This is a genomic window from Mycobacterium hubeiense (genome assembly GCF_002838065.1).
Classification (GTDB): domain Bacteria; phylum Actinomycetota; class Actinomycetes; order Mycobacteriales; family Mycobacteriaceae; genus Mycobacterium; species Mycobacterium hubeiense.
The window spans coordinates 1-50,440 of the sequence record NZ_PIZU01000035.1 but is presented as its reverse complement, the minus strand read 5'-3'; the positions used below and the strand labels follow the sequence as shown (position 1 = coordinate 50,440).

Sequence of the window (50,440 nt, the reverse complement as noted above, 5' to 3'; positions counted from 1 at the left end):
GACCGTCACCCAAGTTCCACGAGACTCGGGACATGCTCACGAGGCTCGCGAGCAGAACATAGGTGCTGCGCTCGACAGGCGGCGGCACATAGCGCGTCCACCACCGCTTGAACGCCGGGCGTGCCATCACGCTGTGCTGCACGGCGAACAGGGTCAGAAGCGACACATTGATGATCAGCGCCTGCCAGAGCGGCGCGGCGACAGCATTGTCCACACTTCGCGGCACGACGATGTCGCCGACGAACCCGATCGCGTAGAGGAACACCGCCAGGAACAAGACGTAGCTGGCGACGCCGTAACCGACGGCGAGAAGACGATTCACATACTGCATGACGTATGGTCGCCCACTTTGGTTCACCGGCGCATGGGGCATTTGCCTCATTCAGTAATCCCAAACCCGCTGCTTTCTTTCTGCACCTGAACCGCGATGCACAAGCGTCACCTTTTGCCCATGGTTGGCAAGCAGCGACGAGACGGCGCTGCCGTTCACCGGGCGGCGAAACCGCCACTCCGTCTTCGGTGCGGACTTCGAGCGGACCGAGAACCGCGAAGTACGTCACGGGTTGCCACCTGGCCGACGACGCCGCCTGACGCACAGCATGCGCTGATCGAATCGTCGCCTGTCAGCAGATCCCGCGGATAATGAAGTGCCGACGGACGGAGGCTCATCATGGACATCCAGAGCGGCGATTTCGAGTACGACGAAGCCCATGACGCGATGGGCACGTCGCAAGGAGCATCCCCCACCCCGACGCGGGATGAGAAGCCGCCGAAAGTGGTCCTCGACCCGGGCGGGGACTACGGGTACGACGAAGCTCACGATTTCGGCGCGTAGCGTCGCGCTACCCTCGACCCCATGACCTGGCGATGTTGACCTGAACGTCTAGACCACTGCAAGCCTCATCGCCGGTTGGCCGGCGTTCTCTACGCATACCTGTTTCTTGACGACTTCGTCCTGCTGTACCCCGTCTACACGCTGCTGTTCAGCGATACCGGGTTATCCGTATGGCAGATCTCGTCGCTGCTTGTCACCTGGTCGGTGTCGAGCCTGGCCTTCGAGGTGCCCTCCGGCGCCTGGGCCGACGCAACGTCACGACGCCGCCTGCTGATCGGCGGACCCCTGCTGACGGCTGTCGCGTTCGCGCTATGGGTCGGCTCGCCCGGCTACTGCATGTTCGCGCTGGGCTTCCTGCTGTGGGGATTGAAGGGCGCGTTGACGTCCGGGGCGCTCGAGGCGTTGGTGTACGACGAGCTTGCCGTGCTGGGCGCGACGGACCGCTACGCGACGTTGATGGGCCGCGGCAACGTGGCCGGGGTGCTGGCAGCGATGTTCGCCGGGGCCGCCGCCGCACCGGCGCTGGTCGCCGGCGGATTCGTTGCGGTCGGCGCGGCCAGCGTCGCGGTGTCGGTGCTGGCCGCAGGCGTCGCAATGCTGTTCCCCGAGAACAAGATTGGGCACGCTGAGCCAGGTCTGAGCTGGGCCGACGCGGTGAGTGCGGGTGTCGCCGAGGCTCGGCGATCCCGGACGGTGTTGGCCGCGGTCGTGCTCGTCGCGGTCATCGCCTCGGTGTGGGGTGCACTTGACGAGTACACGCCGCTGTTGATCGACAGCACCGGTGTGTCGGCCGCCGAAGTCGCGCTGTTGATGGTGGTGGTCTGGGCGGGCGCCGCGGCGGGCGGGCTGCTCGCCGGACCGGCCGGCCGACTCGGCGATAGCGGGCTGTCGTTGCTGGTTGTCTGCGGCGCCGTTTTGATGTCTGTCGGTGCGCTTGCCGGGCACCCGGCCGGTGTGGTGGCCCTTGCCGTCGCGTTCGGTGTCTTCCAGCTGGCCACCGTCGTCGCCGATGCCCGCCTGCAGCACAGCATCTCGGGCTCCGCCCGGGCCACCGTGACGTCGCTCGCTGGGATGACGACGGACGTCGCCACCCTGATGGTGTGCGGCAGCTACGCGGCGCTGGCCGACGCGGGCGGGCACAGTGGCGCGTTCGCGGTGCTGACGCTGCCCTATCTCGCGGTGGCGGCCTGGCTGGTTTATCGCCAAGACAGATCGGGCACGCCACCTGTATGTCCGTAACAGCATTTCAGGACCTGCCGCTGGCTGACCGCGACCGCGAGTGGGATGGGGACGCCGCCGAGAAGCGGGTGCGCAAGTGGGCCGACGCCGAGGACGAGCCCAACGAGAAATACCGCGACGCCCATGTCTGGTACGACAGCGACAACAAGGACAACTTCACCGCCTACAAGCTGCTGATCGCCGACGCAGTTAGCCTCGGTTAGATTGCGGGCGTGACCCGCTCCCCCGCGGGCCGGTTCGCGCCGAGCCCGTCGGCCGATCTGCACATCGGCAACCTGCGCACCGCGGTGCTGGCGTGGCTGTTCGCGCGGTCGACGGGTCGGCGCTTCCTGGTGCGCATCGACGACCTCGACGACCGCACCCACACCCACATCGCCGACCGCCAGCTCGAGGACCTCGCCGCCATCGGTGTGACGTGGGACGAGCCGCCGGAGTGGCAGTCGCAGCATCCGCAGCGCTACGACTCGGTGATCGCTGAGCTGAAGGAGCGCGGGCTGCTGTACGAATGCTATTGCAGCAGAAGGGATATCCAGCAGGCACCGCGAGCGCCTCATGCCCCGCAGGGCGCCTATCCGGGCACCTGCCGCCAGCTCACCGAGGCTGAGCGTCGGCAGCGGCGCGACGAGACCGGCCGACCGCCCGCCTTGCGACTGCGCACCGACGCGATCGCCTACACCGTCCACGATGTGCTGCACGGTGACTACATGGGCATCGTCGACGATTTCGTGGTGCGCCGCGGCGACGGGGTCGCGGCGTACAACCTCGCCGTCGTGGTCGACGACGTGGCACAAGGCATCGACCAAGTGGTGCGTGGCGACGACCTACTGCCGTCCTCGCCGCGGCAGGCCTACCTCGCGAGGCTGCTGGGCTATCCGGAGCCGACCTACGCGCACGTCGCCTTGGTGCTCAACGAGGACGGCGCGCGGCTGGCCAAACGCGACGGCGCCGTCACGCTCGCCGAGATTGGCGTCGAGCGGGCTGTTGAGCAGATCAGCGCGTCGCTGGGCTGGCCGGCATCGAGCCTGGACGAGATGCTGGCGCAGTTCGACCCGGCGCAGTTGCCGAAGCACCCCTGGGTGTACACCTTGACGGGTTGATTACTCGCACCAGACGCGAGTGATCAACCCGTCAACCCAGTCACCGGTGAGCGGCCGTTGGCTGCCCGCGTCGCGGCCGCCAGCAGCTCGTCGCGGAACTGCGGGTGGGCGATCGCCGCGAGCGCCTCGCCGCGCTCCTGGACGGTCTTGCCCTCCAGCTCTGCGGCGCCGTACTCGGTGACGATCACGTCGACGTGGTGGCGCGGCGTCGTGATGACGGCGCCGGGCCCGAACCACGGCAGGATCCGCGACTGCAGCGCACCGTCTTTGGCGAACGTCGAAGGCAGGCAGATCAGCGAGCGGTCCGACAGCTCGAGCCCCACGCCTGCCACGAAGTCCTCGGCGCCGCCGACGCCGCTGAACTGGTCGCCGGCGATGGTGTCGGCGACCACCTGGCCGTGGATGTCGACCGCAAGCGCGCCGTTGATCGACACCATGTCGCTGTTGGCGCCGATCACCTCCGGTGCGTTGACGACCTCAACGGGCAGGAACGCGACGTCGGAGTTGCCGTCGAGCCATTCGTAGAGTTCCGTCGAGCCGAACGCGAACGTCGTCACGCTCACCCCGTCGTACTGGCCCTTGTGGGCGTTGGTGACCTTGCCCGCGCGGTGCAGCCGCATGCAGCCGTCGGTGAACATCTCGCTGTGCAGCCCGAAGTCGTGGCCGTCGCCCTCGGCCAGCAGGGTGGCGATCTGGCTGGGGATGGAGCCGATGCCGGTCTGCAGCGTCGCACCCGACGGGATGAACGCAACGGCATGGCGCGCGATCGCTTTGTCGACGTCGTTGGGGGGCGCTTCGGGCAGCGCCACCGGCCCGTCGGTCGAGTGCACCAGCACGTCGATCTCGTCGACGTGCAGCGCGTGGCGATGCTCCTGCCACCCGACGGTTCGCGGGTAGGCGTCGGACACCTCGACGACCAGCAGCCGTTCGGGGTCGGCGCCGGCGCGGCGCAGCTCGCCAACCGTGCCGCCGGCATGCAAGGACAGGGAGCACCAGCCGTCGGCGTCGGGCGGGGCCGCGACGGTCGTCATCACCCGCGGCGCCTGGCGCTCCAGCAGCGGGCCGAAGCGACGGAAGTCCGCGGGCGCGAACTCGATGTTGGCGCCGCTGTCCCGTAGCGCCCGCTCCAAGGGACCGTAGAAACCCGACAGGTAATGAACGCCCGGCCGCGAGAACAGTTCGGTGCCGACGGCGAGCAGCGCGCCGTAGACACCCAGATCGGTCCAGTCGGTGCGCTCACCCAGCGCGCGCAGAAACGCCGGCGGCTGGCCGGGGCCCAGCGGGATGCCCAGCGTGTCATCGGTGGCCAGGCGCGCAGCGGCCTGCTCGGCGGTGAGCTCGGTTGGCATGTCGTTCATCCTGCACGATTACGGCCTACGCCGAAATCGCGAAGGAGGCCATACCGCGCAGCGTCAGGTTGGGCTTGTACACCGGCTCACCGGCGATCCGCGCCTGCGGGAAGCGCGCGGTCACCGCCGACAGCGCGACCGCGGCCTCCAGGCGCGCCAGCGGCGCGCCGAGGCAGAAGTGTGGGCCTTTGCCAAAGCCCAGGTGCCGGATAGTTTCCCGGTCGGGATCGAATTCGTCTGGACGATCGTTCGCCGCCGGGTCGTGATGCGCCGCGGCCAGCAGCAGCATCATGCCGTCACCTTTGGCGACAGTGGTCTGGCCAATTGTCATGTCATCGGCGGCAATTCGCGCCACCAGCTGCACCGGCGGGTCGTAACGCATCGTCTCCTCGACCACCGCCGAGACCCGAGATGGATTGCGGCCCAGCGCTGTCCACTGCAACGGATGACGCAGCATCGCCAGGATCGCGTTGGCGATCAGGTTCACCGTGGTCTCATGCCCGGCGATGAGCAGCAGGTTGCACGTCGAGACGATTTCCTCCTCGGTGAGCTGATCCCCGGACTCCTCGACATGAATCAGGCCCGACATCAGATCTTCGCCCGGATTCTTGCGGCGTTGCGCGATCAGCCCGTGAAGGTACTCGCGCAGCCACAGCCCCGCTTTCATCTGCTCGGCGAAGTCGTCGGGCGTCTCGCCGGTCAACGAGATGAATGGGTCGAGCGCCTTGGCCAACAACGCTGACGCCCAACTGAATTGGGGCTCGTCCTCGAGAGGAACGCCGAGCAGCCGGCAGATCACCGCCACCGGAAGCGGGTAGGCGAGATCGGCGATCACATCGAACTGACCGTCGGCGGCCAGCTTGTCCAGCAGCGAGTCCACCAGCGCGGTGATGTCCGGCTCCAGCGCCTTGACCACCTTGGGCGCAAACGCCTTGCTGACCAGCTTGCGCAGCCGGGTGTGGTCGGGCGGATCGAGGAACAAAAAGCTCGGCGTCCAGAGCTGCCGCGGCGCGTTGTCGTCCGCGATCTGCTGCTGGGCCAGCGTCGACTTGAGCCGGTCGTTGGCCGACGATGGATGCCGCAGCACGTCATCGCAGTCCTGGAACGACGAGAACACCGTGAGGTGCCCTTCGGGCAGCCGCAGCGGCCCGTGCTCACGGATCTGGGCGTAAGCCGGATAGGGGTCGGGCCGGTTGGCCGGATCGATCAGCTGCAGCAGCAGCGTCTGCGACTCTGTGGTCGTCATCTACTTATTGTGCACGCGTCGAGTAGTACCGGCCCAAGACGTGTGCCCGCAGCTCGTCGAACTCGCCGACCTTGATGGCGGCCCGGATCTGATCGACGAGGCGAATGACGAAGCGCTCGTTGTGGATGGTGGCCAGCGTGGAGGCCAGGATCTCCTTCGCCTTGAACAGATGATGCAGGTAGGCGCGGGTGTAGTGGCTGCATGTGTAACAGTCGCAGTCCTCGTCGATCGGGGTGAAATCGCGGCGGTACCGCGAACCGGTGATGTTGTAGCGGCCCGTCGCCGAATACACCGCCGCGTTGCGGGCGACGCGCGACGGCGAGACGCAATCAAAGGTGTCGGCGCCCGCGGCGACCGCGTCGAACAAGTCGTCGGGTTCGCTGATGCCCAGCAGGTGGCGCGGTTTGTCCGCAGGCAGTTCGCTGCTCACCCAGCCGACGATGGTGGCCAGGTTCTGCTTCTCCAGCGCCCCGCCGATGCCGTAGCCGTCGAAGCCGCGGCCGTCGTCGTCCACGATCGTGGTCAGCCCGCGGGCGGCGCCGCGCCGTAGATCCTCGTACTGCGCGCCCTGCACCACACCGAACAATGCCTGCGGCGCCTTGTCGGGACGTTGCGCGGCCAGGCGCCGGTGTTCGGCCAGGCAACGCACCGCCCACGCGTGCGTGCGTCGCACCGACTCTTCTTGGTAGCCACGGGTATTGACCAATGTGGTCAGCTCGTCGAAGCAGAAGATGATGTCGGCGCCCAGCTGATGCTGGATGCCGATCGACACCTCCGGGGTGAAGCGATGCGTCGACCCGTTCAGGTGCGACCGGAACGTCACCCCGTCGTCGTCGACAACGGCCAGGCGCTCCTTGCCCTCGGCGATGATGTCGTCGGCCTGGACTCGTTCGGTGTCCATCGCCAGCACCTTGCGAAAGCCCGCCCCCAGCGAGAGCACCTGGAATCCGCCGCTGTCGGTGAACGTCGGGCCGGGCCAGTTCATGAACGCGCCCAGGCCGCCGGCGGCCTCGACGACGTCCGGGCCCGGCTGCAGATACAGGTGGTAGGCGTTGGCCAGAACTGCCTGCGCCCCAAGTTCTTTCATGGTTTCGGGTAGCACGGCCTTGACGGTGGCCTGGGTGCCCACGGCGATGAACGCCGGAGTGTGGATGTCGCCGTGCGGGGTGCGGATGACCCCCGCCCGTCCGAGCCGTCCGGGCAGCTCCGCCTCGACGGTGAAGAACGGCTCGCTCATGGGATGTATTCAACCGGACGACGACCGGATTATTTTGCTGACCCTGTCGCACCGCATACTCGATGGTCGTGACCCCGCGAAACTTCCTCATCCCTGGCTGTGCGGCCCTGCTCGCAGCCCTCGTCGGCTGCTCGTCGCCGGAGCCCGAGGCCCCCGCCCCGGCCCAGCCCGGTGAGACCAATGTGACGTTGGGCGGCAAGGACGTCGGTCCGACCAGCGACGTCAGCTGTGCGACAGAGGGCGGGCGGACGATCATCACCATCGAGGGCGGGCAGACCACGACTGTCAACCTCACCGATGAGAAGCCCCCGGTGGTCAAGTCGGTGAGCATCGGCGAGGCGGGCTCCGGCGGCCCGTCGTTGCTGTACGCCGAGGGTGTCTCCGCGACGCCGGCCAGCGCCACCCGCGACGGAAACCGCTACACCGTCAGCGGAACCGGGATGGGCACCGACGCCGCCAACCCGATGGTTCCCGTAGAGACTCCGTTCGAAATTGTGGTCACCTGCCCCTAGCGTGCGGGCTACATTTCTTCCGTGCGTCACGCCGGTCCCGTCCTTGCCGCGCTCGTCCTCGGCGGGCTGACGGGCTGTTCGTCGTCCCCGCCGCCGACGGCGGAGCCTCGGGCTTGCTGGTGGCCGGCACCGCGCAGGTGCGGATCAACGATCAGGACATGGGCATCACCGAAGCGGTGCGATGCATGCCGGCCGGCGTGTTGACCACCATCGAGACCGGGGATCAGACCTCGGGCGTGACGGCCCTGGTGTCCAACAAGGACGAGCTCACCGCCGAATCGGTGAGCATCAACAATGTCGGCGGCTTCACCGGCAGCTACAACGCCGGCCTGGGGGACACCGCGACGGTCACGATGATCGGCCGTACCTACGAAATCGCCGGGACAGCAAACGGTTTCGACACCGCGAAGCCAAGCTTCCGCACCACCGGCACGTTCTCGATCAAGGTGTCGTGCTGACACTGCGACTTCGCGATATTGCATCGCGGCAGTGAAAGTTCGAGAAGAGGCCTGCCGGAGCGCAATTTCGTCACTCGTTTTCAAGCAAACCCCTGACCATGGCTGAGCAGGGCACCATACTGCTGGGGATGGTCCGCCGATCTTGACGGACCACGTGAAAAAAGGAGAACAGTGGTGAAGCGTGGGTTCCTGGTCGCCGTAGGCGGCGCAGCGATTGTTATCGCCGGCCTGTCGGGCTGTTCGTCGTCGGAAGAGAAGGCCGAGTCTCCGGCCACCACCGCGGAGGCAACCACCGAGGCCGAGGCGGGCACCGCCACTGCCGAAGCGGGCGCGAGTGAAACCAAGGTCACCATCGACGGCCAAGACCAAAACGTCCAGGGCACCGTCGTGTGCAGCGCAATGGGCGGCAACATGAACATCGCCATCGGCGACGCCGCCACCGGCATCGCCGCCGTGGTGAGCGAGGGCGATTCGCCCGCGGTCCGCTCGGTCGGGCTGGGCAACGTCAACGGCGTGACACTGGGCTTCCAGGAGGGCGCCGGCCAGGGCGAGGCCAAGGCCGAGAAGGACGGTGACACCTACCGGATCTCGGGCACCGCGACGGGTGTGGACATGGCCAACCCCATGCAGCCCGTCAACAAGCCGTTCGAGATCGAGGTCACCTGCCCGTAGTAATCCCGTTCGACTGGCGGCGGCGTCCCGGTGGGGCGCCGCCGTTGTCGTATCAGGCGGGCAGTCGGTAGCCGGCCGCCGACTGGCGCAGCTGCCAGATCTGCGCCGGACACAACTCGTTGACGGCCTGGTTGATCAGGTAGCCGCCCTGGTAGTAGTCCGTGGTGTGGAAGTCGGCCTTCACCTGGTCGACCAGCTGCGCGTACGGCATCTTGGCCGCCACCCGGTCGCAGATGCTGTAGCCGTAACCCAATGCCGCCTCGGCGTTTGGGAAGTTGTAGCCCGGCCGGACATGGACGTTCACCAGATAGGCGACGTGATCGGCGTGCGCCGCTGGCGCGAATGCCAGAGCGCCCGCCGTTGCCAGCAGGCCGGCCAGCGCCGTTTTCATATTCATAACGTTAGGGAGCCTAGTGGATTCACGGTCGGGTAGCGTGCGATCCGCGCGGTTGCGACCGCCGTGAGGAGGACAGGTGGCGAAGCATCGCAAGGCCGCACCCCGGCGGGCCGTTCCCGGCGTGCTTGTCGGCGCGACGGCCGGCATGTCGGCGGTGTTGGTCTTTTCCGCGGATGCGTCTGCGGCGACGACGCTCCCGCAGGCCGACACCGTCATCGGCGTCGGCGGCTGGCGCAATCCGACCGGCGACCGGATCCCGGACAAGTTCCAGGGTCAATTGGTGCCAGATGGCGCCACCTTCGTACCAGTGGAATATCCCGCCGAGCTGCCCGTCGACCCGAGCGTGACAGAGGGCGTGCCGACGCTGCGCACCGCCATCGACGACACCGGCGGCACGAAGCTCGTCGTCGGCTATTCCGAGGGCTCGCTGGTCGCCGAACAGGTCAAGCGCGACTTTGGCGCCGACGGTGGTCCGCCGCCCGATGAGCTCCAATTCCTGTTCATCGCAGCGCCTTTCGTGCCCAACGGCGGGATCTATGCCCGGTTCCCGGAGCTGGCCATCCCGGGTTCACCAGCACCGGCGCGGCGGCGCCGTCGCCCTACGACGAGACGTTTGTGACACTGGAGTACGACGCGATCGGCGACTTCCCCGCCTATGCGAATCCGCTGTCACTCGCCAACGCCGCGGCGGGGCTGGTCTATGTCCACGGCGATCAGGGGCCGGACAACGTCGACCTGGCCACCGCGGACACCGTGTCCAAGACCGTCACCAAGCCCGGCGAAGGCACCGACACCTACATCCTGGTGCGCGCCGAGCATCTGCCGCTGCTGCAGCCCGTGCGCGACGTGTCGACGGCACTGGGCACCACGGCGTTGACCGAACCCGTGCTCGGCGCCGTCGAGCCGACATTGCGCCTGGGCGTCGACATGGGCTACACCGACCGCACCTACCAGAACGCCGACAAGCCGACGAGGTTCTCGTTGGTCACCCCGCCGTCGCGCGTGGTGCAGACCGCGGCGGCGCTGCCCGGCGCGGTGGCCGAGGGACGCGAGAATCTGCGCAACGGCGCAGCCGCATTGGGCAAGACATCGCACACCGCACGGACCGACGGAAACAAGGCGACCCCGACAACCCGTGCGGGTACGCAGCGGGGCAAGGCTGTGCGCGCGGCGATCAACAAGGTGTTGCGGGCCAAACCGGCGCCGTCGTCGTCGACGAATGACGACGCGTCGACATCCGATGACAGCGACTGACACATTCCGGCGTCGGGACGGGCGTCTGCTGACAGACTGACCTTGACGGGCAACTGGTGCGCGCGGTCTGATCGGAGTCTGTAATGAGCACACGCAAGCGACTGAGCCCGCTCGACATGATGTTTCTCTATGGCGAGACATCGAATTCGAAGATGCACGTCGCAGCGCTGTTGCCGTTCACGCCGCCGAAGGACGCGCTCGCCGACTATCTGCGTCGGCTCATCGACGATGCGCGCGGCCATGAGGTCGTCGCCCCGTGGAACCGCAAACTCGCGCATCACCGGTTGCAGTACAGCCCGATCCACAGTTGGGTCGTCGACGACAATTTCGACTTCGACTACCACGTGCGCCGTTCGGCGCTGGCCAGTCCCGGTGACGAACGCGAGCTCGGCATCCTCATCTCCCGGCTGCACAGCAATCATCTCGATCTGAGCCGCCCGCCGTGGGAGCTGCACATCATCGAGGGCCTCGAAGGCGGCCGCTTCGCGATGTACATGAAGATCCACCACTCGCTGCTCGACGGCTACACCGGGATGAAGGCCCTCGCCCGCAGCCTGTCCACAGATCCCGACGACGACGACACGCGGCTGTTCTTCAACGTGCCCATCCCGACGCGTGCCCGCCCCGAAGCGTCGCCGTCGAACCCCCTCCTCGGCGCCATCGGCGGAGTGGGCAGCGCGCTGACCGGAGGCGTCGGCGCGGCCGTAGGCCTCGGCCGTGCCCTGGTGAACACGCAGATCCGCCGCGACGGGGACTACGCGCGACTCGCCAACTCCGCGCAGGCGCCGCACAGCATTCTCAACGCCCACATCAGCCGCAACCGGCGCTTCGCCACCCAGCAGTACTCCATCGCGCGGCTCAAGGCGTTGGGCGCCGCCCACGACGCCACCCTCAACGATGTGGCGCTGTCGGTCATCGCCGGCGGGCTGCGCCGCTTTCTGCAGGAGCTCGACGAACTTCCGGACCAGTCGCTCGTCGCGTTCCTGCCGGTGAACATCCGGCCCAAAGACGACGAGGGCGGCGGTAATGCCGTCGGAGCCATACTTGTCGCGATGGGTACCGACATCGCCGACCCCGTCGAGCGCCTCACCAACATCAGCGCGGCCACCCGCGTATCCAAGGCGCAGCTGCAGACGATGTCACCTACCGCGATCATGGCCTACAGCGCCGCGCTGCTCGCGCCCGCCGCGAGCCAGATCGCCGGCGCGGTCACCGGTATCCGGCCGCCGTGGCCGTACGCGTTCAACATCTGCGTGAGCAATGTGCCGGGCCCACGAGAAACGTTGTACCTCAGAGGAAGTCGGCTGGAAGCCACCTACCCCGTATCGATCCCTATGCACGGAATGGCACTGAACATCACGTTGCAGAGCTACGCAGACACCATGAACTTCGGCTTCGTCGGCTGCCGTGACAAGCTGCCGCATCTGCAGCGGCTCGCGGTCTACACGGGCCAGGCACTCGACGAGCTCGAGGCCGCGACGCCGGCCCCCGCTCGGAGGTCTCGCCGATGAGGGCGGCGCGGCGGTTCTCGTCGCCCCAGTATTACTGGCTGACAGCGTTCATCGCGGCGCGCGGCGCCCAGACCACGACGTGCCGGGTGTTCGCGGCGATCATCGTCGGCCTCGGCGTGATTCCGCTGCTGATGATCGGCAGCTCGGTGGGCCCGCAGAGCGTGCAGGGGCAAGTGGTCGCGGTCGCGGTGTTCGCGTGCAGTCTGGTGTTGGCGGCGGTGTGGCTGCGCCATTGCTGGCCGACGCCGATACAGTCGCTGGCGTGCGTGGTAGTGGGCACCCTGTGCATCGCGGCCGGTTGCCTGATCCCGGCGAACCCCGTGGTCGGCATGCTCGGGACGACGACGTTTGCGGTGCCCGGCGCGTACATCGTGTGCTTCCACACCGCCCGGCTGCTGACGTTCGCCTGGGCGGTGGCGGCGGCGACGATCGCTGTGCTCGGTGTGCGACTGGCGGCCACCGATGTGTCCGTCGCGGTGGCGGCGGCGGTTCTCGTCGCGCTGATCAACGTCTTCATCGTGTTCTGCTGCCGGATGGTGATGCGACTGGTCAACTCCGACAGCCGCCGCACCGAGATCGAGCCGCTGACCGGGCTGCTCAACCGCGAGGCGTTCTACCAGGAGGCCGCGACGCTGCTGGCCTCCCGCAGCCGCGACGACGACCGCCACCTCGTCGTCGCCGTGGTCAACATCGACAGCTTCGCGCTGCGCACCGATATGGCCGGCGAGCGCGCCGGCAATCACGCGCGGGTCAGCGTCGGTCAGGTGCTGCGCGAAAACGTCCGGCACAACGCGGTTCTCGCCCATGTCGCCGACGACGAGTTCTTGATCGCCGACACGTTCACCCACGACGACCCGTCGCCGCTCGTGGAACGGGTCCGCGGCGCCATCACCACCACGCGTTCGGGGCTGACCGCGAGCATCGGTGTGGTGTGCACGCCGCTGCAGCCGCTGACCGCGCACCCGCCGCATGAGGTGCTCGACGAGGTGATCAGCATTGCCAGCACCGCAACGTCGGAGGCGCGGCGGGCCGGTGGCAATCAGGGCCGCTACGTCAGGCGTCCCAAGCTCGCGGTGCTCGGCGATTACGGCACCGACAACTGATCGATTACGGCCATATGTGAGCCACGTCTCCCTACGCTATGGCCATGAGACTCATGGCTGCAGTTGCGTTGGGTTGCGGTGTGGTGGCCGCACCGATGATCGTTGCCGGCACCGCGTCGGCCTCACCCATGACGTGTGACGGAGCGGGCTGCGTCACCTACATCCATCGCGACGCGGCCGAAGGCGCGCCATGCGAGCCGAACACCCGCTACAACTTCGGCCTCGATGCGTCGGGCAACACGTTGGCGTGCAGCTCCAGCCGCAAGTGGATCTCATCGCCACCGCTGGTGGGCATCCGCGTCGCGGGAACACAGTGCGGTGGCGAGACGGGCATGGCGCAGGCGCCCGACGGCTTGCCGTTGAGCTGCACCGGCGGGTTCTGGCGGCCCGACTGGCGGGCCGCCGTCTACTGAGGAGCGCGTGAGTGCTCAAGGTGGAGGATTGAGGTCAAATGGTGGCTTGAATCCTCCACCTAATGCATCTCGCGAAGGAAAAGTTGGCGGTGGCGGAGGGATTTGAACCCTCGGACGGGGGTTACCCGTCACACGCTTTCGAGGCGTGCTCCTTAGGCCGCTCGGACACGCCACCGTGTGGCAGCTTACCGAACGACCCCTGACTCAATCGAATCGCTTCCGCTCGAAGAACGCCTCCAACGGCGCCGCGCACTCCGCGGCCAGCACGCCGCCGCGCACCTGCGGCCGGTGCGTGAGCCGCCGGTCGCGCACCACGTCCCACAGCGATCCGACCGCACCGGTCTTGGGTTCCCACGCCCCGAACACCAGCCGCGCCACGCGTGCCATCACCAATGCGCCGGCGCACATCGTGCACGGTTCGACGGTGACCGCCAGCGTCGTGCCTTCCAGCCGCCACCCGTCGCCCAGCACCGCGGCGGCCGCCCGCATCGCCAGGATCTCCGCGTGCGCCGTCGGATCCCCAAGCGCCTCACGCATATTCGCCGCGCGCGCCAGCTCGCTACCGTCGGGCCCCACCACCACCGCGCCGACGGGCACATCGTCGGGACCCGCCGCACCGGCGGCGTCCAGGGCTGCGCGAATCAGGTCTTCGTCTGTCACCGATCGAGGCGGTCGAGCACTGCCGCGAGTTCGTCGGCAAAGCCCATCTCACGGGCGATCCGGCCGAGTTGTTCGTCGGCGTAGAGGTCCGTCTCGGCGATGATCACGCCCAGCACGTCCTCGTGCAGACCGATATCGGCGAGCAGCGACAGATCGCCCTCTTCGAACGGTTCGGCGTCGTCGAGCTCATCGGGATCGAGGTCGGCGTCCAGCTTTTCCAGCGCTTCGGCGGCGATGTCGTAGTCCAGCGCCGCGGTGGCGTCCGAGAGCAGCAGCCGGGTGCCCGACGGCGCGGGCCGCACGATGATGAAGAACTCGTCATCGATGTCGAGCAAGCCGAAAACCGCGCCGGCGCTGCGCAATTCACGCAGCTCCGTCTCCGCCGCGGTCAAACTACGCAGAGCGGCGCGGCGCATCGGCGAGCAGCGCCACTTACCGTCCTCGCGCACGACGGCGACACCGAAGCCGTCTGGAATGTCGACGGCCTGGTCTTTCGCCGGTGCACGCTGTGCTCCCATGTCGCCATACGGTAGTCGCCGACCAGGACCTTTGACCAGGAATCGACTCCGGGCTGGCGGCGGCGGGTATCGCTTGATGTGCCAACCTTGGGGTGTGACAAAGACGCCCGTATGCGTGGTGGGTCTGGGCCTGGTCGGCGGCTCGGTGATGCGCGCGGCCGCGGCTGCCGGGCGTGAGGTCTTCGGGTACAACCGGTCGGTGGAGGCCGCCCAGGGGGCCCGGTTCGACGGGTTCGACGCCACCGAGAACATCGAGCAAGCCTTGGCCCGCGCGGCCGACAGCGAGGCGTTGATCGTGCTGGCGGTGCCGATGCCGGCGCTGCCCATCATGCTGGGCCACATTCGCGAGCACGCCCCCGATTGCCCGCTCACCGACGTCACCAGTGTCAAACGTGCGGTCTTGGCGGAGGTCGAGAATTTCGGCCTGCTCGAGCGATTCGTCGGCGGACACCCGATGGCCGGCACCGCCCACTCGGGCTGGGCGGCGGGCAATGCGCGGCTGTTCGTCGGGGCGCCGTGGGTGATCAGCGTCGACGACCACGTCGATGCCGACGTGTGGACGATGGTGATGGAGCTGGCGCTGGACTGCGGCGCGGTCGTCGTCCCGGCCCGCTCCGACGAACACGACGCCGCCGCGGCCAGCATCTCGCACCTGCCGCACCTGCTCGCCGAGGCGCTCGCGGTCACCGCGGGTGAGGTGCCGCTGGCGTTCGCGCTGGCCGCGGGGTCGTTCCGCGACGGCACCCGGGTGGCGGCCACCGCGCCGGATCTGGTTCGGGCCATGTGCGAGGCGAACTCCGAACAGCTGCTGCCCGCGCTGGACCGCACCATCGAACTGCTCGGCCATGCCCGCGAGGCGCTGGCCTCCAACGACTCCGTCGCCGACCTCATCGAGGCCGGCCACGCCGCCCGGATGCGCTACGACAGCTTCGGCCGACCCGAGATCATCACCATCACCATCGGTGCGCCGGACTGGCGCGAGGAGCTCGCCGCCGCGGGCCGTGCGGGCGGGGTGATCAGATCCGCTCTGCCAGTCCTGGGTAGTCGAGGATGAAGCCGTCCTTGTCGACGGTCACGGTGGTCTCGGCGACCGGGGAGTGCAGCTTGATCCCGGCTGTCAGATCGGGACCCGCGCTGCTGTAGCTGATCGTCGCGGGGTCGACGGACAGCTCCGGCAGCCGCACGTAGACCACCGGAATGGTGATGGTGTCGGTGCGCTCGTAGATGCCCGTGCGGCGGATCGGCAGCGCGTTGAAGAACGGGCTGAAGATCACGTCGACGTCCAGCGCCCCGTCGAAGGCTGCCCGTTTGGCCTGGTTCTGGTGGTCCTGCACCAGCCACATGTTCTCTTCGTCGCGGGCGATCGAGAGCTGGCGTTCCCGCTCGGCCAACGTGACGGTCAGGGACAGTCGCTTGGTGGCTCCGGTCTCGTCGGTCACCAAGTCGTACGAGGCGGAGAAGGCCGGATGCGACGTGGTGGCCGCGGCCACGATGCGGCCGTAAGCCTTGATGCGATTGCCCGACAACTGCACCCGTACCGATTCCATCCTCGGCACATCGTGCGCCCGCCAGGTCAAGACCGCCGGCCAGGCGCTTTTGGTCGCATCAGAGCGGACTGCTTCACTCACCCTTCCACCGTAGGCGACGACCGCGCTCTGGCGTAGCGGGCTCCCGCAGGTGATTTCAATTCCAGCGCCACCTCGTCGCCGAGCAGAGGTTGAGGCATCCGCGCGCCCCCGAGACGCCCGGTGCCCGGCATCGACAACCACACCGCCAGCGCCAGCGCGGCGTCCAGAAGCAGCGCCAGCGCGGTGACCATCAGCGCGCCCACCAATGCGATGTGGAACTGTCGCACCTTGATGCCGTCGATGAGGTAGCGGCCCAACCCGCCGAGGCTCGCATAGGCGGCGACGGTGGCGGTGGCCACCACCTGCAGCGTGGCGGTGCGCAGCCCGCCGAGAATCAGCGGCATGGCGTTGGGCACCTCCACCCGCAGCAGGACCCGGGACTCGGTCATGCCCATCGACCGTGCGGCGTCGACGACGGCGCGGTCCACGTTGGCGATGCCGGAGTAGGTGCCGGCCAACAGCGGCGGGATGCCGAGCAGCATCAGCGCGATGGTGGGCGGCACCAAGCCCAGACCCCACAGCAGCACGCCGAGCAGCAGCACACCCAGGGTGGGCAGTGCCCGCAGCGCGTTCACCGCGGTGACGACGAAGAAGGTGCCGCGGCCGGTGTGGCCGATGAGCAGCCCGATGGGTATCGCGACCAATGCCGAAAACGCCACGGCCACAACGGTGTACTGCAGGTGTTCGCCGATGCGGGCGGCCAGCCCGGCCGGGCCGCCCCAGTTGTCGGCGGTGAAGATGTAGGCCAGCGCCTGCTGTAAGAAGTTCATGCCGCCGCCCTCGCCCACGGTGTGATGGCTCGGCCGGCGAGCATGATGAGCGCGTCGATGACGACCGCCAGCACGAAGATCGCGATGATGCCGGCGATGATCTGGTCGCTCTTGTTCGCCTGGTAGCCCTCGGTGAACCAGGTGCCCAGCCCGCCGATGCCGATCACCGAACCGACCGCCACCATCGAGATGTTGGTGACGGCGACGACGCGCAAACCGGCGACGAGCACCGGGATCGACAGCGGCAGTTCTACTTTCAACATCCGGGTGAGCGGTTTGTAGCCGACGGCGGTGGCGGCGTCACGCACCGGCTCAGGCACCGCGTCGAGCGCCTCGGGCACGGCCCGCACCAGCAGCGCCGTCGTGTACAGCGTCAGCGCGACGATGACGTTGGCCTCGTCGAGGATTCGGGTCGGGATGATCAGCGGCAGCACCACGAACAGTGCCAGCGACGGAATGGTGAAGATGATGCTGGCGGTGACGGTGGTCAGCCGCCGCAGCGCCGTGGTGCGCTGCGCGAAAGCGCCCAGCGGAACGGCGATCAGCAGTCCCAGGATGATCGGCACCAGCGACAGCCGCAGGTGGATCAGCACCAGCGTCCACGCGTCGTCGAGATTGTTCAGCAGATAGCGCATGCTATTGCTGCCGCTGTTTCTTCAACGCCGCCAACACATCTTCGGCGAGGATGCCGCCGACCACGCGCCCGTCGTCGTCGACGGCCACCCCTAACCCCGACGGCGACGACAATGCGGAATCCAGCGCCTGGCGCAGCGAGTCCTCGGGGCGGAACAGTGAGCCGCCCGCGATCGTGCTGTCGTACAAGGACTTACCGTCGCGGTGCAGCGTCACGCCGTCGGCGTTGATCCACGCGTACGGCGTGCCGTCGGGTTTGTTGACCAGCACCCAGTCTTTCGGGCCCAGGGTGAGGCCGTCGATCTCGGGTTCGGCGACGGAGCGAATGTCGTGCAGCGGCAGGCCGGTTGCGTGGCGGAACTGCAGTCCGCGGTAGCCGCGGTCGGCGCCGATGAAGCCGGCGACGAAATCGTTGGCGGGGTTGGACAGCAGCCGTGCGGGTTGGTCGTACTGCTGCAGCACGCCGCCGCGGCCGAACACCGCGACCTTGTCGCCGATCTTGATCGCCTCGTCGATGTCGTGGGTGACGAACACGATCGTCTTGTGCAATTCGCTTTGCAGCCGCAGGATTTCGGTCTGCAGCTCCTCGCGCACGACCGGGTCGACGGCGCTGAACGGCTCGTCCATCAGCAGGATCGGCGGGTCGGCGGCCAATGCTCGTGCCACGCCGACGCGCTGTTGCTGACCGCCGGACAGTTGCGCCGGATACCGGTTGGCCAATTGCGGGTCCAGGCCGACACGCTCCATGACCTGCAGCGCGGCCTTGCGGGCGGTGCGACGGGATTCGCCCTTGAGCACCGGCACGGTGGCGACGTTATCGACGACCCGCTGATGTGGCATCAGGCCCGCGCTCTGGATGACGTAGCCGATGCCGAGCCGCAGTTTGACGGGGTCGACCTTGGTGACGTCGTTGCCGTCGACCGTGAGCGTGCCCGCGGTGGGGTCGATCATCCGGTTGATCATTCGCATCGAGGTGGTCTTGCCGCAGCCGGACGGGCCGACGAAGACCGTCAGCGTGCCGTCGGGCACCTCGAGCGTGAGATCGTCGACGGCGACGGTGCCGTCGGGATATCTCTTGGTGACGTGATCGAAACTGATCATTTGCTGATGGGCTGGTCGAAGCCGTTGTCCTGCACCCAGTTACGCGCCGCCTCGTCCGGGTCGACGCCGGTGTTGCCGGACACCGCGGTGTTCAGTTCGATGAGACCCTGCGTGGTCAGCTTGGCCGAGACGGCGTCGAGCACCGTCTTGAGCAGATCGGATTTCTTCTGCGAGCTGACCAGTGGCACCACATTGGCGGCGGGGAAGTTGTTCTTCGGGTCCTCGAGCACGACGAGGTTGTGCTGCGGGATGGCCGGCGACGTGCTGAAGATGTTGGCGGCGGTGACGGTGCCGTCGACCAGGGCGCGCACGGTGGCGGGGCCGCCGCCGTCGCTGATTGCGATGAAGTTGTTGGGCGCGATGTCCAGGCCGTAGTCGGCTTTGAGTCCCGGCAGGCCCTCCGCGCGGTTCAGGAACTCCGACGGGGCACCGAATTTCACCTCCGGCGAGTGCTTTGCGAGGTCCGCGATGGACTTGAGGTTCCACTTCCGCGCCGTCTCCTGGCTGACCGCGACGGTGTCTTTGTCCTCTGCCGGTGAGGGCGTGAGGATCGACAAATCGCCGGGTAGTGCCCGTGTGAGTGCCAGTTCGACCGCGTCCGGGGCGGTGACCTTGGCGTCTGGGTCGAAGTACTGCAACAGGTTTCCGGTGTATTCGGGGATCAGGTCGATCGAATGGTCCTTGACCGCCGGAATGTAGGTTTCGCGGCTGCCGATGCCGAATTGCCGGCTGACGGTGAAGCCGTTGGCCTCCAACGCCTGCGCGTAGATCTCGGCGATGATCTTCGATTCCGGGAAGTCCGCGGAGCCGACGATGATCGACTTCAGATCACCCGAGATGGTGCCGCCGCCGAGGGGGTTGGAACTCCCGCAGCCCGCGGTTATCAAGACAAGTGCGGCTGCGAGGACTGTCAGTGCTCGGTTCATGTCGGACGTCCTTCCGGCGTCACCAGCCTGCCGCGACCCTAGCGAGATGTGCGGCCGGATGCCGCGGTTTAGCTCACCGTTAACTGGTCAACGCGCCCGTCGAAGCGCCCGTCGACGAACCGGAAGAACCGCCCACTGGCGGTGGCTGGGGCGGCGATCCCTGCGATCCGGACGCCCTGGGATGCCGGTGATGCAGGCCCCCGAGGAGCTGGATAACTGAGTCGACACGCAGTCAGGTGGTTTCGTTCTTCCGCCAGTTGGGCAAAGATGGACCCATGAGCAGCGATCCGTCCGTATCGCCCGATCAACCGATATCACCGGGACCTGACGAGCCCACGTCCGTGCCAGCGCAGCAAGCCAAGCCGGAAGTCGAATCCCCGGTGAAGTTCACCCGTGCCGCGGCGCTGTGGTCTGCGGTGATCGCGGGCATGCTGGTGTTGATCGTGCTGCTGATCTTCATCGCGCAGAACACCGACTCGGCGCAGTTCGCGTTCCTCGGCTGGCACTGGAGCCTGCCGCTGGGCGTGGCAATCCTCGGTGCCGCGGTATGCGGCGGCTTGCTGACGGTCCTGGCCGGCACCGCGCGCATCTACCAGCTGCGCCGCGCCGCGAAGCGCAACATCACGCTGCGGCAGTAGCCGCCTTCGGGAGTGTGAACTCACTGCGAAATTCCGGCCGATTTTTCGCAGTGGCTTCACGTTCGTGAAGGGGTGCTAGTCGGCGGCCTCCCGAATCTGCTGCGCCACCACGTCGGGATGGGTGTACGGGATCATGTGGCTGCCGTCGACGGTGATCAGTTCGCTGTTCGGCGAGGTTTCCGCCAGCCGTCCGGCATGTTCATGCGGCACCAATTCGTCCTCGGTGGCCGCAAGCTGAACCGACGGCACGTCGATCTCCGGCACGTTGTCGTCGACCCACTGCATCGTGTCGCCGAATTCGAGTTGCTCACTGGCGAAGGCCTCGAGGTTGCCGGGCGTGAGCGTCACCGCCACCAGCCGGGCGGCGTACGTCGGGTCGATGTCACCGGGTGCGAACGCGTGCTGCGCCCCGAAGTGCGCCGACAGCCGGTTGGCGATATTGCCGTAGGTACGGTTGACCACCGACTTGATCACCGGCAGCTGGCTGAACCGGATGTAGCGGGCCAGCATGGTGTCTGACGTGTTGGCGCGCATGCCACCGGCACCGGGCGCAATCAGGATCATCTTCGCGACGTCTTGCGGATAGCGGCGCGCCAGGCCGAGTGCCAGTGTGCCGCCGAAGGAATGGCCGACGACGACCGCAGGCGCCAGCTTGCGCTGGGTGAGGAAGTCGTGCACCACATCGATCTGCTCCTGGAACGGCACCACTCCGCCCGTCGACCAACCGAAGCCCGGCCGGTCGATCGCGGCCACATGCAGGCCACCCAGGTGAGGCATCAGCGGGTCGAAATCCTTGTGCGTGCCCGGCAATCCGTGCAGCAGCAGCACGGGGGTACCACGACCTGACTGCTCGACATAGTGAATGTTCTTGCTGCGCAGCGAGATGTACTCGCCGTCGGCCGGCGGCATCGGTGGCAGCTTCATGACGGTGTTCACTACCACGACGATCGCCACCACCACCGCCAGCGAGAAGACGCAGANCTGCTCGACATAGTGAATGTTCTTGCTGCGCAGCGAGATGTACTCGCCGTCGGCCGGCGGCATCGGTGGCAGCTTCATGACGGTGTTCACTACCACGACGATCGCCACCACCACCGCCAGCGAGAAGACGCAGAATCGCACGAATCGGCGCGATTTCGTGCGATTCTGCGACTGCTCGACGGACCTGGCCACGGGCTCGGCCACTAGCTCATGTGCTCCAGGCCCGCGGCGATCAGCGGGGCCACCGCCTCACCGACCTTCGTCGCGACATCGGGAGACCCGCTGCCCATGCGGCCGCGGTAGTCGATGCCCGCCGCGATGATCGCCGCCTTGAAATACGCCAGCGCCATGTAGAAGTCCCAGTGCGCCAACGGTTGTCCGGAGGCCAGCGAATAGCGGTGCGCGAGATCGTCGGCCGACGGCATCAGCGGCGAGGACCACGCCGCGTGCATCTCGAGTATGAGGTCGAACCGGGAGTCGCGGTACACGCACATCAATGCCGCGTCAGACAGCGGGTCACCGAGCGTGGACATTTCCCAATCCAGCACCGCGCGCACCTTCGTCGCATCGTCGGCATCCAGGATTGTGTTGTCGATGCGATAATCGCCGTGCACGATCGAGGCGCGAGTCTGCGGCGGAATCGCCTCTCCCAGAAGGGAATGCAGCCGCTTCACGTCGGCGTCACGGAGATCGTCGGGCAGCCGGACCAGCTCCCATTGCGAGCCCCACCGCCGCACCTGCCGCTCCAAATAACCCGCGGGCTTGCCGAAGTCGGACAGCCCGACCGCGTCCGGGTCGACGGCGTGCAGGTCGGCCAGCACGCGGATCAGGGCGTCGACGCAGTCGGAGATGGCGTCCTTGTCGCCGATCGTCTCCAGATCGTCGGCCATGCGCACCACCCGGCCCGCCACGTGCTCGACCATCTGGAACGGCACGCCGAGCACCGAGTCGTCGTTGCTCATCGTCACCGCGCGGGCCACCGGCACCGGCGTATCGGCCAGCGCGGCCACCACCCGGTACTCGCGGGCCATATCGTGCGCCGACGGCGTCAGCCCGTGCAGCGGCGGCCGTCGCAGCACCCATTTCGACGCGTCGTCGGACACCAGAAACGTCAGGTTGGACCGCCCGCCGGAGATCAGCTCGGCCCGCAGCTCACCGGTGCGGGGAATGCCTTCGGCCTTCAGGTGACGATCCAGTGCGGCCAGGTCGAGTCCGTCAAGTGCCATGCGATGTGTTTACCACCGCTGGTTTCGCGGCAGCAGATCCCATACATGCTCGGTGCCGTTGACGCTCGCCACCGCCAGTCGCCCGCTCCGCGAGGACAGCAGCCGGGTGATCGACGCATAGTCGACGTGAAACGACAGCAGCCGTGCGGTGCCGAGGATCTGGTGCAGCAGCACGTTGATCACCCCGCCGTGGCTGAACACCGCGACGGTGTCCTCGTGGTCGGCGCCGGCCACCAGATCGTCGACCGCGGCGCTGATCCTGGCCTTGAACGCGGCCTCGTCGACCCCGCTGGGCAGGTGCCCGTTGGCCAGCCGGGCCAACTCCTCCGGGTTCTCCGCGGCGATCTGCTCGATCGGGATGTATACCGGCAGGTCGCGGTCGTACTCGGCGAAGCGGTCGTCGATCTCGATGCTCAGCCCAAGCTTGTCGGCGACGGGCTGCGCGGTCTGGACGGCGCGACGTTGCGGGCTGCTCACCAGCCGGGTGATCGGGAAGCGATCCAGCGCCGCGGGCAGCCGCTGGGCCTGCTTCACGCCTTCCTCGGACAAGTCGGGATCGGAGCCCTCACCATGCGAGGTACGCAGGGGCAGCGCATGTCGGACCAAAAGCAATTGCACCGTGACACCATATTGCCCGTGCGCGCATTCGCCTGCCCGGTGTGCCTCAACTACACGCCGTTCGAGGCGGACCGGTGCGGCACCTGCGACGCGCAGCTGGGGCTGCACCCGCCCACCATGACCATGCTGGCGGTGGACAACGACACGGCGACCGTGGACAGCCGGCGCTGGGTGCGCTGCACGCAGGCCAAGACCATCGCCCGCGAGAAGCTGGTTCCGACGGCAGCGGCGCTGCGCCGGCTGGTGTATCAGCTGCTGGACATCGGGCTGCCCGCGGAGCCGTTCTGGCGGCGCAACGGCGGGTTGGCGTTCGACTTGGTGTCCAGCTACACCATGCATCCGTGGGAGGACTTCGCGGAGTGCTTCGCCCACTACCTGCACATCACCGACACCATCGACACGACGCGTGAAGCCGGCATGGTGCTGCACGCGGACCGGGTGCGGTTCTCGTTCCCCCATGACATGGCTCCTCTCGAGTGCTACGACGACGTGCCCGTCGAACACCTGCTGTTCGACTGGAATTGGCTGTCGATGTTCTTCAACCGCGTGAACGCCGCGATGGGCAAAGGCCCGCTCTATCCGTTCGAGATTCCACCACCCGTCGTCGCCAAGCTCGTTTTCGTGCATCGGGTGATCCGGGATACCGCGAGGAGCCGCTGAAATGGGTTATGCCGATTCACTATTCGACCTCACCGACCGCGTGGTGCTCGTCACCGGCGGCAGCCGGGGGCTCGGGCGCGAGATGGCGTTCGCCGCCGCGCAATGTGGGGCCGACGTGATCATCGCCAGCCGCAACCTGGAGTCGTGCGTGGTGACGGCCGAGGAGATCGCGGCGTCGACGGGCCGAGCGGCGTTCCCGTATCAGGTGCATGTCGGGCGGTGGGAGCAACTCGACGGTCTCGTACAGGCGGCCTATGACCGCTTCGGCAAGGTCGACGTGCTGGTGAACAACGCCGGCATGTCGCCGCTGTACGACTCGCTGACGTCGGTGTCGGAGAAGCTGTTCGATGCGGTGGTCAACCTCAATCTCAAGGGGCCGTTTCGGCTTTCGGCGTTGGTCGGTGAGCGGATGGTGGCCGACGGCGGCGGGTCGATCATCAACGTCAGCTCCAGCGGGTCGCTGCGCCCGGCGCCGGACATGCTGCCGTACGCGGCGGCCAAGGCGGGGCTCAACGCGCTGACCGAAGGTCTGGCGAAGGCCTATGGGCCGACGGTGCGGGTGAACACGTTGATGGCCGGGCCGTTCCTCACCGATATCAGCAAATCGTGGGGTCTGGAGCAGGCAACTACGAACCCGTTCGCTCATCTGTCGTTGAAGCGGGCCGGAAACCCACCCGAAATCATCGGCGCCGCACTGTATCTGATGTCCGATGCGTCCAGCTACACGACGGGCGCGATCCTGCGGGTTGACGGCGGCCTGCCCTGACTTGCCTGCGACGTCAGGTGTGGCGGGCGCGCTCCTCGTAATCCCGTCGCTTCTCGCGGTCGACGCCCTCATCGAAGATCTGGTCGAAACCCAGCCTGTGGCGCATTGATTCGAAGACGCGCAGCGGGATGAATCTGCTTGTTACGGTTGTAATCAGCCCGGCACCGCGGGTCACCGCCATGCGGGGCTTCGGCTTGCGGATCAGCCGGACGATGCCGGCTGCGATGTCGTCGGGATCGGCCTTGCCGACGCCGCGTCCGCTCACTCCGTCGATCATCCGGGTGTTCACCAGCGTGGGCAGCACCGCCGATACGTCCACGCCGGTGCCCTGCAGTTCCAGTCGCACGACGTCGGTGAAACCGAGCACCGCGCATTTGGAGGCGCAGTAGGTCGCAATGCCGGGCATCGGGCTCACCGCTCCCAGCGATGCGATGTTGATGACGTGCCCCTTGCGGCGCTTGACCATTCGCGCGGCGGCAAGTTTGGTGCCGAGCATGACGCCGTAGGTGTTGATGGCGAGCGTGCGCTGGGTCACCTCATCGGGTTCGTCGACGAATCGTCCTGTCGGGCAGATGCCGGCGTTGTTCACCAGGACGTCGATCGGGCCGAGCTGCCGTTCGACCTGATCGAGAAAAGCCTCGAAGGAGTCGCGATCGCTGACGTCCAGCTTCGCGTACACGTCCAGACCGAGTTCGGTGCCGGCTTGTTTGACGGCCGCTTCGTCGATGTCGCCGATCGCGACCTTGGCGCCGAGTCTTTGCAGGGCCGCGGCGGTGGCGTAGCCGATGCCGCGAGCTCCGCCGGTGACGACCACGACCTTGCCGTCGAACGAGACCACACGTGCCATGTGCGCGGAGATTACTCGGACATGGCCTCCGCGATCCGGCTTATCTCGTCATCTCCTCGACCTTTGGCGACGGTGGCATCGACGTACCGCTGAAACGCCTTCAGTGCACCGGAGTCGACGCCGGCCTGGTGCGACGCGGCGATCAGATGGCGCAGCGACGCCGCCACCGAGGAGACCGGGGCGCTGGTGTCGTCGTGGCGATCATGTTCTATCCGCTCGGCGACCTCCTCGAAGATCGGCGGAAGGATGCCGACGATCCCATGGGCATGCGGCAGCAACTCGCTGGGCTTGACGCCGTTGGCCTGTGCGACGTTGAGCGCATGCAGGAACCCGCTGACCGATGTCCAGAACAGGTCCAGCAGCGCCATGTCATAACTGGCGGCTCGCCCGTAGTCCTCACCGAGCCAGGTCGTCGTCGCGAGCGCGGCGAAGACGTCTCGATGGGTATCGAAGATGTCGCGTGGGCCCGCGAAAAGGATGCTGGCGCTTGGTGTTCCGATGGTCGATGTCGGCGTCATGATGGCGCCGTCCAGATAGCCGCCGCCGAGGTCCGCGACGAGCTTGGCGGTACTGCGCGCATTGTCGGGCGTATCGGAGGTCAGGCCGACGATGGAGTGGTCGGCGACGGCTTGCCCCGCCGCTTCCAATACCGCGTCCACGACGGGGTGGTCGACGACGTTGACGAGCGTGATGTCGCCGGCGGCGACCGCCTCGCCAGGCGATGACGCCCAGGCCGCGCCGCGGGCGCGAAGTGCATCCGCCTTGGCGGGGGTTCGGTTCCACACCGTGGTGCGAAAGCCGGCGTCAAGGAGGGCGCCTGCGAGCGCTTGCCCCATCGGGCCGAGGCCGAGGACACTGATCGTTGTCATGGCACCATCGTTGACGTGGCGCGGAGTATTCGACAAGTACCCACTATTTAGTGCGATACTTCCCTTCAGGAAACTATTGAGCGTGAGCTGCAAGGGAGTACTGCAGTGAGCCAGTTGGGAAAGTACACCTGCGGGCTGGACGCCGCGTTCGCGGTGGTCGACGGCAAGTGGAAGCCGCTGATCCTGTGGGAGCTACAGAGCGGCCCGAAGCGGTTCAACGCGCTGCATCGCAGCCTGCCGGGCGTCTCGCAGAAGATGCTGACCCAACACCTCAAGGAGTTGCAGCGCCACGGCGTGGTGCACCGCGAGAGCTATCACGAGGTGCCGCCGAGGGTGGAGTATTCGATGACCGAGGCGGGCCAGCAGCTACTGGAAGCGCTGGAGCCGCTTGGCGATTGGGCCACCAAGCACATCGACCTGATCTGTGCGGCGGAGGCAGGCTGACCGGTTCCGCGAGACTGTAGTTATCGAGAGGTTTTTCGAGTGGAGGCCTCGACAACTACAGTCTCGCGGCGGGGAGACAGCCGGCGTCAGCCGCCGTGCTCGGCCAGCCACCGCTCGGCCCGTCGCGTCGAAGCCCGCGATAGCCACGCGTCCTGGATCAACTCGGTCAGCTCGGTCTTGCCGATGGCGCCGATTTCACTGCCCCGCACCAACACCGACGGATGGCCGTCGAAACGTTCGGTGGTGAAGAACGGCGACTTGGGGTCCTGGATGAGGGCCAGCTTGTCGCTCTCCGACTCGACCCAGATCATGACGACGTCTGAATAGCGTTCACCCGTATCCGGATCGGCGGCGTCGGGCTGGGGCGTGCGGAAGAACACGAACGACTTGCCGCCCACCTGGTAGATCGGATTGCCCTTGGGGCCTTCGATGCGCTTGACGTGCGGCATGGAAGCGGCGATCTCGTGCACGTCGCTGACCCGGGCCGGCCGATCACGCATGGCGCTCCAGCCGGTGCAGGACGACGTCGGACAGCGTTGCGTTGTCGACCGTCGCCGTCATGTAGGTGCAGTACGGCTGACGGCGCCGATCGGTCGGCGATCCCGGATTGAGCAGTCGCAGACCGGTTTTCGCGGTGGTGTCCCACGGGATATGGCTGTGCCCGAACACCAGCACGTCGGTGTCGGGATACTCCCGAGCCATCCGCGCTTCACGTCCCGTCGCGGCGCCCGTCTCGTGGACGACGGTGAATCGCAGGCCACCCAGCGTGGCGTCGGCCCGTTCAGGCAGGCGCCGCCGCAGCTCGACGCCGTCGTTGTTGCCCCAGCACGCCACCAGCCGCTTCGCCCTGGCTTCGAGCGTGTCGAGCAGCGACGGCTCCACCCAGTCCCCGGCATGCAGCACCACGTCGGCACGCGCCACCTCTTCCCAGACCTGCGGCGGCAGATCGCGGGAGCGCTTGGGCACGTGAGTGTCGGCGATCAGCAGCAGCCGCATGTTCAGCCCTGCTGCAACAGCTCGGCCATCTTCGGCATCACCGTCTGCAGGGCCTTGAACGGCCGCAGCATGACCTTGAACGAGGTGATCTGCTCGTCGTCGTTCCAGGCGATCATGTCGACGCCGTTCACATGGATGCCGTCGATGTCGGCGGTGAACTCCAACACCGCCGAACGGTCGGCGAACCACTGGCCCACATAGCGGAAGTCCTCGCCGCCGAACAGCTTTGCCGCGGCGGTGAGGTAGGCGAGGGTGGTGGCCTTGCCCTCCTGCGGGGTGAACACCGCGGGCGAGTAGAACACCGCGTCGTCGGCCAGCAAGCTCTCGAGTTCCTCGGGGCGGTCGCCTTCGACGACGTCGATCCAGCGCTGAATAACGGGTGGGGTCATACCCCCATCTTGCCGGTTATGCGCCGCGTGATCGGACCGGCCACAGCCGCAGCCTGCGATTGACCGCCCTGACTGGTGCGGTGAGCCTGCCCGCCTCGTAGTCGGCCAGCAGACTGGCCACGGTCTTTTCTGCGCACGTGCGATTGGTGCCGATGCCGCCCGTCGAGCCTCGCTTGATCCAGCCCGTCGCGTACACGCCGGGCACCACCCGCCCGTCCACGGTGGGGATGGTCGCGGTGTCCGGGTCGAACGGAACCCCGTCGATGGCCGACCCGCGAAAGCCGATCGAACGCAAGATGAGGCCCGTCTCGAGGAGCTCTCCGTTGCTCAGTCGAATACCGGTGACCACGTCGGCGCCAACAATCTCCGCCGGAGAGAGATTGAACCGCAGGACAATTCGCTTGTTGCCCGGTGTCGGTGCTTTGGCGGCCAGATCTCGCAGCAGGTCGAGTTTGCGACCCTCGCCTGACGGCACCTCTGCCGGATCGACGATCACGTCGAGACCCGGAATGCGGGTCAACGCATACAGTTCGGGCGTCGTGAAAGCGGCATGTTCCGGACCGCGACGGCCGACGATCACAACTTCGTCGATGCCGCTTCGCCTCAGCGCATCCAAGGCCGGCTTGGCGATATCGGTGTCCGCCAATGCATCCGGATCGGCAGAGAGGATGCGTGCCAAATCCAAGGCAACGTTGCCGTTGCCGATGACGACCGCTCGTCGCCCCGACAGATCGGGCGCCAGCCCGACGTGGTCGGGGTGGCCGTTGTACCAGCCGACGAACGACATCGCCCCCACCACACCGGGCAGGTCCTCACCGGGAATGCCGAGCCGACGTTCACCGCCGGCACCGTGCGCGTAGATGACGGCGTGGTGGTCGCGAAGCAGGTCGTCGTGGCTGACGTGTGCCCCGACCTCGACGCCGAGGTGCAGTTGAAACCGCTTCTGCTGTCCTGGAGTCCAACGGAATTGGCTCGCCACCGATTTGGTGGCGGGATGGTCGGGTGCGACGCCGTAGCGAATCAGGCCGTGCGGGACGGCCAGCCGTTCGTACATGTCGACGTGCACACCGGGGTGACGCAGCAGTTCCTTGGCCGCGTAGTAGCCGGCCGCCCCGGACCCGACGACCGCGACGCGCAAACCGTCGGCGCTCACGCGCACCACGCTGGGCGGCGTCCGCGGTTGCCACGCGGGAGGTTGCGGATTGTCCTGGTAGTAGGCCGCACTGGTGTCGCGATACCACTGGTCGTCCGCGTTCAGTTTGTTGTCGGGCAGGATCGCGTCGACCGGACAGGCATCGGCACACGCGCCGCAGTCGATGCAGGTGTCCGGGTCGATGTAGAGCATCTCCGCCGTGCCGAAACCGGGTTCGTCCGGCGTGGGGTGGATACAGCCCACCGGGCAGACGACGACGCACGACGCGTCGTTACAGCAGTTCTGCGTGATCACATATGACAACGGTTGATCCTCAACGGGTTTCGAATGCTGCGAGCTCAGCCATCAGCGGCAACGGATACGGCGAGACGCCCTCGCCGACGATGTGCGAGCCGCCCCACGGGTCATGATCGACCAGCACCGCGGCCACCGCTTCGTTGTTACCGATGCGGATGGTCACCGGCTGATTGAGATTTCGGTGCAGCCCGGCCAGTGCCGGCGACGGCAGAACCCGCCCCGACCAGCGCACCGTGCTGTCGACGGGCTGGAATACCGCCAGCAGGTGAACGTCCACGCCCACGTCGATGCCGTCGAGCCCGGTCAGCATTGCCGGTCCGCGGTAGTCGTCGTCGCCCTCTCGGTCTTCGGCGCGGGTGTACTCGAAGTCGGCCAGCGCCGGCGGCGGGTTCAGCCGGTTCAGCCCGCTGTCGACATTGCGGCTGAACTGCGCGTGGACGTGCGGCTTGACCTCGACCCTGGTGCATTGGCGCTGCCACAGTGCCTTCAGGCATTCCACGACGTAGGCCCCGGCATTCCGGTCGGTGACCGTGAAGTAGTTCGGGAAGCCGTGCCGTGCCACGCCCAGATACGGGTGCACGCCGAACCGGGCCTCGGCATCCGCGAGGGTCAGTCGTCCGACGCGCGTCCCGGCGGGCTGCGGCACGGAGTCGATCAGCACTCGCGCGGCGAGGTCTTCGATCAGCCAGCGGTCCGCGTCGACATCGAACACTGCCGTCTCAGCGGCGTCGAGTGCCACCACGTCGAGTGGTGCCTCGATCAAACCTGGTACCGCCGAACCGATTACGGCGACATCAACGAGCCGAGTCACTCGAGAAACCCGTACCGCCGCCACATCCGGCGCGAGAATCGGCCCATCATCCCGATGTCCTCGAAGAACTCATAGAGCCCGCGGAATGATTCCCGCCGAATGGCATTGACCGGCTCGTTGGCCCGCGCCTGCCGCATCGCCTCGCCGACGTCGAGCCCGCACCGGCGGTACACCTCCTTGTCGTAGAAGATGCGCCGCAGCACGAAGGCCGCAATTCCGTTGAGCTCCCGAGCCAGCCGGCGCTCGTACCACCGCGAGTGCGCAAGACGACGCAGCACGCCCTCGCGCGCATACCGGATGTGACGCGCCTCTTCGGCCACGTGAATGCGCATGACCTGCTGCATGATTGGCTGCAAGTCAGGGTGACGCGCGTACTTGCGCTGCAGATCGTCGAGCAGCTCTTCGCCGCACAGCGCGGCACCCCACAGCAGCAGTCCCTTGTAGAGCGACGGCAGCCGCTGCACGGTCCACGCCTCGAGCTTGGACAGCCGGTAGGGCCGGGCGCCGATCGCGCTGACGGTGCGACCGAACATGATCATGTGCCGGGTCTCATCGCCGATCTCGGTCAGCGCATAGTGCACATTGCGCGACGTCGGGTCCTGGTAGAGCATCGCGCGCAGCAGTCCCTGGTTCAGGGTGTTCTCGAACCACACCGCGCGGCTGAGCATGTTGGCCGCCTCTTGACGCGAGAGTTCGACGCGCTGGGCGTGCGTCATCTGTTCCCACAGCGGGGTGCCGTACAGCGAAATCGTTTCCGGCGGTAGGTAAAACAGGTCGGGATCTTGCGGCGCATCCCAGTCGATATCGATCGCCGAGTTGTACGACCGGCGCATCGACCCGCCGATCAACCGATCGGCCATCTCCTGACGCCGGACCTCATGGGGTTGGGACATCACGGTCATGAATGGAAGGTTAGACAGTTATTGTCTTACTGTCTATCGTAGAATCGTCGGTGTGAAGAGACGGCCCGTGACCAGCGTCGTATCGGGCGACACGCGCGAGCGGATCCTGGACGCGGCGCTGCAGCTGGCCGCCATCACCGGCCTGCGCAAGTTCTCGATGGAGGAGATCGCCCGTCAGGCCAAGATCGGCCGGGCCACGCTGTACCTCTACTTCAAGGGCCGCGACGCGCTGATCAGCGCGCTCGTGCAAACCGAACTGGCCCGGTATTTCGCCGGGATCCAGGCGGTCATCGACAGGTACGACGACGCCGACGAGCGGCTGATCCACGGGTTCGCAGAGGCGTATCGACTGCTACGCCATCACCCAGCGTTGACGACGGTGTTGCGGGTCAACCCGGAGATCCTGCTGCCGTACCTCATCGCCGAGGACAGCCTGGCGCTGAACCTGGCCCGCGGATTCGTCGACTCGGCGATCCGCGACGAGGACATGCCGGATGCTGTTCGCGCTCAGTTCGCAGAGCACGTCGCCCGGGCGATCCACTCGCTGATCCTCATTCCGGGCGGCGTGCTGGGCCTCGATGAGCCCGGCGGGCCGGAGGAATACGCCCGTCGCTTCCTCATTCCGGTGCTGCAGGACCTGACGGCGAAAGCCTTCGAGCGTTAGGTGGAGGATTTAGGTCAATATGTGGCTTCAATCCTCTACCTAAGAGCGATCGCCACCGAGCAATAGAGCGCGCCCGGAGAGACTCGAACTCCCAACCTTCTGATCCGTAGTCAGATGCTCTATCCGTTGAGCTACGGGCGCATGTGTTCAGTTGTGTGGCGGAGGCGAGAGGATTTGAACCTCCGGTCCCCGGTAAGAGGACAACTCATTAGCAGTGAGTCCCATTCGGCCGCTCTGGCACGCCTCCTGAACAACCTGAGGGTACCGGACCCAAGCTCGGGCCTCGGAACCGCCGAGGGCACAGCGTACACAGCCTCACATATGCTGGCCAAGTGACTGCCCGGCTGCGCCCCGAATTGGCTGATCTGCCTGCGTATACCCCGGGCAAGACGGTCCCCGGCGCAATCAAGATCGCCAGCAACGAGACGGTCTACGGGCCGCTGCCCAGCGTGCGCGCGGCGATCGAAAAGGCCACCGACACCATCAACCGCTATCCCGACAACGGCTACGCCGAACTCAGGGATCACCTGGCCAAACACGTCGGCTTTCCGCCGGAGCAGATCTCCGTCGGCTGCGGGTCGGTCAGCCTGTGCCAGCAACTCATCCAGATCACCTCCGCCCCCGGAGACGAGGTGCTCTACGGCTGGCGCAGCTTTGAGATCTACCCCTTGCAGGTGCGTACCGCCGGCGCCACCCCTGTCCAGGTCCCGCTGCGCGACTACACCTTCGACCTCGACGCGATGCTGGCTGCGATCACCGACCGCACGCGGCTGATCTTTGTCTGCAACCCCAACAACCCGACCAGCACGGTCGTCGAACCCGACAAGCTCGCCGAGTTCGTCAACGCCGTCCCGGACGACATCCTCATCGCCCTCGACGAGGCCTACGTCGAATACATCCGCGACGGGATGGCACCGGACAGTTTCGGTCTGGTCCGCAATCACAGCAATGTCGTTGTGCTGCGGACGTTTTCGAAGGCTTACGGGCTCGCAGGACTTCGGGTCGGTTACGCCATCGCCGATCCCGACATCATCACCGCGTTGGGCAAGGTCTATGTGCCGTTCAGCGCAACCAGCATCTCGCAGGCCGCGGCCATCGCCTCGCTGGAGGCCGCCGACGAACTACTCGCCCGCACCGACGCCGTTGTCGCCGAACGGATCCGGGTCAGCAAGGCGCTGACGGACGCCGGCTACACCCTGCCGCCGTCGCAGGCCAACTTCGTCTGGCTGCCGTTGGCCGACCGCACTCTCGACTTCGTGCAGGACGCCGCGAGCGCGCGCATCGTGGTGCGGCCCTACGGCATGGACGGCGTGCGCGTCACCATTGGCGCACCGCACGAGAACGACGCCTTCATCGAATTCGCCCGACGCTGGATAGGACACCAATGAGCGACGCACGTGAGACCTTCACCGAACTCAAGCTGCGGGACCAGATCCCCGACGCCGAACTCGACGAGTTCTGGGCCACGCTGGAACCCGTCACCATCGACTTCATGATCGGCGAGTGGAAGGGCGGTGAGTTCAACACCGGCCACAAAGCCAACGGCTTCATGAAACGCCTCAACTGGTTCGGCAAGACGTTCAACTCGCCCACCGACGCCAAGCCGCTGGTGTGCCTGGACGCCGACGGCAACAAGTTCTCCAACACAAAGGCGATGAAAGGCGAGGCCAGCCTCTGGATGGAGGAGTTCCGGGGCGAGGTGACGGCGACGATGGTCTACGACGGCCGGCCGGTGCACGACCACTTCAAGAAGGTCGACGACAACACCGTCATGGGCATCATGAACGGCAAGGCCGCCCTCGACGGCGACCGCTACCTCTACTTCTATCTGGAACGCGTCTAGGCACCGCGCACGCGAGGGCGGTCAAGCGCCTATCGTTGCTGAGATGAGGACGCATCTCCGAGTGACGGCGGCCGCACTGGTCTGCCTGGGGCTGGTCACCGGTTGCGTTCGCACGACAACAGGCACCGTCGCACAGACGACCGAGCCCGGCCCGCCGCTGACGACAAGCCGGCCGACGCCCACCGCGCTGCCCGATCTGCCGATCCCGTTCCCGCTGCCGACCCGCAGAACCGATGTCCCCGAAGTGCCCGCGCCGCCGAATGCCCTGACGATGAAGTGCAGCGAGTTCAACGAGCTCGACGAGGCCACCAAACTCGCGGTGATTCGCGCGATCCTGGCCGCGCAGGAGAACCCGCTGGGCCCCAACGGCGAACTGGTCGGGCAGCTCATGGTTGATCCGCTGTGCCAATTCCTGCCCGACGCCACCGTGAACGAGGTGCTGCTGGGCGGCTCGCCGCCATAGGGCACTAGCCTTCTGGCCATGGCTGATGCATACGAGTCCCTCACCGTCGACGTCGACGGCCACGTCGCGCGGGTCACGCTGACCGGCCCGGGCAAGGGCAACGCCATGGGGCCGGCGTTCTGGGCGGAGCTGCCCGAGGTGTTCACCAAGCTGGACGCCGATCCCGACGTACGCGCCATCGTGCTCACCGGCTCCGGGAAAAACTTCAGCTACGGCCTGGATGTGGCCGCGATGGGTGACACGCTTTCGCCGATGCTCGCCGACGGTGCACTGGCCCGGCCGCGCGCCGAGTTTCACGCCCGGCTCAAGCGGATGCAGCAGTCCATCACCACCGTCGCCGACGTTCGCCCGCCGACGATCGCATCCGTGCACGGCTGGTGCATCGGCGGCGGCGTCGACCTGATCAGCGCCGTGGACATCCGCTACGCCAGCGCCGACGCCAAGTTCTCGGTCCGCGAGGTCAAGCTCGCCATCGTGGCCGACGTCGGCAGCCTGGCCCGGCTGCCGCTGATCCTGAACGACGGGCATCTGCGCGAATTGGCGTTGACGGGCAAGGACATTGACGCTGCCCACGCCGAGAAGATCGGCTTGGTCAACGACGTCTACGACTCCCCCGAAGCATCGCTGGAGGCGGCGCACGCCACCGCCGCCGAGATCGCGGCCAATCCACCGCTGGTGGTCCAGGGCATCAAGGATGTGCTCGACGAGCAGCGCACCGCGCAGGTCGCGGCCAGTCTGCGCTATGTGGCGGCGTGGAATTCGGCGTTCCTGCCATCGAAGGACCTCACCGAGGGCATCTCGGCGATGTTCGCCAAGCGCCCGCCCAACTTCACCGGGGAATAGGCGTCCAGCCGAGATCGGCCTTGGCCTTGGCGTTGGACATCGGCAGCCAGGCCCGCCCGAACGCCGCCGCGGGATACGACGCGACGAGCCCAACGAGCTTGTGCGAGATCGGCCATGGCCGTGGCCAGCCCAGCTGCTTGTTCAGTTCTCGCACATAATCGCCGAACGACTGCGGCCGGTCGTCGACGATGTTGTAGATCTGTCCGGGCCTACCGCATTCCACCGCATCCGCCGTCGCGCGCGCCACGTCGTCGATGTGCACCCAGGACAGGATTCCGGTGCCGGTCATCGCAGGCATCGCCCACCACTTCGCAAGGCGCCGGAACAAGTCGTCGTGCGTCACACCCGGCCCGTAGAAAACGCCGTAGCGCAACACGATTCCGCCCGCCGACAGCACCGTCTGCTCCATACCGCGCAGGGCGCCGAGGAATCCCGCGCCCTTCGGCGGCGGCGGGCCGGGATACGGGTCGCTCTCGTCCATCAGCGCCGGCCCGGTAGTGCCGTAGCCGTAGGCGAAGATCACCGACTCGGCGACGATCCGCCGGACGCCGGCGCGTTGGGCCGCAGCCACCAGATTCGGCGCGCCGATGCTCCACAGCTTCGTAGCGGGCTCAAAGTCCTTGGGCCGCTTGGGCCCCCACTTCGGCAGCGTGGTCAGCAGGCTGACCACCGCGTCCGGCGCGAACTCGGCGACCACAGCGTCGATCTGGGCGCTGTCGAACACGTCGGCCACCACCGGCTCGGCGCCTGCCGCGGAGATCTCCGTCGTCTTCGACGGCGAGCGGGTCAGCCCGATCACCTCGTGCCCGCGGGCGTGCAACTCACGCAGCAGCGGAAGACCGGGAACGCTCGTCGCACCGGCCACCAACACCCGCATCAGCGCGCCTCTCGCTGGTCGATCACGCTGTAGCGCAACGCAATCGCCAAGAACGCGGTGCCGACAATCAGCCCTGCGAATTCCAGCAGTCCCACAGCTTCACCTGCCGCGTGGTCGAAATCCACGATGTGGCTGACCGCATGGATCGCCCAGTGCAGCGTGGCGAACGCCAGCGCAGGTACCCGCCACGTCGTCCACCGCGCAGCAGCCAGCAACAACAGGCCGAGCGGAAGTTCGAATGAGGCGTTGTCGAAGATGTAGTGGTCGTTGCGGGTGCCGAACGCCCCCAAGGTGTCGAAGAACGCTCCCGGCGCCGCCAGCATGAAGACGCCCAGTGCGACGGAGAACCCACCGAAGACGAACAGCACCACGTCGACGAACCGTGCGCGGGTAGGCGTCGTGGTGGTAGGCATACCGTCACGCTAATCGGCGAATGGGCACCGACTAGGCTCCACTCTTGTGGGAATCTTGGGTACCACTTCGGGGCCGGAACTGCTGATAGAACTCGACCGGAAGCGCCCCCAGCCGCTACACCGCCAGCTCGCCGACCGGCTGCGCGACGCGGTCCGCTCCGGCCGGCTGGCGCCCGGCACCCGGATGCCGTCCACCCGCGCACTCGCGGCCGACTTGGGCGTGTCGAGAAGGCTCGTCGTCGATACCTACGGGCAGCTCGTCGCCGAAGGCTTCCTGGTGAGTCGGCACGGCTCGGGAACCCGGGTGGCGCAGGTCGACGCGGTGCGGTTGCCGCCCCCGCCCGACGCCGCGCCGCCGCCACGCTACGAGTTCGACTTCACCCCGGGCACCCCTGACCTCGCCGCGTTTCCCCGCGACACCTGGCTGCGCGCGTTGCGGCAGGGCCTGACCGAGGCGCCGTCCGAGTCGTTCGGCTACGCCGCCCCGCAGGGCCTCGCGACCACCCGCACCGCGCTATCGGACTATCTGCGCCGCACCCGCGGCGTGCAGGCCGACCCGGAACACATCGTGCTGTGCAGTGGCGTCACCCAGGGCGTCGGCTTGATCGCCCAGCTGCTGCGACGACGCGGCACCCTGCCGCTGGCGATGGAGGAGCCCTGCTTCTGGCTGCACCGGATGGTGGTGCGACACAACGGGATCGATCCCGTAGGGGTTCGAGTCGATGACGACGGCTTGGACGTCGCGGCGCTCGAGCGGAGTGAAGCGAAGGCGGTGTTGACCACACCCGCGCATCAGTCCCCGACGGGCGTCGTCCTGGCTCCGGCGCGCCGGGCCGCGCTGCTCGATTGGGCGCGCGCGGGCAATCTCGTCATCGAGGACGACTATGACGCCGAATATCGTTACGACCGAGCCCCTGTCGGCGCGTTGCAGAGCTTGGCGCCCGACCGGGTGATCTATCTGGGCTCGGCGAGCAAGACGCTTGCTCCGGGGCTGCGGCTGGGCTGGATGGTGCTGCCCGCCGATCTGGTGGGCGCGGCGATCAGGCTCAAGGGCCTGGCCGACGCCGGCAGCTCGGCAATGGATCAGATCGCCTTGGCCGCGCTGTTGACGTCCGGCGGCTACGACCGCCACCTCCGTCAGATGCGCAAGCGTTACGTACGACGACGAAATGCCTTGCTGCAGGCCCTGGCTCGGCATCTGCCACACGCGCAGGTGCTGGGCGCGGCCGCCGGTGTTCAGCTCACCGTCCGCTTCCCGGACGGCTATCCGGTCGACGATCTCGTCCGGCGCGCTGCGGCGCTGGGCGTGCGCGTCGAACCGCTGGCGCCGTGCTACGCCGAAACATCCACAGCACCAGCGGGTTTGATCCTCGGCTATGCGAATCTCACCGAATCGCAGATCGTCGCGGGTGTTCAGGCTTTGAGCCGCGCCAGTGCCTCGTCCACGCAGTCCGACCAGGGTGTGCCCTCAAGCAAGTGCGCCCCGCCACCACCGCCGTCCGCGCTGGAGGCAACGAGGTCCGGTTCCAGGGTGGCGAGCAGCTTCAGCGTCGACGCCAGCGCTTCGGCATCGCTGAACTGCGGGAGATAGCCGGCGTTCCAGCGACCGTCCTCGCCGACATAGAGGGTGTCGCCGGTGAACAGGTAGCGCATTCCGTCCGCACCCGGCACCAGGTAGCAGATGCTGCCCTCGGTGTGACCCGGTGTGGGGATGACCTCGATGCCCAGATCGTCGACGTGCCTGTCCTCAAGCGGCACATGCACCGTCGCGAACTTGCTGACTTGGGGCACCTCGACCGCGGACGCGTACAACCGCGCGCCGAAGCGTTCGGCGACCGCGGCCAGCGTCGGCCCGGCCTCGTCCTGATGTGAAAGGTATTGCCGCGCAACGCCGCCCAGCTTCTGGAGATCGTCGAACTCCGCGTCGTTGCCGGGCGAGTAGAACAGCACGTTCTGCCCGCTGGGTGGCGTCCACAGGTACGAGTGTGTGGTCAGTCCGGGAAAGGGTGAGTAGCTCTGGGTTTCCCAGAGATCTTGTCGAATCTGTCGCATACACCCACGGTGCAACCTCAAGCGCGCTTCAGGTCAAGAGGCAGGTTTGTGGAACGTGTAGATCCGGTACTGCACGAAGCCGAGCTTGGACAGCCATTTCATCCATCGCGTGCCCACGACCATCGTCTTCTGAAGATCCTCTGACCCTTGCTCACGGCAGAACTTGAGGATGAAGGGGTAGGTCGGCAGCGTGTTCTTGCGGATATTGCGGTTGGCCTCCAGCCGGAGCCCCGCACGCTTGCCCATGGACTTGTAGGACCGCAGCGGTACGCTCCCGAGCGTCCCGTAGGACTTCGCGATCCGGGTGCGAATCACCCACCAGAACGGGGTCTTGCCGAAGAACATCATGGTCGGCACGAAGTCGGACACCGCGAGGTAGCCGCCCGGCTTGAGCACCCGCGCGGCCTCGGCGAGGAACTTCTCACGCGATGGGAAGTGGAAGATGCATTCGACGGCCAGGACGCGGTCGAAGGAGTTGTCCTCGAACGGCAGCTGGCAGGCGTCGGCTTCCACCCAGCCGATCTTGTTGCCGTTGGTGGCCTTGATCTGGGCCTCGGCGGCGGCGAGTTGGCGCGCGTCGATGTTCAGACCCGTGAGGTCCATGTTGGAGTGTGTGGCATTGATCTGCTGGATGGTTCCACCGAATCCGCATCCGGCATCCAGCAGCTTCTGCCCGTCGGCAACCTTGCCGGCCTTGAACAGCTCGACGTTCATGCGCTCCATGGCCGCGACGTAGTCGGCCCGGGTGCCGTCGGCGGTCTTGGGGTTCTCCCAATAGCCCCAGTGCACCTGGCTTTCCCATAGCTGGCCGGCTTCGCCGCCGTCCTGCCGTTCGTTGATGAGCAGGTCGAAGTAGGGAAGCTCAGCCATTCGCGGACGGTAGCACGTCAAAGGGTGGGCATGAACTCGGCGAGCGCAAGGATCATCAACACCACCAACGCCAACCCGATCAGCCCACCGACGGGAATCATGATCACGCACACCGCCAGCCAGACGAAAAACCTCGGCCATTCGAATGGTTGGTTGGCCATCACGCCGCCGCGACGTTCCTTCAGAGCGTGGTAGATAGCCCACACTGCTGTTCCGGCGGCGGCAACCGCGATGATCCGCGGTCCCACGGGCGTCGCCACCAGGGCGATGCCCGCCATGGCCACCGCGGCCACAATGCGCGCCCACACCGTCGTCCGAACCTCGGCAAGCCTCGCCACCGTTGGGTTTTCGAAGTTTCGATTCGGCTCGCCCCGGTAGTGCGGCAGCCGGCCCTCGATACCCAGTACCCGCCAGATCCACCGGGACCAGATGGTCCGAATACCGAGAGAGTCCGCCACCCGTCGGGCGTCCGCGGCCGACTCCGCCAACATCTGACGCGAGCGTTCACTTCGCCAGTAGGCGGCCTTGAAGGTCCGGCGGGGTATGCCGAATTGCCGCGCAAATGACCGTGGCGGAGTGAATTCCCCCATCAGCCAACGGAAGAAAAGTGGATACAGGATCGCGTAACAGGCTCGTTTCAGGCGTCCCGAATGTTGTACGCGCTCGGTCAGGTAGTCATCGGCAAATGTAATGTGGCGGGCTTCTTCAGCCAAATGAATATAGGTGATCTTGTTCAGCAACGGAGGTATCCGTGCCGCCTCCCGCTGCAGGAGTGTCTGCTTGAAATGACCGGGCTGTTCACCACAAAGCGCACCGATGAACAACATGATCTTGAGGTAACCGCTGATGAAACCCACGATCGGACCCAAGATCCGCGACAGCCGCCGCATGCCAGGCACATCTTGACCGTTTCGGTTGATGAACTCCTGGAACATCTGAATGTGGTTACATTCGTCGGTGAGCTCATGCATGACATACCGGAACACTGGATCAGAATTGCGTAGCTTTCCGGCGTAATGCACCGCGCCGCGAATCAATATCATCTCGAACTGAATCGCGACCTTGAACTCGTTGGCGGTGATCCAGCGGCCCATGTCCACACGCTTTTGCAGCGGTTGTTCGGCATACCAATCGGTGGCCGCGAGCGGGTTCGTAACAGGATGTAGCTGCCACCGCGGGTCGGCCGTGTCCAAGGCGTTCTCGGGCGCGTCCCAGTCGATATCGAGATATGGATCGAAACGCAGACGGTTAGTCGCACGAGAGAGGGCCTCCACCTTGTCGAGGTAAAGGTCCTCTTGTGTGCCGTCCGCGTCGTCGATCGTTGTCATTTTCCGATCCACTGGGTCGAATTGTTTGATGAGGGTACCAATTTATGAGCATTCGGCAAGGCCCCCGCGCCGTTTCCCCCACCGGCGCGCTTAAACCCCCACCGCCATCGAGCGGTGCGCATGTGAATGCCACCGACCACTGCGGTGGCGGAGGGATTTGAACCCCCGGACGGTTTTAGCCGTCTCTCGCTTTCAAGGCGAGTGCATTAGGCCGCTCTGCCACGCCACCGCCGAACAGCGTACGTGCTGTCAGACGCGGCCTAGCTTCGCGGCCGTAGATCCCGTCTTCAGCCCGACGCTGATCCGGCGACAGTTCTCCCCCATCGCGGCGATCTGCGGCCGCGACAGCCGGCCCAAGAAGTGCGTGCGCACCCCTTCGGCGTAGGTCACCATCGCCTTACGGACCAGGACCCGGCCGTCATCGGTGATGGTGGCCAGCACGCCGCGGCCATCGTCGGGGCTGGCACCGCGACGCACGAGGTTCTGCATCTCCAGCCGTCGGATCTGCCGGGTGACCCGACTCGGCAGCGACATCAGTTCATCGGCGAGGTCGCCCATACGGGCGGATCCGGTAGCGGACTTGTCCAGCATGTCCAGCAGACGCACATCGTTGAGGGTCAGATGATGTTCGTCCACCAGCGACCTGTTCAGGGTCGCGTACATCCGCAGAGCCGAGTCGAGGTAGTTGTGCCACGACCGCTGCTCAGCGATGTCAAGCCCGGGCATTTCACTTGCGGTTCGCCCGGCGATTATCCCCGCCATCGGCCAATGGTCGCATGCGATGATTGCTCAGGGGCGAAAATTGGCCGAGTCTTCGCAGCGTACTAGCGTTATTTGAATGCATGCGATCTTGGCTGAGGGCCCGAATAAATTGACCTGGCGGGAAATTTCCGACGTCGTACCGCACCCCGGAGAGGTGCTCATCAAGGTCAGCGCCGCCGGCGTCAACCGTGCGGACCTGCTGCAAGCGGCCGGTAAGTATCCCCCTCCGCCGGGTGCCAGCGACATCATCGGACTCGAGGTTTCCGGGACGATCGCCGGGCTCGGCGACGGCGTAGAGGCGTGGTCCGTCGGGCAACCTGTCTGCGCCCTGCTGGCCGGCGGCGGCTACGCCGAGTACGTTGCGGTGCCCGCCGGCCAGGTCATGCCGATCCCCGACACCGTCGACCTGCATCACGCCGCGGGGCTGCCGGAGGTGTCCTGCACGGTGTGGTCCAACCTGGTGATGACGGCGCACTTGGCGCCCGGTGAGCTGGTGTTGATCCACGGCGGCGCCAGCGGCGTCGGCACGCACGCCATCCAGGTCGCCCGCGCCCTCGGCGCCCGGGTCGCGGTCACGGCGGGCTCGCCGACCAAGCTGGAGCTCTGCGCGGAGCTCGGAGCCGAGATCACCATCGCGTACCGCGACGAGGACTTCGTGGAGCGGGTACGCGCCGAGGGCGGCGCCGACGTGATCCTCGACATCATGGGAGCCTCCTACCTGGACCGCAATATCGATGCTCTGGCACCGGACGGTCGCATCGTCGTCATCGGCATGCAGGGCGGCGTCAAGGGCGAGCTCAATCTGGGCAAGCTCATCGCCAAGCGCGCGGCGGTGATCGGCACGGCGCTGCGCGGCCGGCCGGTCAGCGGCCCCGGCGGCAAGAGCGAGATCGCCGCGGCGGTCGTCGACAATGTGTGGCCGCTGATCGCCGACGGTCAGGTGCGCCCGGTCATCGGCGCGGAGTTCCCCATTCAGCAGGCGCAGGCCGCCCACGAGCTTTTGGCCTCAGGCGATGTCTCGGGGAAAGTGCTTCTGCGCGTGAGGGATTAGCGTCAGCCCAGCGATGCCAGCGCACGCACGAGCTGGTCCACTTCCGACATCGTGGTGTAGTGGGCCAGGCCCACGGTGACCGCGCCGCCGATGTCGTTGACGCCGATGACGTCGAGGACCCGGGAACTGGCGTTGGAGATCGCCAGAATGCCGTTGTCGGCCAGCCGCTGCACCACCCGCTCGGCGGGCACTTCGCGAACGACGAAGGACAGCACGGGAATTCGCGCCTCGGGCCGGCCGATCACCATGACCAGGGGCAGCGACCGCAACGACACCAACAGGTAGTCGAACAACCGGTTCAGGTACGACTCCGCCGATTGCATTGACAGCGAAAGCCTTTCGCGCCGGGTTCCCGACGCCGACTCGTCGAGCGAGGCCAGATACTCGACGCTGGCCACCACGCCGGCGAGCAATCCGAACTGATGCACGCCGATTTCCAGCCGCGCAGGCCCGGTGGCGTGCGGGTTCAGCGAAACCGAGCTGAACGAGTCGATCATCGCCGGGTCCCGGAACACCAGCGCCCCGATCGGCGGGCCGCCCCACGCAATCGCGTTCAGCGCCACCACGTCGGCGTCGATCTCGTCGATGTCGATCAGCCGGTACGGTGCGGCCGCCGAATGGTCCACCACCACCAGCCCGCCGACATCGTGCACCATCTTGGACACCACCCGCAGATCGGTCAGCGTGCCCAACGTCGAGGAGGCCGAGGCGATCGCCACCAACCGAGTGGGCTGCGTGATGAGGCCTTCCCACTGCCAAGCCGGCAGTTCGCCGGTTTCAATGTCGACTTCGGCCCACTTCACTTTGGCGCCATAGCGATTCGCGGCGCGCAGCCACGGCGCGATGTTCGCCTCGTCGTCCAGCCGGGTGACCACGAGTTCGTAACCGAGGCCCACCCGCGACGACGACGCGTCGGCCAGCGACGTCAACAGCACCGCGCGATCCGCACCGAGCACCACCCCCGCCGGATCGGCATTGACCAGATCCGCCACCGCCTGGCGGGCCGCGCTCAGCACCGTGGCGCTACGTCGCGCCGACGGGTGCGGGCCAACGGTGGTGGACATCGACCCGCGGAACGCGGTGGATACCGTTGTTGCTACCGACTCTGGCAAGAGCATGCCGTTTTGCGCATCGAAGTGCACCCAGCCATCGCCCAGTGACGGGTGCAATCCACGCACCCGGGCGACGTCGTATGCCATGCCAGCCACCTTAGAGCGTCCGTGAATTCCGTAAACCGACACGAATTTTGCCGGTACCCGACCTCGCGTTTTCGCTGCGGACGCGGTGCTCGGACCGGGTCACCTGGGCAGCCATACTAGTCCAGTGGGCTTGGGCTTCGGGGTGCTAATTGCACTGTTGTTGCTGGTGGTCCCGGGAGCAATCGTCGCACGCACTGCTCGGCTACCGTGGCCCGCCGCAGTGGCCGTCGGTCCAGCCTTGACCTACGGGGTCGTCGCGTTGGCCATCGTGCCGTTCGGTGCACTCGGAATTCCCTGGAATGCGTGGACGGCGTTGTTTGCTGTCGCCCTAGTGTTTTTGGGCGCATTGGGTTTGCGGAGAGTGCTGGCCCGCTACCGCGATCCGGACGCGGAGCGGCGTGCCATCGCGACCCCGCCCGCTATTGCGGTGGCCGCCGGTGTCGTGTTGGGCGCGGGCCTGATCCTGCTGGCGGCGATACGGGGCATCCCGGATTGGCAGTCGATCCCGAGTACGTGGGATTCGGTCTGGCACGCCAACACCGTCCGGTTCATCCTCGAAACCGGCCAGGCCTCCCCAACCCATATGGGCGAGCTCCGCAACGTCGAGACCCGCGAGGCGCTGTTCTATCCGTCCACGTTTCATGCGCTCGCCGCGGTGCTCAGTCAGTTGACCGGGGCGGCGCCCACCACCACATACACCGTCAGCTCGGTCGCGGCGGCGGTTTGGCTGTTCCCCGTGAGCGCCGCCACGCTGACCTGGCATCTGCTGCGCAGCCGCACCGATGACGCTTCCCCGGTCGCTTCGCTCGTGCCCTCCGATGAGTGGCGCGCGGCCGGCGCAGCGGCCACCGCGGCAGCGCTGTCGGCGTCGTTCACGGCGATCCCCTACGTCGAGTTCGACACCGCATCCATGCCGAACCTGACCGCCTACGGCATGGCGGTGCCGACCTTGGTGCTGACCGCTTCCACGCTGCGCCATCGCGACCGCATTCCACTGGCGGTGCTGGCCCTGTTCGGGGTGTTCTCGGTGCACATCACCGGCGGCGTGGTGACGGTGGTGTTCATCGCGGCGTGGTGGTTGTGCGACGCGCTGTGGCGTCCCGTCCGGGGACGGCTGGCCGATTTCACGGTCCTGCTCGCCGTCGGCTTGCCCACGGCGGCGCTGCTGCTACCGCAGTTCGTCGGCGTGCTGCGGCAGGCCGAGATCATCGCCGGGCACTCGTTTGTCACCCATGAGGGCAAAAAGCGCGGCCTGCTCGACGCCGTGCTGCAGCACACCCGTCACCTCAACGACTTCCCGATTCAGTGGGTGCTCCTCGCCGCCGCCGCGGTCGGCGCGGTAATCCTCGTGGTGAAGCGGATCTGGTGGCCGCTGGCGGTGTGGCTGCTGCTGGTGGTGGCGATCGTGCATTCGTCCGCGCCGTTCGGCGGGCCTATTGGGACACTCACCGGACTGTTCAGCGACCTGTTCTACAGCGATCCGCGCAGGCTCTCGGCGGTGGTGACGCTGCTGCTCACCGCCGCGGCGGGGATCGCCGTGTTCACGGTGGTGGGGGCGGTGGTGGGACGGTGGCGGGTGGTGACGACCGCGGCGCTGGTGACGGTCAGCGTCGGCGCCGCACTGCTCTACCTGCCGCGGCACGAGTTCCTTTTCGGCGAGAAGTACGACTCGGTGATGGTCGACGACAAGGATCTGGAGGCGTTCGCGTATTTGGCCACCTTGCCCGATGCGCGCAACACGATCATCGGCGACGCAAACACCGACGGCACCGCATGGATGTATGCGGTCGCAGGGCTGCACCCGCTGTGGACGCACTACGACTACCCCGTCCAGCAGGGGCCCGGCTATCACCGGTTTATCTTCTGGGCGTACGCCGACGACGCAGATCACGACCCACGCGTCGCCGAGGCCGTGCGAGCACTCGGTATCCGCTACGTGCTGACCAGCACACCGGTGGTCCGCGGGTTCGCGATGCCCGACGGACTAGTGTCGCTAGAGACGTCGCGGTCGTGGGAAAAAATCTTCGACAACGGCGAAGCCCGCATATATAGGTGGCGCGAGGAAACGTAAGAGGGATGACTGCAAACACAGACGACGACAACATCGAGATCATCGGCGGCAACGGCCGCAGCACGGCTGAGGAGGAATCCGACGATAAGTCGCTGACCGACCTCATCGAACAGCCGGCGAAGGTGATGCGCATCGGCACGATGATCAAGCAGCTGCTGGAAGAAGTGCGTGCGGCGCCGCTGGACGACGCCTCGCGCAATCGGCTGCGCGATATCCACAAGACCAGCATCCGTGAACTCGAGGACGGGCTGGCACCCGAACTGCGCGAGGAACTCGAGCGCCTGACGCTGCCATTCACTGATGACGCCGTGCCGTCGGACGCGGAGCTGCGAATCGCGCAGGCCCAGCTGGTCGGCTGGCTGGAGGGGTTGTTCCACGGCATCCAGACCGCGCTGTTCGCCCAGCAGATGGCCGCCCGCGCCCAGTTGGAGCAGATGCGCCAGCTCCCGCCCGGCACGGTCGCGCCCGGTCAGCGCGGCCCCGCGCACCCCGGCACCGGGCAGTACCTGTAGGTCACCCGTGGTCGCTCCGCACATCGAGACGCACAACGCGTGGGTGGAATTTCCCATCTTCGACGCCAAGACGCGCTCGTTGAAGAAGGCGTTCCTCGGCAAGGCCGGCGGGGCGATTGGGCGCAACGCGTCCAACGTCGTCGTCATCGAGGCGCTGCGCGACATCACCATGTCGCTGGAGCTGGGCGACCGGGTCGGCCTCGTCGGGCACAACGGGGCGGGCAAGTCGACGCTGCTGCGGCTGCTGTCGGGCATCTACGAACCGACCCGCGGCTCGGCCACCGTAACGGGCCGGGTGGCGCCGGTGTTCGACCTCGGCGTCGGTATGGACCCGGAGATCTCCGGCTTCGAAAACATCATCATCCGTGGGCTTTTCCTCGGACAGACGCGCAAACAGATGCTGGCCAAGGTCGATGAGATCGCCGAGTTCACCGAGCTCGGCGAGTACCTGTCGATGCCATTGCGCACCTACTCCACCGGCATGCGGGTTCGGCTGGCGATGGGCGTGGTCACCAGCATCGACCCTGAGATCCTGCTGCTCGACGAGGGCATCGGGGCGGTGGACGCCGACTTCTTGAAGAAGGCGCAGTCGCGGTTGCAGAGCCTGGTCGAGCGGTCCGGCATCTTGGTATTCGCAAGTCACTCAAACGAATTCCTGGCGCGGCTGTGTAAGACGGCGATGTGGATCGACCACGGCACCATCAAGATGACCGGCGGTATCGAGGAGGTCGTGCGGGCCTACGAAGGTGAAGAGGCCGCGCGTCACGTGCGGGAGGTGCTCGAGGAGCACCGAGGCGACTGGTCGCCGACAGAGGAGCACCGAGGCGATTGGTCGGCGACGGGCACCAATGCCTGAGTCTGTCTACGCGGTCGTCGTCACGCATCGGCGTCCCGATGAACTGGCCAAGTCGCTGGACGCGGTGGTGAGCCAGTCCCGCCGGCCGGACCACCTGATCGTCGTCGACAACGACAACGACTCTCGCGTCGCCGAGCTGGTGGGCAGCCAACCCGTGCCGACGACGTACCTCGGCTCACGCCGAAACCTGGGTGGCGCAGGCGGTTTCGCGTTGGGGATGCTGCACGCGCTGGCGCTGGGTGCGGACTGGTTGTGGCTCGCCGACGACGACGGTCGCCCAGGCGGGCCGGACACGCTGGCCACCCTGCTGGAGTGCGCTTTGCGCCACGGATTGGCCGAGGTGTCGCCGATGGTGTGCAATCTCGACGATCCGCAGCGGCTGGCGTTCCCGCTGCGGCGAGGCCTGGTGTGGCGGCGGCATGTTTCGGAGTTACGCACCGAAGGCTCTGGCGATCTATTGCCGGGCATCGCGTCATTGTTCAACGGGGCGCTGTTTCGGGCCTCGACGGTGGAGGCGGTGGGGGTGCCGGATCTGCGGTTGTTCGTCCGAGGCGACGAGGTGGAGTTGCACCGGCGGCTGGTACGCTCCGGCCTGCCGTTCGGAACTTGTTTGACGGCAACGTATTTGCATCCGTGTGGCACCGCCGAGTTCAAACCGATTCTGGGCGGCCGGATGCACACGCAGTATCCCGACGACGCCACCAAGCGGTTCTTCACGTACCGCAATCGCGGATATCTGTTGTCGCAGCCAGGTTTACGCAAGCTGCTGCCGCAGGAGTGGCTGCGCTTCGGTTGGTACTTCCTGGTGTCACAGCGTGATCCCGCGGGCCTGCGTGAGTGGATTCGGTTGCGGCGGTTGGGCCGTGAGGAGAAGTTCGGGAGGCCCTCGTGACGTTCACCGACGCCGCCGCGCAGTCGCGGACGATGGGCCGGGCCTGGCGTGATCTGGTCGACGGGTTCGGCAAGCGCGAGCTGTGGCTGCATCTGGGGTGGCAGGACATCAAGCAGCGGTACCGCAGGTCAGTGTTGGGTCCGTTCTGGATCACCATCGCGACGGGTGCGACGGCGGTCGCGATGGGGCTGCTGTACTCGAAGCTGTTCAAGCTTCCGCTGGAAGAGCATCTGCCGTACGTCACGCTCGGGCTGATCGTCTGGAATTTGATCAACGCGGCCATTCTCGAGGGTGCCGACGTGTTCGTCGCGAACGAGGGTTTGATCAAGCAACTGCCGACGCCGTTGAGTGTGCACGTCTATCGGCTGGTGTGGCGGCAGATGATCCTGTTCGCGCACAACATCATCATCTTCGTGATCATCGCGATGATCTATCCCAAGCCATGGAAGTGGACCGACCTGGCGGTCATCCCGGCGCTGGGGCTGCTGGTACTCAACTGCGTGTGGGTGTCGCTGTGCTTCGGGATCCTCGCGACGCGCTACCGCGACATCGGCCCGCTGCTGGCGTCGGTGGTGCAGCTGCTGTTCTTCATGACGCCGATCATCTGGAACGAGGCGACGCTGCAGCAGCAGGGCGCGGGCTCGTACGCGAAGATCGTCGAGCTCAACCCGTTGCTGCACTACCTCGACATCGTGCGGGCGCCCTTGTTGGGCGCCGACCAGGAGTTACGGCACTGGGTTGTGGTGCTGGTGCTGACGGCGATCGGGTGGATACTGGCCGCCTTTGCCATGCGGCAGTACCGGGCGCGAGTGCCGTACTGGGTGTAGCGCCTGCTCCCTGCGCGCTCGAAATCGACGAAATGGCTGCTGTGAGCCCATGTTTCACAGCTATAGCGTCGGTTTCGAGGAGTCACTGCGGCGCAGTGCCGAACACGAAGTAGCGACCGGAGATCTCCATCGCCGTGATCCGCACATAGTGCGGCTTCTCGTGGGCCGTCCACGGCAGCAGCTGCGCACGCTCGGCGTCGGCAATTTCGTTGGGCGTGTGCAGCAGTTCTGCGGTGCCGCGCACGATCACGCTCCAGCCGCTGATGAGATTGTGGTCATCGGCTTCAAAAAGCACATGATCGCTCATCAGCGACGCAGCCAGTTTGGTGCCCGGCGCGGTCCGGAACAACACGCTGCGGCGTTGCACCACGAAATTGACCGGGAAGATCTCGAGCCGGGTGCCGATCGCGGTGACGAACCGGCCGATCGCCACGCTCGAGAGCAGTCGCCAGCTCTCGTCCTCGCCGAGAATCGACACCGTTTCCTCGGTCGGCATGGGCCAACACTATCGCCGCGGCACTTTGCCGGCGGTTCGCCCGTTATGCAGACATGAGCATCCCGCCATACGAACCCCCGAAGTCCGCTCCGTCGCACGGCGGCGGAAACACGCTGCTGTGTCCGAAGTGCGCCGGTGTGATGAAGACTTACGAGCGCATGGGCGTCCACCTCGAGCAATGCGACACCTGCCGCGGCATCTTCCTGGATTTCGGTGAGCTCGAAGCGCTCACGCAGATGGAGAACCGGTTCGTCCAGGCGGCACCGCCGCCGCCCCCGCCCGCACAGCCCGGCTACGGCTATGGGCCCGGCTGGGGGCATCGCGGCAACAAGTACTACCGCAAGCAGGGCTTCGGCCGGCTGTTCTTCTCCAGCTGAGCCCGGCCGCGAGATTGCATCGAGGTAGGGAAAGTTCGAGTACGGGCCTGCCGGAATGCAATTTCGCGGGGCAACGCTAAGGCATCCGCGCGCACGCCGCCAGCAACATCTCGTCGGTCGGCTCGCTGGCGGCGGCATGCACGACGGCCGCTCGGGCGAACGGCTCCAACACCGGCCACGGGTCACCCTCCGGCAGCGCCACGCCTCCGGCATCGCGATACGCGTCGAGGAACGTCGTCCAGTCCTCGTCGGGAATGAGCCCCGCCGCCCATAAACCGGCCGGGCGGGCCAGGTCCCAGGCAGGGTCGCCGACGCCGAAGTCATCGATGTCGATGAGCACCCACGGGGCCTGCGCTGACGTGCGGCCGAGCTGGCCGAGATGCCAATCGCCATGCACCAGCGTCGTCGGCCGGTCCGGCGATCCCGCCCGCCAGACCGCGTCCGGCAATCCGGCAGCCGCGCGCCGAACGACCGGGTCACCACTTCGCAAACTGTCGACGGCGCGGCGCAGCCGCTGCGGCCAACCGTGCGGCGGCATGCGTCGCGGTACAGATTCGCGGTGCAGGCTGGCCAGCAGCCGCGCAGACTCCGCCCATGGCAGGTGATCTGGTTGCGGCACCACGGTTTTTACCTTCGGCCAGCGGGTCCGCCACCGCACGCCGACGGGGTCGGGGTCGACGCTCAGCGGCGACAAGAGGCAACCCACATGCGACGCGACCCACAGCCGCACCCGCAATGCCCGCGGGTCGGTGCCCGGCCGGTGCAGTTTGTAGACGACGTCGCCGTCGACGACGATCTCTGCACCGGACCGGGTCTGCACCACCCCATCCTCTGCGATTTCGGCGCAGCGGGTCGCGCTCACGGGCTGTTGCGAAATGTGGGGCTTGA

The 50,440-nt window shown here is 66.7% G+C and carries 57 protein-coding genes, 4 tRNA genes and 4 pseudogenes; 29 read left to right on the top strand and 36 right to left on the bottom strand.

All coding sequences use genetic code 11. From position 1 onward, the window contains the following. Nucleotides 1-331, bottom strand: a pseudogene (locus CWS39_RS22205) (methanethiol S-methyltransferase); the annotation flags it as partial. A gap of 339 nt (nucleotides 332-670) precedes the next feature. On the opposite strand from CWS39_RS22205, the gene CWS39_RS28945 reads away from it, so the two are divergent. The 4 genes and pseudogenes from CWS39_RS28945 to gluQRS all read left to right on the top strand — a co-directional run bounded on the left by CWS39_RS28945 (nucleotide 671) and on the right by gluQRS (nucleotide 3,171). Beyond that, on the top strand, nucleotides 671-835 hold the full coding sequence (locus CWS39_RS28945) for a hypothetical protein (protein WP_158240388.1): 165 nt from the start codon (nucleotides 671-673) through the stop codon (nucleotides 833-835). 75 nt (nucleotides 836-910) lie between these two features. Continuing rightward, on the top strand, nucleotides 911-2,074 hold the full coding sequence (locus tag CWS39_RS22200) for an MFS transporter (RefSeq protein WP_102145057.1): 1,164 nt from the start codon (nucleotides 911-913) through the stop codon (nucleotides 2,072-2,074). Then, nucleotides 2,065-2,265, top strand: a pseudogene (locus tag CWS39_RS22195) (hypothetical protein); the annotation flags it as partial. The gene CWS39_RS22200 and the pseudogene CWS39_RS22195, both read left to right, overlap by 10 nt. Nucleotides 2,266-2,277: 12 nt before the next feature. After that, on the top strand, nucleotides 2,278-3,171 hold the full coding sequence (gene gluQRS / locus CWS39_RS22190; RefSeq protein WP_431306168.1) for a tRNA glutamyl-Q(34) synthetase GluQRS: 894 nt from the start codon (nucleotides 2,278-2,280) through the stop codon (nucleotides 3,169-3,171). Nucleotides 3,172-3,194: 23 nt separating this feature from the next. Here gluQRS and CWS39_RS22185 read toward each other — a convergent pair whose 3' ends face one another. Genes CWS39_RS22185 through tgt form a run of 3 tightly spaced genes read right to left on the bottom strand, consistent with a single transcriptional unit; the run spans nucleotide 3,195 to nucleotide 7,003 of the window. After that, nucleotides 3,195-4,520 (bottom strand): acetyl-CoA hydrolase/transferase family protein, encoded by a 1,326-nt coding sequence (locus CWS39_RS22185; RefSeq protein ID WP_102145068.1) that lies wholly within the window; start codon nucleotides 4,518-4,520, stop codon nucleotides 3,195-3,197. A gap of 25 nt (nucleotides 4,521-4,545) precedes the next feature. Next, a complete protein-coding gene (locus CWS39_RS22180; protein ID WP_102145055.1) occupies nucleotides 4,546-5,766 on the bottom strand; it encodes a cytochrome P450 in 1,221 nt (406 codons plus the stop codon). A gap of 4 nt (nucleotides 5,767-5,770) precedes the next feature. Next, nucleotides 5,771-7,003 (bottom strand): tRNA guanosine(34) transglycosylase Tgt, encoded by a 1,233-nt coding sequence (gene tgt / locus CWS39_RS22175; RefSeq protein ID WP_102145054.1) that lies wholly within the window; start codon nucleotides 7,001-7,003, stop codon nucleotides 5,771-5,773. A gap of 68 nt (nucleotides 7,004-7,071) precedes the next feature. Between tgt and CWS39_RS22170 the strand changes: the two genes are divergently transcribed. The 3 genes from CWS39_RS22170 to CWS39_RS22160 all read left to right on the top strand — a co-directional run bounded on the left by CWS39_RS22170 (nucleotide 7,072) and on the right by CWS39_RS22160 (nucleotide 8,645). Continuing rightward, complete coding sequence (locus tag CWS39_RS22170) at nucleotides 7,072-7,515, top strand: lipoprotein LpqH (protein ID WP_233213626.1); 444 nt, start codon at nucleotides 7,072-7,074, stop codon at nucleotides 7,513-7,515. 119 nt (nucleotides 7,516-7,634) lie between these two features. Then, complete coding sequence (locus tag CWS39_RS22165) at nucleotides 7,635-7,973, top strand: lipoprotein LpqH (RefSeq protein WP_306768843.1); 339 nt, start codon at nucleotides 7,635-7,637, stop codon at nucleotides 7,971-7,973. Nucleotides 7,974-8,147: 174 nt separating this feature from the next. Continuing rightward, a complete protein-coding gene (locus CWS39_RS22160; RefSeq protein WP_102145067.1) occupies nucleotides 8,148-8,645 on the top strand; it encodes a lipoprotein LpqH in 498 nt (165 codons plus the stop codon). Nucleotides 8,646-8,697: 52 nt separating this feature from the next. Here CWS39_RS22160 and CWS39_RS22155 read toward each other — a convergent pair whose 3' ends face one another. Then, on the bottom strand, nucleotides 8,698-9,036 hold the full coding sequence (locus tag CWS39_RS22155) for a DUF732 domain-containing protein (RefSeq protein WP_102145066.1): 339 nt from the start codon (nucleotides 9,034-9,036) through the stop codon (nucleotides 8,698-8,700). Between the two features lie 151 nt (nucleotides 9,037-9,187). On the opposite strand from CWS39_RS22155, the pseudogene CWS39_RS30230 reads away from it, so the two are divergent. From CWS39_RS30230 to CWS39_RS22135, 4 genes and pseudogenes are all read left to right on the top strand, one after another. Further along, nucleotides 9,188-10,296 (top strand): annotated as a pseudogene (locus CWS39_RS30230) (PE-PPE domain-containing protein). Nucleotides 10,297-10,379: 83 nt separating this feature from the next. Continuing rightward, a complete protein-coding gene (locus CWS39_RS22145) occupies nucleotides 10,380-11,807 on the top strand; it encodes a WS/DGAT/MGAT family O-acyltransferase (RefSeq protein ID WP_102145051.1) in 1,428 nt (475 codons plus the stop codon). Then, nucleotides 11,804-12,910, top strand: coding sequence for a GGDEF domain-containing protein (locus CWS39_RS22140; RefSeq protein WP_102145050.1), 1,107 nt, complete (start codon nucleotides 11,804-11,806; stop codon nucleotides 12,908-12,910). The genes CWS39_RS22145 and CWS39_RS22140 overlap by 4 nt, the downstream gene beginning before the upstream one ends. Nucleotides 12,911-12,954: 44 nt before the next feature. Then, nucleotides 12,955-13,323, top strand: coding sequence for a hypothetical protein (locus tag CWS39_RS22135; protein WP_199178252.1), 369 nt, complete (start codon nucleotides 12,955-12,957; stop codon nucleotides 13,321-13,323). Between the two features lie 84 nt (nucleotides 13,324-13,407). On the opposite strand, the gene CWS39_RS22130 is transcribed toward CWS39_RS22135, so the two are convergent. The 3 genes from CWS39_RS22130 to CWS39_RS22120 form a co-directional block, all read right to left on the bottom strand. Beyond that, a tRNA-Ser gene (locus tag CWS39_RS22130) sits at nucleotides 13,408-13,498 on the bottom strand. 29 nt (nucleotides 13,499-13,527) lie between these two features. Beyond that, a complete protein-coding gene (locus CWS39_RS22125; RefSeq protein ID WP_102145049.1) occupies nucleotides 13,528-13,983 on the bottom strand; it encodes a nucleoside deaminase in 456 nt (151 codons plus the stop codon). Further along, nucleotides 13,980-14,501 (bottom strand): tRNA adenosine deaminase-associated protein, encoded by a 522-nt coding sequence (locus CWS39_RS22120; RefSeq protein ID WP_102145048.1) that lies wholly within the window; start codon nucleotides 14,499-14,501, stop codon nucleotides 13,980-13,982. Before CWS39_RS22120 ends, CWS39_RS22125 begins: the two co-directional genes overlap by 4 nt. Nucleotides 14,502-14,595: 94 nt before the next feature. Between CWS39_RS22120 and CWS39_RS22115 the strand changes: the two genes are divergently transcribed. Beyond that, entirely contained in the window at nucleotides 14,596-15,555 is a 960-nt protein-coding gene (locus tag CWS39_RS22115; RefSeq protein ID WP_255413041.1) for a prephenate dehydrogenase, read from the top strand. Here CWS39_RS22115 and CWS39_RS22110 read toward each other — a convergent pair. From CWS39_RS22110 to CWS39_RS22090, 5 genes are read right to left on the bottom strand one after another with little or no spacing between them, the layout of a single operon-like run. Further along, nucleotides 15,518-16,129, bottom strand: coding sequence for a putative glycolipid-binding domain-containing protein (locus tag CWS39_RS22110; protein ID WP_102145046.1), 612 nt, complete (start codon nucleotides 16,127-16,129; stop codon nucleotides 15,518-15,520). The two genes, CWS39_RS22115 and CWS39_RS22110, sit on opposite strands and share 38 nt — an antisense overlap. Then, nucleotides 16,126-16,899 carry an ABC transporter permease gene (locus CWS39_RS22105; RefSeq protein ID WP_102145064.1) on the bottom strand — a complete coding sequence of 258 codons (774 nt, stop codon included), beginning with the start codon at nucleotides 16,897-16,899 and terminating at the stop codon, nucleotides 16,126-16,128. Before CWS39_RS22105 ends, CWS39_RS22110 begins: the two co-directional genes overlap by 4 nt. After that, complete coding sequence (locus CWS39_RS22100; RefSeq protein ID WP_102145045.1) at nucleotides 16,896-17,534, bottom strand: ABC transporter permease; 639 nt, start codon at nucleotides 17,532-17,534, stop codon at nucleotides 16,896-16,898. Before CWS39_RS22100 ends, CWS39_RS22105 begins: the two co-directional genes overlap by 4 nt. A 1-nt stretch (nucleotide 17,535) precedes the next feature. Then, a complete protein-coding gene (locus CWS39_RS22095; RefSeq protein WP_102145044.1) occupies nucleotides 17,536-18,633 on the bottom strand; it encodes an ABC transporter ATP-binding protein in 1,098 nt (365 codons plus the stop codon). Beyond that, nucleotides 18,630-19,559, bottom strand: a complete 930-nt coding sequence (locus tag CWS39_RS22090) for an ABC transporter substrate-binding protein (RefSeq protein ID WP_102145043.1) — start codon at nucleotides 19,557-19,559, stop codon at nucleotides 18,630-18,632. Before CWS39_RS22090 ends, CWS39_RS22095 begins: the two co-directional genes overlap by 4 nt. Nucleotides 19,560-19,834: 275 nt before the next feature. Here CWS39_RS22090 and CWS39_RS22085 point away from each other — a divergent pair, with 275 nt between their 5' ends. Then, a complete protein-coding gene (locus CWS39_RS22085; protein WP_102145063.1) occupies nucleotides 19,835-20,197 on the top strand; it encodes a LapA family protein in 363 nt (120 codons plus the stop codon). A 75-nt stretch (nucleotides 20,198-20,272) separates the two neighbouring features. On the opposite strand, the gene CWS39_RS22080 is transcribed toward CWS39_RS22085, so the two are convergent. The 3 genes from CWS39_RS22080 to CWS39_RS22070 form a co-directional block, all read right to left on the bottom strand. Beyond that, nucleotides 20,273-21,106: an alpha/beta fold hydrolase gene (locus CWS39_RS22080; RefSeq protein ID WP_431306167.1), complete on the bottom strand. Its 834-nt coding sequence runs from the start codon at nucleotides 21,104-21,106 to the stop codon at nucleotides 20,273-20,275. Between the two features lie 275 nt (nucleotides 21,107-21,381). After that, on the bottom strand, nucleotides 21,382-22,404 hold the full coding sequence (locus tag CWS39_RS22075) for a phosphotransferase family protein (protein WP_102145042.1): 1,023 nt from the start codon (nucleotides 22,402-22,404) through the stop codon (nucleotides 21,382-21,384). A gap of 9 nt (nucleotides 22,405-22,413) precedes the next feature. Continuing rightward, on the bottom strand, nucleotides 22,414-23,022 hold the full coding sequence (locus CWS39_RS22070) for a histidine phosphatase family protein (protein WP_102145060.1): 609 nt from the start codon (nucleotides 23,020-23,022) through the stop codon (nucleotides 22,414-22,416). Nucleotides 23,023-23,040: 18 nt separating this feature from the next. Here CWS39_RS22070 and CWS39_RS22065 point away from each other — a divergent pair, with 18 nt between their 5' ends. Beyond that, nucleotides 23,041-23,682 carry a putative zinc-binding metallopeptidase gene (locus tag CWS39_RS22065; RefSeq protein ID WP_233213624.1) on the top strand — a complete coding sequence of 214 codons (642 nt, stop codon included), beginning with the start codon at nucleotides 23,041-23,043 and terminating at the stop codon, nucleotides 23,680-23,682. 1 nt (nucleotide 23,683) lies between these two features. Continuing rightward, nucleotides 23,684-24,448, top strand: coding sequence for an SDR family NAD(P)-dependent oxidoreductase (locus CWS39_RS22060; RefSeq protein WP_102145041.1), 765 nt, complete (start codon nucleotides 23,684-23,686; stop codon nucleotides 24,446-24,448). A gap of 13 nt (nucleotides 24,449-24,461) precedes the next feature. Here the strand turns inward: CWS39_RS22060 and CWS39_RS22055 are convergent, their stop codons facing one another. Together CWS39_RS22055 and CWS39_RS22050 are read right to left on the bottom strand one after the other, a co-directional pair. Beyond that, a complete protein-coding gene (locus CWS39_RS22055) occupies nucleotides 24,462-25,295 on the bottom strand; it encodes an SDR family oxidoreductase (protein ID WP_102145040.1) in 834 nt (277 codons plus the stop codon). A gap of 11 nt (nucleotides 25,296-25,306) precedes the next feature. Continuing rightward, complete coding sequence (locus CWS39_RS22050; protein ID WP_102145039.1) at nucleotides 25,307-26,164, bottom strand: NAD(P)-dependent oxidoreductase; 858 nt, start codon at nucleotides 26,162-26,164, stop codon at nucleotides 25,307-25,309. 105 nt (nucleotides 26,165-26,269) lie between these two features. Here CWS39_RS22050 and CWS39_RS22045 point away from each other — a divergent pair, with 105 nt between their 5' ends. Beyond that, on the top strand, nucleotides 26,270-26,608 hold the full coding sequence (locus CWS39_RS22045; protein WP_199178250.1) for a winged helix-turn-helix transcriptional regulator: 339 nt from the start codon (nucleotides 26,270-26,272) through the stop codon (nucleotides 26,606-26,608). An 86-nt stretch (nucleotides 26,609-26,694) separates the two neighbouring features. Here CWS39_RS22045 and CWS39_RS22040 read toward each other — a convergent pair whose 3' ends face one another. The 6 genes from CWS39_RS22040 to CWS39_RS22015 are packed head-to-tail and all read right to left on the bottom strand — an operon-like array spanning nucleotide 26,695 to nucleotide 31,156. After that, on the bottom strand, nucleotides 26,695-27,108 hold the full coding sequence (locus CWS39_RS22040) for an MmcQ/YjbR family DNA-binding protein (RefSeq protein WP_102145038.1): 414 nt from the start codon (nucleotides 27,106-27,108) through the stop codon (nucleotides 26,695-26,697). Next, the gene (locus CWS39_RS22035; RefSeq protein ID WP_102145037.1) at nucleotides 27,101-27,604 is read right to left on the bottom strand and encodes a metallophosphoesterase family protein; all 504 of its coding nucleotides are present in this window, start codon (nucleotides 27,602-27,604) and stop codon (nucleotides 27,101-27,103) included. Before CWS39_RS22035 ends, CWS39_RS22040 begins: the two co-directional genes overlap by 8 nt. Before the next feature lie 2 nt (nucleotides 27,605-27,606). Next, nucleotides 27,607-27,993, bottom strand: a complete 387-nt coding sequence (locus CWS39_RS22030; protein ID WP_102145036.1) for a nuclear transport factor 2 family protein — start codon at nucleotides 27,991-27,993, stop codon at nucleotides 27,607-27,609. Between the two features lie 16 nt (nucleotides 27,994-28,009). Further along, nucleotides 28,010-29,440, bottom strand: a complete 1,431-nt coding sequence (locus tag CWS39_RS22025) for an FAD-dependent oxidoreductase (RefSeq protein ID WP_233213627.1) — start codon at nucleotides 29,438-29,440, stop codon at nucleotides 28,010-28,012. Between the two features lie 19 nt (nucleotides 29,441-29,459). Continuing rightward, the gene (locus CWS39_RS22020) at nucleotides 29,460-30,254 is read right to left on the bottom strand and encodes a DUF4873 domain-containing protein (RefSeq protein ID WP_142386907.1); all 795 of its coding nucleotides are present in this window, start codon (nucleotides 30,252-30,254) and stop codon (nucleotides 29,460-29,462) included. Further along, nucleotides 30,251-31,156, bottom strand: a complete 906-nt coding sequence (locus CWS39_RS22015) for an AurF N-oxygenase family protein (protein ID WP_102145033.1) — start codon at nucleotides 31,154-31,156, stop codon at nucleotides 30,251-30,253. Before CWS39_RS22015 ends, CWS39_RS22020 begins: the two co-directional genes overlap by 4 nt. Before the next feature lie 52 nt (nucleotides 31,157-31,208). On the opposite strand from CWS39_RS22015, the gene CWS39_RS22010 reads away from it, so the two are divergent. After that, a complete protein-coding gene (locus CWS39_RS22010) occupies nucleotides 31,209-31,820 on the top strand; it encodes a TetR/AcrR family transcriptional regulator (protein WP_158240387.1) in 612 nt (203 codons plus the stop codon). A gap of 68 nt (nucleotides 31,821-31,888) precedes the next feature. On the opposite strand, the gene CWS39_RS22005 is transcribed toward CWS39_RS22010, so the two are convergent. Together CWS39_RS22005 and CWS39_RS22000 are read right to left on the bottom strand one after the other, a co-directional pair. Next, nucleotides 31,889-31,961 (bottom strand) — tRNA-Arg (locus tag CWS39_RS22005). Nucleotides 31,962-31,976: 15 nt separating this feature from the next. Continuing rightward, a tRNA-Ser gene (locus CWS39_RS22000) sits at nucleotides 31,977-32,067 on the bottom strand. An 85-nt stretch (nucleotides 32,068-32,152) separates the two neighbouring features. Here CWS39_RS22000 and hisC point away from each other — a divergent pair. From hisC to CWS39_RS21980, 4 genes are read left to right on the top strand one after another with little or no spacing between them, the layout of a single operon-like run. Then, a complete protein-coding gene (hisC, locus tag CWS39_RS21995) occupies nucleotides 32,153-33,208 on the top strand; it encodes a histidinol-phosphate transaminase (protein WP_102145031.1) in 1,056 nt (351 codons plus the stop codon). After that, nucleotides 33,205-33,663: a DUF4334 domain-containing protein gene (locus CWS39_RS21990; RefSeq protein ID WP_102145030.1), complete on the top strand. Its 459-nt coding sequence runs from the start codon at nucleotides 33,205-33,207 to the stop codon at nucleotides 33,661-33,663. The genes hisC and CWS39_RS21990 overlap by 4 nt, the downstream gene beginning before the upstream one ends. Nucleotides 33,664-33,706: 43 nt before the next feature. After that, the gene (locus CWS39_RS21985; RefSeq protein WP_102145029.1) at nucleotides 33,707-34,126 is read left to right on the top strand and encodes a hypothetical protein; all 420 of its coding nucleotides are present in this window, start codon (nucleotides 33,707-33,709) and stop codon (nucleotides 34,124-34,126) included. 18 nt (nucleotides 34,127-34,144) lie between these two features. Beyond that, on the top strand, nucleotides 34,145-34,969 hold the full coding sequence (locus CWS39_RS21980) for a crotonase/enoyl-CoA hydratase family protein (RefSeq protein WP_102145028.1): 825 nt from the start codon (nucleotides 34,145-34,147) through the stop codon (nucleotides 34,967-34,969). On the opposite strand, the gene CWS39_RS21975 is transcribed toward CWS39_RS21980, so the two are convergent. Both CWS39_RS21975 and CWS39_RS21970 read right to left on the bottom strand, forming a co-directional pair. After that, nucleotides 34,956-35,846, bottom strand: a complete 891-nt coding sequence (locus CWS39_RS21975; protein ID WP_102145027.1) for an NAD-dependent epimerase/dehydratase family protein — start codon at nucleotides 35,844-35,846, stop codon at nucleotides 34,956-34,958. The two genes, CWS39_RS21980 and CWS39_RS21975, sit on opposite strands and share 14 nt — an antisense overlap. Next, complete coding sequence (locus CWS39_RS21970) at nucleotides 35,846-36,259, bottom strand: hypothetical protein (RefSeq protein WP_102145026.1); 414 nt, start codon at nucleotides 36,257-36,259, stop codon at nucleotides 35,846-35,848. The genes CWS39_RS21975 and CWS39_RS21970 overlap by 1 nt, the downstream gene beginning before the upstream one ends. A 46-nt stretch (nucleotides 36,260-36,305) precedes the next feature. On the opposite strand from CWS39_RS21970, the pseudogene pdxR reads away from it, so the two are divergent. Next, a pseudogene (pdxR, locus tag CWS39_RS21965) lies at nucleotides 36,306-37,622 on the top strand (MocR-like pyridoxine biosynthesis transcription factor PdxR); the annotation flags it as partial. A gap of 50 nt (nucleotides 37,623-37,672) precedes the next feature. Here the strand turns inward: pdxR and CWS39_RS21960 are convergent. The 5 genes from CWS39_RS21960 to CWS39_RS21940 all read right to left on the bottom strand — a co-directional run bounded on the left by CWS39_RS21960 (nucleotide 37,673) and on the right by CWS39_RS21940 (nucleotide 41,271). Continuing rightward, entirely contained in the window at nucleotides 37,673-38,311 is a 639-nt protein-coding gene (locus CWS39_RS21960) for an MBL fold metallo-hydrolase (protein WP_102145025.1), read from the bottom strand. A gap of 33 nt (nucleotides 38,312-38,344) precedes the next feature. Then, nucleotides 38,345-39,181 carry a class I SAM-dependent methyltransferase gene (locus tag CWS39_RS21955; protein WP_102145024.1) on the bottom strand — a complete coding sequence of 279 codons (837 nt, stop codon included), beginning with the start codon at nucleotides 39,179-39,181 and terminating at the stop codon, nucleotides 38,345-38,347. A gap of 17 nt (nucleotides 39,182-39,198) precedes the next feature. Further along, complete coding sequence (locus CWS39_RS21950) at nucleotides 39,199-40,509, bottom strand: AurF N-oxygenase family protein (RefSeq protein ID WP_102145023.1); 1,311 nt, start codon at nucleotides 40,507-40,509, stop codon at nucleotides 39,199-39,201. Nucleotides 40,510-40,651: 142 nt separating this feature from the next. Continuing rightward, nucleotides 40,652-40,738 (bottom strand) — tRNA-Ser (locus tag CWS39_RS21945). Between the two features lie 20 nt (nucleotides 40,739-40,758). Then, nucleotides 40,759-41,271, bottom strand: coding sequence for a MarR family winged helix-turn-helix transcriptional regulator (locus tag CWS39_RS21940; protein ID WP_102145022.1), 513 nt, complete (start codon nucleotides 41,269-41,271; stop codon nucleotides 40,759-40,761). Between the two features lie 76 nt (nucleotides 41,272-41,347). Between CWS39_RS21940 and CWS39_RS21935 the strand changes: the two genes are divergently transcribed. Then, nucleotides 41,348-42,322, top strand: coding sequence for an NAD(P)H-quinone oxidoreductase (locus CWS39_RS21935; protein ID WP_102145021.1), 975 nt, complete (start codon nucleotides 41,348-41,350; stop codon nucleotides 42,320-42,322). A 2-nt stretch (nucleotides 42,323-42,324) separates the two neighbouring features. On the opposite strand, the gene CWS39_RS21930 is transcribed toward CWS39_RS21935, so the two are convergent. Next, nucleotides 42,325-43,521 carry a cysteine desulfurase-like protein gene (locus tag CWS39_RS21930; RefSeq protein ID WP_102145020.1) on the bottom strand — a complete coding sequence of 399 codons (1,197 nt, stop codon included), beginning with the start codon at nucleotides 43,519-43,521 and terminating at the stop codon, nucleotides 42,325-42,327. A gap of 124 nt (nucleotides 43,522-43,645) precedes the next feature. Between CWS39_RS21930 and CWS39_RS21925 the strand changes: the two genes are divergently transcribed. The 5 genes from CWS39_RS21925 to wzm are packed head-to-tail and all read left to right on the top strand — an operon-like array spanning nucleotide 43,646 to nucleotide 48,679. After that, the gene (locus CWS39_RS21925) at nucleotides 43,646-45,592 is read left to right on the top strand and encodes a DUF6541 family protein (RefSeq protein WP_102145019.1); all 1,947 of its coding nucleotides are present in this window, start codon (nucleotides 43,646-43,648) and stop codon (nucleotides 45,590-45,592) included. Then, nucleotides 45,574-46,104 carry a bacterial proteasome activator family protein gene (locus tag CWS39_RS21920; RefSeq protein WP_199178249.1) on the top strand — a complete coding sequence of 177 codons (531 nt, stop codon included), beginning with the start codon at nucleotides 45,574-45,576 and terminating at the stop codon, nucleotides 46,102-46,104. The genes CWS39_RS21925 and CWS39_RS21920 overlap by 19 nt, the downstream gene beginning before the upstream one ends. A 7-nt stretch (nucleotides 46,105-46,111) precedes the next feature. After that, complete coding sequence (gene wzt, locus CWS39_RS21915; RefSeq protein WP_102145017.1) at nucleotides 46,112-46,960, top strand: galactan export ABC transporter ATP-binding subunit Wzt/RfbE; 849 nt, start codon at nucleotides 46,112-46,114, stop codon at nucleotides 46,958-46,960. After that, entirely contained in the window at nucleotides 46,953-47,852 is a 900-nt protein-coding gene (glfT1, locus tag CWS39_RS21910; RefSeq protein WP_102145016.1) for a galactofuranosyltransferase GlfT1, read from the top strand. Before wzt ends, glfT1 begins: the two co-directional genes overlap by 8 nt. Next, the gene (gene wzm, locus CWS39_RS21905) at nucleotides 47,849-48,679 is read left to right on the top strand and encodes a galactan export ABC transporter permease subunit Wzm/RfbD (protein ID WP_102145015.1); all 831 of its coding nucleotides are present in this window, start codon (nucleotides 47,849-47,851) and stop codon (nucleotides 48,677-48,679) included. The genes glfT1 and wzm overlap by 4 nt, the downstream gene beginning before the upstream one ends. A gap of 82 nt (nucleotides 48,680-48,761) precedes the next feature. Here wzm and CWS39_RS21900 read toward each other — a convergent pair whose 3' ends face one another. Then, the gene (locus CWS39_RS21900) at nucleotides 48,762-49,175 is read right to left on the bottom strand and encodes a pyridoxamine 5'-phosphate oxidase family protein (RefSeq protein WP_102145014.1); all 414 of its coding nucleotides are present in this window, start codon (nucleotides 49,173-49,175) and stop codon (nucleotides 48,762-48,764) included. A gap of 53 nt (nucleotides 49,176-49,228) precedes the next feature. Here CWS39_RS21900 and CWS39_RS21895 point away from each other — a divergent pair, with 53 nt between their 5' ends. Beyond that, the gene (locus CWS39_RS21895) at nucleotides 49,229-49,552 is read left to right on the top strand and encodes a TFIIB-type zinc ribbon-containing protein (protein ID WP_102145013.1); all 324 of its coding nucleotides are present in this window, start codon (nucleotides 49,229-49,231) and stop codon (nucleotides 49,550-49,552) included. A 76-nt stretch (nucleotides 49,553-49,628) separates the two neighbouring features. Here CWS39_RS21895 and CWS39_RS21890 read toward each other — a convergent pair. Continuing rightward, on the bottom strand, nucleotides 49,629-50,440 hold an 812-nt coding region (locus tag CWS39_RS21890), incomplete at its 5' end, for a phosphotransferase family protein (protein ID WP_306768842.1).

Bases quoted from the DNA above. Each gene is read 5' to 3' on its own strand.
- CWS39_RS28945 (WP_158240388.1), top strand. From the start codon at position 671: ATGGACATCCAGAGCGGCGATTTCGAGTACGACGAAGCCCATGACGCG.
- CWS39_RS21970 (WP_102145026.1), bottom strand. From the start codon at position 36,259: ATGCCTACCACCACGACGCCTACCCGCGCACGGTTCGTCGACGTGGTG.
- CWS39_RS22080 (WP_431306167.1), bottom strand. From the start codon at position 21,106: ATGCCGCCGGCCGACGGCGAGTACATCTCGCTGCGCAGCAAGAACATT.
- CWS39_RS22050 (WP_102145039.1), bottom strand. From the start codon at position 26,164: ATGACAACGATCAGTGTCCTCGGCCTCGGCCCGATGGGGCAAGCGCTC.
- CWS39_RS21955 (WP_102145024.1), bottom strand. From the start codon at position 39,181: ATGGCTGAGCTTCCCTACTTCGACCTGCTCATCAACGAACGGCAGGAC.
- CWS39_RS22095 (WP_102145044.1), bottom strand. From the start codon at position 18,633: ATGATCAGTTTCGATCACGTCACCAAGAGATATCCCGACGGCACCGTC.
- CWS39_RS22100 (WP_102145045.1), bottom strand. From the start codon at position 17,534: ATGCGCTATCTGCTGAACAATCTCGACGACGCGTGGACGCTGGTGCTG.
- CWS39_RS22180 (WP_102145055.1), bottom strand. From the start codon at position 5,766: ATGACGACCACAGAGTCGCAGACGCTGCTGCTGCAGCTGATCGATCCG.
- CWS39_RS21895 (WP_102145013.1), top strand. From the start codon at position 49,229: ATGAGCATCCCGCCATACGAACCCCCGAAGTCCGCTCCGTCGCACGGC.
- CWS39_RS22085 (WP_102145063.1), top strand. From the start codon at position 19,835: ATGAGCAGCGATCCGTCCGTATCGCCCGATCAACCGATATCACCGGGA.
- CWS39_RS21960 (WP_102145025.1), bottom strand. From the start codon at position 38,311: ATGCGACAGATTCGACAAGATCTCTGGGAAACCCAGAGCTACTCACCC.
- CWS39_RS22060 (WP_102145041.1), top strand. From the start codon at position 23,684: ATGGGTTATGCCGATTCACTATTCGACCTCACCGACCGCGTGGTGCTC.
- CWS39_RS21985 (WP_102145029.1), top strand. From the start codon at position 33,707: ATGAGGACGCATCTCCGAGTGACGGCGGCCGCACTGGTCTGCCTGGGG.
- CWS39_RS21950 (WP_102145023.1), bottom strand. From the start codon at position 40,509: ATGACAACGATCGACGACGCGGACGGCACACAAGAGGACCTTTACCTC.
- CWS39_RS21935 (WP_102145021.1), top strand. From the start codon at position 41,348: ATGCATGCGATCTTGGCTGAGGGCCCGAATAAATTGACCTGGCGGGAA.
- CWS39_RS22030 (WP_102145036.1), bottom strand. From the start codon at position 27,993: ATGACCCCACCCGTTATTCAGCGCTGGATCGACGTCGTCGAAGGCGAC.
- CWS39_RS22145 (WP_102145051.1), top strand. From the start codon at position 10,380: ATGAGCACACGCAAGCGACTGAGCCCGCTCGACATGATGTTTCTCTAT.
- CWS39_RS22075 (WP_102145042.1), bottom strand. From the start codon at position 22,404: ATGGCACTTGACGGACTCGACCTGGCCGCACTGGATCGTCACCTGAAG.
- glfT1 (WP_102145016.1), top strand. From the start codon at position 46,953: ATGCCTGAGTCTGTCTACGCGGTCGTCGTCACGCATCGGCGTCCCGAT.
- CWS39_RS22055 (WP_102145040.1), bottom strand. From the start codon at position 25,295: ATGGCACGTGTGGTCTCGTTCGACGGCAAGGTCGTGGTCGTCACCGGC.
- CWS39_RS22140 (WP_102145050.1), top strand. From the start codon at position 11,804: ATGAGGGCGGCGCGGCGGTTCTCGTCGCCCCAGTATTACTGGCTGACA.
- CWS39_RS22015 (WP_102145033.1), bottom strand. From the start codon at position 31,156: ATGACCGTGATGTCCCAACCCCATGAGGTCCGGCGTCAGGAGATGGCC.
- CWS39_RS21975 (WP_102145027.1), bottom strand. From the start codon at position 35,846: ATGCGGGTGTTGGTGGCCGGTGCGACGAGCGTTCCCGGTCTTCCGCTG.
- CWS39_RS22105 (WP_102145064.1), bottom strand. From the start codon at position 16,899: ATGAACTTCTTACAGCAGGCGCTGGCCTACATCTTCACCGCCGACAAC.
- CWS39_RS22155 (WP_102145066.1), bottom strand. From the start codon at position 9,036: ATGAAAACGGCGCTGGCCGGCCTGCTGGCAACGGCGGGCGCTCTGGCA.
- CWS39_RS21980 (WP_102145028.1), top strand. From the start codon at position 34,145: ATGGCTGATGCATACGAGTCCCTCACCGTCGACGTCGACGGCCACGTC.
- CWS39_RS21930 (WP_102145020.1), bottom strand. From the start codon at position 43,521: ATGGCATACGACGTCGCCCGGGTGCGTGGATTGCACCCGTCACTGGGC.
- CWS39_RS22135 (WP_199178252.1), top strand. From the start codon at position 12,955: ATGAGACTCATGGCTGCAGTTGCGTTGGGTTGCGGTGTGGTGGCCGCA.
- CWS39_RS21990 (WP_102145030.1), top strand. From the start codon at position 33,205: ATGAGCGACGCACGTGAGACCTTCACCGAACTCAAGCTGCGGGACCAG.
- CWS39_RS21940 (WP_102145022.1), bottom strand. From the start codon at position 41,271: ATGGCGGGGATAATCGCCGGGCGAACCGCAAGTGAAATGCCCGGGCTT.
- CWS39_RS22090 (WP_102145043.1), bottom strand. From the start codon at position 19,559: ATGAACCGAGCACTGACAGTCCTCGCAGCCGCACTTGTCTTGATAACC.
- CWS39_RS21900 (WP_102145014.1), bottom strand. From the start codon at position 49,175: ATGCCGACCGAGGAAACGGTGTCGATTCTCGGCGAGGACGAGAGCTGG.
- CWS39_RS22035 (WP_102145037.1), bottom strand. From the start codon at position 27,604: ATGCGGCTGCTGCTGATCGCCGACACTCACGTGCCCAAGCGCTCCCGC.
- CWS39_RS22120 (WP_102145048.1), bottom strand. From the start codon at position 14,501: ATGGGAGCACAGCGTGCACCGGCGAAAGACCAGGCCGTCGACATTCCA.
- CWS39_RS22040 (WP_102145038.1), bottom strand. From the start codon at position 27,108: ATGCGTGATCGGCCGGCCCGGGTCAGCGACGTGCACGAGATCGCCGCT.
- CWS39_RS22185 (WP_102145068.1), bottom strand. From the start codon at position 4,520: ATGCCAACCGAGCTCACCGCCGAGCAGGCCGCTGCGCGCCTGGCCACC.
- tgt (WP_102145054.1), bottom strand. From the start codon at position 7,003: ATGAGCGAGCCGTTCTTCACCGTCGAGGCGGAGCTGCCCGGACGGCTC.